We start from the raw sequence: 56,060 nt of genomic DNA, 5'->3' as shown, positions 1-56,060 counted from the left end.
CTTTGGCGGATGAGCCTGCCGCTTACGGCGGGACCAATCGGGGCATGTCGCCCTACAACTTTGTCTCTGCCGGTCTGGGGGCCTGCACGTCGATGACCCTGCGGATGTATGCACGGCGCAAGGGCTGGCCCCTGACGGGGGTCTCAGTCGATGTCACCCATGACAAGGTGCACGCCCAAGATGCTGGCAGTGTGACCAGCAGCGGGGTTGATCGCTTTCATCGGGTGATCCGGCTCGAAGGGCCTCTGTCGCCCGAACAGCGCAGCCGCCTGCTGGAGATCGCGGACCGTTGCCCCGTGCATCGGTCGTTGGAGACAGGTGCCGAAATCGCCACGGAACTGGCATAGACCGCAGACACGAAAAAGCCGGACCCAAGGGCCCGGCTTTTGTCATTGAGCTATGGATGGCGATCAGCCGCGTGCGCGACCAACCAGCTTCCATGCGGCGGGCAGGATCAGCGCGGCCAATGCCAGCTTGACCACATCACCCACGAGGAACGGCGTCAGGCCCCACTCGAGGATCGGCTTGTCCCAGCCGTACAGCATGCCCAGCCAGATCAGGCCGGGGACGTAGATCAGCACGTTGCCCAGCAGCATCGCACCGGCCATTTTCACAGGCGAACGGTCCCAGCCGGCGCGCGCCAGCATGCCCAGCAGAACAACCGCGGCGACGTAGCCCACGAGGTAGCCGCCAGTGCCGCCCATCATGTATTCCAGACCGAATTTCTCGGCGGAGGAGCCGGCAAAGACGTCAAAGCCCAGCGCGCCCACCAGCATATAGCCGAGGATGGTCACCAGACCCAGACGCGCGCCATAGGCGGCGCCCATGCTCAGCACGGCGAATGTGCCCATGGTGATCGGCACCGGCCACATCGGCACTTTGATTTTTGCGGCAACAGCCAGCAATGCGATGCCGAAAACGACCAAAGCGGCCTGTTTCACGCGCAGCGCGGTGCCTTCGGTTGCGCCGAATGCATCGACCAGCACATCACGGTCAAACGTAAGGTTCATGTGATCCCCCTGACTTGGAAAGGTTTACATGCTTTTGCCGTTCATCGCGGCGCAGCGCAACTAAATTACGAAAACATACGCCGGAAAATATGCAAATCAGGAATTAGCACCTGCTAACCCTACAGGCGGGCTTCGAGCCAGACCTGCGCTTGCGTCAGGGCGAAATGCACCTGCGCCGCGTCCTGCGCCTGCATCCGCGAACGCAACAGAAACTGGTAGCCGGACAGATCGGCCTTGCTGGCCGCATCGAACAGCGCCAGAAGCCACCGTTCGTCAAAACTGCGTTCGGGTTCGGCGGGCAGTCGGATCTCGACCGCCTTGCCCAGCGCCGCACCCAGCGTTTCGCGCAAGCCCTGCAACGGGTGCTCTGCCTCGGCGTACATCAGCTCGTAGCGCAGAATGTCGAGCCGTGGATCGGTCTCGCAAAGCTGCGGAAAGGCGGTGCTCCAATGCGGGGCAAGATCGGGCATGGCAGGGCTCCTATTTCCTGAGTTAAAAAATCAGATATAGGCGTACAGATCAAGAACCGATGTCCCCGCCAACAAAAAAGGCCCCGCAACACGCGGGGCCTTTGATGGATTCTTTATCAGAGCTTAGCTGATCTTGTTCAGCAGCTCGCCCACGGTGTCCTTGGCATCGCCATAGTACATACGGGTGTTTTCCTTGAAGAACAGCGGGTTTTCGATGCCCGAATAGCCGGTGCCCTGCCCGCGCTTGGACACGAACACCTGCTTGGCTTTCCAGACTTCCAGAACCGGCATCCCTGCGATGGGCGAGTTCGGATCGTCCTGCGCCGCCGGGTTCACGATGTCGTTGGAGCCGATCACGATGACCACATCCGTTTCGGGGAAGTCTTCGTTGATCTCGTCCATCTCCAGCACGATGTCATAAGGCACCTTGGCCTCGGCCAGCAGCACGTTCATGTGGCCGGGCAGACGGCCCGCGACCGGGTGGATCGCGAAACGGACGTTCTTGCCCTTGGCGCGCAGCTTGCGCGTCAGTTCGGCCACGTTCTGCTGTGCCTGCGCCACGGCCATGCCGTAGCCCGGCACGATCACGATGCTGTCGGCCTCTTCCAGCGCGGTGGCCACGCCATCGGCGTCGATCGCGATCTGCTCGCCCTCGACTTCCATCTGCGGGCCAGCTGCGCCGCCAAAGCCGCCGAGGATCACCGACACGAAGGAGCGGTTCATCGCCTTACACATGATGTAGGACAGGATCGCACCCGACGAGCCCACCAGCGCACCGACCACGATCAGCAGGTCGTTGCCCAAGGAGAAACCGATGGCCGCCGCCGCCCAGCCGGAGTAGCTGTTCAGCATCGACACCACGACCGGCATATCGGCGCCGCCGATGCCCATGATCAGGTGATAGCCGATGAAGAACGCCAGCAGCGACATCACCAGAAGCGTCCAGCCACCGCCGGTGTTCATGTAGATGATCAGCAAGATCAGCGAGAGGATCGCCGCGCCCGCGTTCAGCATGTGACCGCCCGGCAGCTTGGTCGCCTTGGACGTCAGCTTGCCCGCCAGTTTGCCGTAGGCCACGACAGATCCGGTGAAGGTGATCGCACCGATGAAGACGCCAAGGAAGACCTCGACCTTCAGGATGCCGATCTCGACCGGGGTCTTCTGCGCCACTTTCAGGGCAAAGCCTTTGAGCTCTGCCACGCCAGCGGCATCAAGCCCCTGCACCGCGTTCATCACCAGTTCGGCGTTGTAGCCCACAAAGACAGCCGCAAGGCCCACCAATGCGTGCATGCCCGCCACCAGTTCCGGCATCTGGGTCATCTCGACCTTGGACGCCAGCATGTAGCCGATGACACCGCCGCCCGCGATCAGGATGATCGACAGGATCCACAGGCCAGAGCCCGGACCGATCAGCGTTGCAAAGACCGCCAGCGCCATGCCGACGATGCCATACCAAACGGCGCGTTTCGCGCTCTCCTGTCCCGACAGACCGCCGAGAGAGAGGATGAACAGCACGGCCGCGACCACATAGGCCGCCGTGGTAAATCCGTATTCCATTATTTATGTCCCCCCTCTTACGATTTCTGGAACATGGCGAGCATGCGCCGTGTCACCATGAAACCGCCGAAGATGTTGATACCGGCGAAAAAGACCGAGATGCCCGCCAGCAGGACCACAAGGAACCCGCCAGAGCCGATCTGCATCAGCGCGCCAAGAATGATGATCGACGAGATCGCGTTGGTCACGGCCATCAGCGGCGTGTGCAGCGAATGCGACACATTCCAGATCACCTGGAAGCCGATGAACACGGACAGCACGAAGACGATGAAATGCTGCATGAAGGACGCAGGCGCAATCAGGCCAACGCCAAGGATCAGCGCAGCGCCCACCGCCAGCAGAGTCACCTGCTGTTTGGTCTGTGCCTTGAAGGCGGCGACTTCATTCGCGCGCTTCTCTTCGGGCGTCAGTTCCTTGGGCTTTTCTTTCTTCTGCGCAGCGATCGCGGCCACTTTGGGCGGCGGCGGCGGGAAGGTGATTTCGCCCTGATGCGTCACGGTGGCGCCACGGATGACGTCGTCTTCCATGTTGTGCACGATCTGACCGTCCTTTTCGGGGGTCAGGTCGGCCATCATGTGACGGATGTTCGTCGCATAAAGCGTCGAGGCCTGCGTCGCCATGCGCGAGGGGAAGTCGGTGTAGCCGATGATGGTCACGCCATTGTCGGTGACGACCTTCTCGTCCTTGACGGTGCCTTCGGCGTTGCCGCCCTTTTCCGCCGCAAGGTCAACAATGACCGAGCCCGGCTTCATCGAGGCGATCATATCCGCCAGCCACAGCTTGGGCGCTTCGCGGTTGGGGATCAGCGCGGTGGTGATGACCATGTCGATCTCGGGCGCGAGCTCGCGGAATTTCTTGAGCTGTGCTTCGCGGAACTCCGGGCTGGACACAGAGGCATAGCCACCGGTGGCCGCGCCGTCCTGCTGTTCCTCTTCGAAATCGAGGTAGACGAACTCCGCCCCCATGGATTCGACCTGCTCTGCCACTTCGGGGCGCACGTCAAAGGCATAGGTAATCGCACCGAGGCTGGTGGAGGTGCCGATGGCAGCCAGACCGGCCACGCCTGCACCGATGACCAGAACCTTGGCCGGAGGCACTTTGCCCGCAGCGGTGATCTGACCGGTGAAGAAACGGCCAAAGTTGTTCGACGCCTCGATCACACCACGGTAGCCCGCGATGTTGGCCATCGACGACAGCGCGTCCATCTTTTGCGCGCGGCTGATGCGCGGCACCATTTCCATCGCGATGACGTTGGCGCCCTTGGCCTTGGCCTTTTCCAGACCTTCCTCGTTGCCACCGGGATTGAAGAACGTGATTAGCGTCTTGTCCGCGGTCAGGTGGTCCAGTTCGCCCATCGTGGGGATGCGCACCTTGGCGATGATGTCGGACTGTGCCCACAGCTCATCGGCGGTTGCGACAACTGTGACGCCTGCGGCCTCAAAAGCTGCGTCCGAAAACTCGGCCTTTGCCCCTGCCCCGCTTTGAATGAGGCACTCATATCCCAGCTTCTGTAGCTGGCGCGCCGAGTCCGGTGTCATCGCTACGCGATTCTCCCCGGCCTCGACCTCCATTGGTGTCCCGATTTTCACGTTTTTCTTCTCCCTTACGTTCAGGAATTCCCTCAACAGATGACGGTCTTTCCAACTCGGCGTTATAAAGGTTCAATTAAAGGTCTAAAGCCCTGACCCATACCTTCGTGCAGGTTTTCGACCTCTTCTGGCGATTTCTCACAGCCGAATTGACTGGAGGCAAAGTTATCTTGCGTCTTTATGGCGCCTCTCGGCAATAAAGTTACCAATTGGTTAACGAATGTCCAGCGCCGCAGTGCGGCATGGCGCTGTGACGCTTCGGCACGTTTTGGCGGGTGGATCAGACCCAGCGGCCCGTCTGCGCGCAGTAGCGGGCAAAGGCTGCACCGAACTTGCGGCGCAGGCGCTGTTCTTCGGTCACGATGAACCGCCGTTCGATCACCCAGACAAACACAGGGATCAGCGGCAGCGCCAGAACCGCATCCCAATACAGGATCAGCCCCGTAAGGATCATCGCATCGCCAAGGTAGATCGGATTGCGCGTGCGCTTGAAGATCCCCGAGGTGACCAGACGCTCGGCCTGCCGATGGGGAATGACCGTTGTCCGGTGGCGGCGCATCTCCGTAACGGCCAGCGCCATCAGGCACAGCCCCCCGCCCACAAGCAAGCCACCCAGCAGATCGGCCCAGACCGGACCAAAGCCACCCACCGGGTAGTGGCGCGCTTGCCAGAACGCCAACAGCAGACATCCCAACAGCCAGACCGGCGGTATATCGATCCATTTCCTCATGACGCTCCCCCCCGTTCGCCAGCACAGCGCAACTGTGTCACATGACCAAAGGGAAATGCCAAGCCGCCAAGCCTTGCCACCCGACATTTCAACGATACTCTACCGCGTATCAGGGAGGGAATTTCATGCTGAACGGGAAACACGCCATCGTCACGGGCGGCGGCAGCGGCATCGGTCTGGCCATTGCCCGCGCTTTGGCCGCGCAAGGCGCACAGGTCACCGTCACCGGACGGCGGCGCGATACGCTAGAGGCGGCAGCGACAGACCAGATCCACGCCTTGCAAATGGATGTGAAGGACGAGGCCGCCGTAATCGATGGCATCGCCCGCGCGGTGGAGGCGCGCGGCCCGATCCAGATCTGCGTGCCCAATGCCGGCATCGCCGAGGGGCGCAGCCTGCTGAAAACCGATATGGATTTCTGGCGCAACATGATGGCCACCAATGTGGACGGGGCCTTTGTCACCATTCGTGAAAGCATGAAGTCCATGCACACCACCGATTGGGGGCGCGTGATTGCCGTGTCTTCGATTGCGGGGCTGCGCGGGCTGAAAGGCGCGCCGACCTACAGCGCTTCCAAACATGCGCTGATCGGGCTGATCCGTGCGCTTGCAGCGGATTACGCAGGCAAACCCTATACGTTCAACGCGCTCTGCCCGGCTTATGTGGACACCGACATCGTGTCACAGAATGTCACCTCGATCATGAAGCGCACCGGCATGGACGCAGAGGCCGCGCGCAACCTGATGGTGGGGGTGAACCCGCATGGGCGGCTTGTCACCTCCGAAGAAGTGGCCGAGGCCGCGCTGTTCTTGTGCGGCGAGAATTCCGGTAGCATGAACGGTCAAGCCATTCAGATTTCCGGCGGAGAGATGTAATGCCCTATCAATGCTACCGGCCCGACCCGCCCACATCGGGTGCCGCGCCCCGTTAAGATTTCCGTCCCTGCACAGGGGCGGCCCCGCCCTTGTGCTCAGGACCACCAAATGACCGATTTCACCCAGACCCGCCAACAGTTCATCCTGCCCGAAGGGGTGTGCTATCTTGATGGCAACTCGCTCGGGCCATTGCCCAAGGCCACCTCTGCCCGCGTGGCGCAAACCGTCAGTGATGAATGGGGCGCGCATCTGATCACCGCATGGAACTCCTGCGACTGGATGGCAAAGCCGCGTGCCTTGGGCGACCGGATCGGGCGGCTGATCGGGGCGGAGCCCGGACATACGGTCATCGGCGACACGCTGTCGATCAAGGTGTTTCAGGCGCTCGCCGCCGCGCTAAAGCTCAACCCCGACCGCCGCGTGATCCTGTCGGACACCGGCAACTTCCCCTCTGACCTGTATATAGCAGAGGGGCTGCTGAAACTGCTGCCCGTGGGCTATGAGCTGCGCACCGTCGCCCCCGAGGACGTCGCCGCCCATATCACCGAAGACGTGGCCGTCACCCTGCTGACAGAGGTCGATTACCGCACAGGGCGACGTCATGACATGGCCGCGCTGACCAAGCGTGCCCATGACTGTGGCGCGCTGACGGTCTGGGATCTGGCACATTCTGCGGGGGCCTTTGCCGTCGATCTGGCGGGATGCTCTGCCGATTTCGCGGTGGGCTGCACTTATAAATACCTCAATGCCGGACCGGGGGCGCCCGCCTTTATCTACGTCTCGCCACGCCATGCAGAGCGCGCCGAACCCGCGCTTGCCGGCTGGCTGGGTCACAAGATGCCCTTCGCGTTCGATATCGATTACAAGGCCGGTGACGGCATCGACCGGATGCGTGTCGGCACGCCGCCGGTGATCCAGATGGCCGCGTTGGAGGCCGCGCTCGACATTTGGGACACCGTGGACATGCAGGCCCTGCGCACCCGTGCATTGGAACTGGGGGACCGCTTCATTGCCCGCGTCGAAGCGGCGACCGATCTGGTGCTGGTGACCCCGCGCGACCCGAGCCAACGCGGCAGTCAGGTGTCTTTTGCCCATCCCGAAGGCTACGCCATCATGCAGGCGCTGATTGCGCGCGGTGTGATCGGCGATTTCCGCGCGCCCGACATTCTGCGCTTTGGCATCACACCGCTGTATCTGGACGAGACCGACATCGACCACGCCGCCGATCAGTTGATCGACATCGTCGCCACCGATGCATGGGACCGCGAAGAGTTCAAACAGCGCAAGGCGGTAACCTGAGCCTGTGCCCCGCCGGACACAGCGTCGCGCGCGCCCGCTTCGGCTTGACCTCGTCGCGATAGATTGCATCATCCCCTGCAACGCGGCGCACCTTTGCGCGCGCCGCACCCCCACGCCAAGGGAGAGCCTGCCCAAATGGGCCGCCCCCACCAGCCAAGGAGACCCAGATGGCCTTCACCCTGACAGTCAACGGCACCCCCCACGAGGTGGATCTGCCCGAAGACGTGCCCCTTTTGTGGGTCCTGCGCGATCAGTTGAACATGACCGGCACGAAATACGGCTGCGGGGTTGCGTCCTGCGGCACCTGCACCGTTCATATCGATGGCGAGGCCGTGCGCGCCTGTCAGGTGCCGCTGGCCGATGTCTGGGGCGAGGTGACCACCATCGAAGGGCTGGGCCAGCCCGACGCCTTGCACAAACTGCAACAGGCGTGGATCGACCATCAGGTGCCGCAATGTGGCTACTGCCAGTCAGGCCAGATCATGCAGGCTGCCGCTTTGCTGTCCGAACAGCCCAACCCCAGCGATGACGACATCGACGCAGCCATGTCCGGCAACATCTGCCGCTGCGGCACATACGACCGCATCCGCGCGGCGATCAAATCCGTGGCGGAGGGCGCATAACATGGCCAGCATTGGAAAAATCGCCCGCCGTACGTTCTTGTTCGGGGCCGCCGCCATCGTGGGCGGGGCCGCGTTTGGCGCATGGTATGTGGCCAAACCCGCGCCCAACCCGCTGAAACCCGCAGACGGGGAAACCGCGCTCAATGCCTTTGTGGTGATCGACGCAGAGGGCATCACGCTGGTCAGCCCACGCGCCGAGATGGGTCAGGGCACCGAAACAACATGGGCCGCGCTGATTGCCGAGGAACTGGATGTCACCCTGGATCAGGTGCGCATCATCCACGGCCCGCCTGCCAAGGCCTATTACAACCACGCCATGATGGGCGAGGCTGTCGCGGGCTATGACGCCTCGTCCTTCCAACGCTCCATGGGCGAGCTGATGGGACATGTGGGCAAGGTCATGTCACTGCAGGTCACGGGCGGGTCGACCGCCATGAAAGACGGCTATGAGCGGATGCGCGTTGTGGGCGCTGCCACACGCGAGGTTCTCGTGGCCGCTGCCGCAGAACGTCTGGGCGTCTCGGCCAGCGAACTGGTCACCGACAAGGGCACGGTGATCGCACCGGATGGCACCACGATCCCCTACACAGAATTGGCCGAAGCCGCCGCAGAGATCGAGCCCCCGCGCATCGAACTGCGCCAGCCCGAAGAATGGAAGATCCTGCGCAGCAGCTACCCGCGCGGCGACATTCCTGCCAAGACCACAGGCACCGCTGAATTCGCCATCGACACCCGCCTGCCCGGCCAGCGCTTTGCCGCGCTGCGCCTTGCGCCGAACCGCGCGGGCGTCAAAGAGTTTGACGGGTTCGAGGTCAGCCGCATGCCCGGCGTCGAAAAGGTCGTCGATCTGGGCGATGGCATCGCTGTGATTGCCAACAACACCTGGGTCGCGCAGAACGCGGTGAACCAGATCCCCGTCACATGGCAGGACAAGGCCCCCTATCTGGCCGACGACGCCGCCATCACTCAGGCGCTGGAGGCCGGTTTCGCGCTGGAGCCGAACGTGACCGGACGTGACGACGGCGATGTGGAAAATCTGCCTTCGGATGCCACCACGATCGAGGCCGAATACCGCGTGCCCTTCCTGTCTCATGCCACGATGGAGCCGCAGTCCGCCAACGCATGGTTCGACGGCGGCAAGCTCCGCGTCTGGACCGGATCGCAAATGCCGACCTTTGCGCTGGCGGTGGCCGCAGATGAGGCCGGACTGTCCGAAGACGATGTGGAATTCAACGTCACCTATCTGGGCGGCGGTTTCGGGCGACGGGGCGAGGTGGATTTTGTCCGCTATGCCACGCGCATCGCCAAGGAGCTGCCCGGCACGCCGGTCCTGCTGACCTATTCACGCGAAGAGGACATGACACATGACTTCTACCGCCCCGCCGCCATCGCGCGGCTGTCCGGCGCGGTCAAGGATGGCGCGGCGGTGATGCTGGACGGGCGCGTGTCTTCGGCACCGGTGATCGAACCGGCGCTGACCCGTGCGGCGGGCTTTGCCCCCGGCGGCCCCGACATGACCCTGACCGAAGGTCTCGGCAACCAGCCCTATGCCATCCCCAACTATCGCGCGCGCGGCTATGCCGTGCCCGACATGCCGCCGGTGGGCTTCTGGCGGTCGGTGGGCAATTCGCTCAACGGGTTTTTCATGGAAAGCTTCGTGGACGAGCTGGCCCATGCCGCCGGTGCCGACCCCTTGCAGTTCCGCATGGACATGACGCGGGACGAATTCCTGCCTGCGTGGGAATGCCTGAACGCGGTCAAGGAGATGTCCGGCTGGACTGGCACCACCCCGGACGGCGTCGGGCGCGGTGTGGCCATGTGCTACAGCTTCGGCTCGCCCGTGGCGATGGTGATAGAGGTCCGCGACGAGGACGGGCTGGTGCGTCTGAGCAATGCCTGGATTGCCGCTGACCCCGGTGTGGCGCTCAACCCTGATAACATCCGCGCCCAGCTGACGGGGGCGATGGTCTACGGGCTGTCGGCGGCCATGGGCGAAGAGATCACCTTTGACGGTGGGGCGGTGCAGCAGGTGAACTTCCCCGATTACGAGCCGCTGCGCATGAACCAGATGCCACAGGTCGAGGTACGTGTCTTGGAGGTGCAGGAACACCTTGGCGGTGTGGGAGAGATCGGCACACCACCCGCAGCCCCTGCGCTCGCCAATGCCCTGTTCGACCTGCGCGGCGAACGCTACCGCAGCCTGCCTCTGAACAAGGCGGTCGACTTCGTCATCTAAACCACAAGCGGTCTATCTAAATTGGGCACCCGCCATGATTGATTTCATGGCGGGTGCTTTGTATTTTGGGCGGAAACATGGCAGCACAGTGCCGCATGCCCATAAGGCCCAAAGGCGAAAATCGGCCCGCAGCCCCTATTTGCAAGGCTATCGGCATCTGGCAGGCGCCGCCATAATTGCGCGGTCAAGCATCCCTTTAAGCTTAACACTTCGCTAAAGCGCCCAATTCCCACCAAACCAAAGCCCCCGATGCCCCCTAGCTTTGACCGATACGGCCAGAACGGCCGGTCATGGACACTTGTCAGGGCGGCTCAGTATGGCCACGTATCTTGTAGATTTTTACAACACCAACCCAAGCGGGTTGATCCCCACCGGCACAGGCACCACCTTTGTCTGGACAGGACCGTCGGACTACGATTCTACCGGCACGATTGTCGATAACGAGACCGGCATTCAGGGCTACACGCTGGATGACGATAGCGCCGGTGGTGAAACCGCGACGGGGACGTTCACCACACCGTCGGGCACCTCGACAAACGTCAACACCGACGCCGAAGCGGTCTGGACGGTCACCGACAGCGTCACAGGACAAAGCTTCCAAGTCGCTCAGCTTCAGATCGAGGGCGGTGGGGCCAGCGGGCTCTACACCCTGTCGGAACAGCCGCTGGTGGCAGGCCGGACCTATACCGTCCAACAATATGACAGCAATCCCGACGCCGCCGCCGGGGATATTGCCTTTTCGTTTCGGGATTATTCCAACGGCGTGATCGAAGGCACAAGTGGCGACGACTTGATCGACGCCTCGTTCACCGACATCCACGGCGAAAGCGTCGATGACACCATCGGCACGGTTGATGACGTGATCGAGGCTGGTGATGGCAATGACACGGTCGCCGCCGGCAATGGCGATGACACCGTCGACGGCGGGAATGGCAATGATCTGATCTATGGGGATTACGGCCCCTATGAGCCTGCGGGCACCTCTGCCGATCTGAACTGGACGGGGTTTGGCCCGACCGGCACCGCCATTGCCGACGGGGCCGTTCAGGACACCGGCGACATCGATGTCACGCTCGGTTTCGAGAGTCTGGGCAACAACACCCCGACCTTCGAGGTCGACGATTCCCTGCAGCAGTACAGCGCCCCCGGCGAGACCTTTGACAACACATCGTCACTGTTCCTGTTTGGCCAAGGCGACGGGCTGACATCGCGCACAACGATGGATTTCGCGGCCTCTGCCGGGTCCAGCGTCGAGGACGAGGTGCAAAACGTCACCTTCCGCATTAATGACATCGACTGGGGCGCGAACAACCACACCGACGAAGTCACGGTGAACGCCTATGATGCGGACGGCAATCCTGTTCCGGTGACCATCACGCTGGGCGGTGCGGGGGATACGGTCAACGGCAACACGGTCGTTGCCAATGAGCTGTCCGAGAGCACCAATGACGCGGGCGGGTCGGTTCTGTATGAAATCGCGGGGCCCGTCGCCTCGATCGAGATCATCTACGGCAACCTTCAGGGCAACACCCAAGGTATCTGGGTCTCGGACGTGCAGTTCGAGGCGATCCCCATCGCCACGGGCAATGACGTTCTGTCGGGTGGTGCGGGCAACGACACCCTGTTTGGCGAGGCCGGCGACGACACGCTTGACGGTGGCACCGGGGCGGACAGTCTGTCGGGCGATGCGGGCAACGATTCCCTGTTGGGTGGGGATGGCGCGGACACGCTGGACGGCGGCACCGGCAATGACACACTGTCGGGCGATGCGGGCAATGACCTGCTGACCGGCGGTGCGGGCGCGAACGAGCTGTTCGGCGGCAGCGGCAGCGATACCTTTGTCGGTGGCGAGGGCGCGGATACTTTCACCGGCGGCGAAGGGATGGACTACATCACCTACGCCGACAGCGCATCGGGTGTGACGGTCGATCTGTCGACCAACACGTTTTCTGGTGGTGACGCGGCGGGCGATAGCAGTGGCGGTGGCATTGACGGGCTGATCGGGTCGGATTTCGCCGACAACCTGACCGGCTATGACGGGATGACCACCGACGCCGAAGGTGTGAATTCCAACTATATCGACGGCGGGCTGGGCAACGACACCATCGCCGGTCTGAGCGGAGATGACACGCTGATCGGCGGGTCGGGCAACGACCAGATCGACGGCGGCGATGGCAACGACAGCCTTAATGGTGGTGCCGGTCGCGATACGCTGCTGGGCGGTGCAGGCGATGACACGATCAACGCAGGCGGCGGCTCTGACAGCATCGTAGCAGGGACCGGCAACGACAGCATCCTTGCCGGAAATGGTTGGGACCGCGTATTCGCAGGCGACGGCAACGACACCGTCATCGGTGGCAACGGCAACGATTATGTCGAAGGCGGCGCAGGCGACGACTCCCTGCGCGGTGACAGCGGCAACGACACCCTGCTGGGCGGTGACGGCGCGGATACGCTGGATGGCGGTAACGCCAATGATGAACTCTCCGGCGGGCTTGGTGCCGACAGCATCCTTGGCGGGGCGGGCAACGACCTGATCTTTGCCGCACAGGGCGACACGATCAATGCGGGCGATGGCGATGACACCATCACCCTGACCGATCTGGGCGAGGCGGGCTCTGACGGTATTTTCATCGAAGGGTCGACCACCGCGCAGACCGGCGGCGATACGCTGGATCTCAACGGGTTGGGGGATCGCACGACGCTGCGGTTCAACACGACGCCCGAGGGCGAGATGACCGGCACGATTCGCATGCTGGACGGTACGCTGGTCAGCTTTAGCAATATCGATGCGGTGATCTGTTTCACTCCCGGCACGCGCATTCTGACTCCAACGGGCTATCGCGTGATTGACGAGCTGGCCGCCGGTGATCTGGTGATGACCCGCGACAGTGGCGCGCAACCGCTGCGCTGGAAAGGTGCGAGCCGTCGGTTGGCACGGGGCAAATCCGCGCCGATCCACATTGCACCGCATACGCTGCCTACGGACCCCGATCTGGCCGATCCGCGCCCGCTTGTGGTCTCTCCCCAGCACCGTATTCTGATCGAAGGCTATGACGCCGAACTGATGTATGGCGCGCCAGAGGTCTTTGCCGCCGCCACGCATCTACAAGGCGCCGAAGGTGTGACCCAGATTGAAGGCCGCGAGGTCACCTACATCCATCTCGCCTTTGACCGCCACCATGTGATCACCGCCGAGGGCGTGGACACCGAAAGCTTCTTTGTCGGGCCGCAGGCGCTCGCCGCGCTGGACACAGTGCAACGTGCCGCCCTGTTCGAGGCGCTGCCGATGCTGCGTCTGGATCCGGCGCTGTTCGGGTCAACCGCACGCCCCTGCCTCAAACGGCACGAGGCGCAGATGCTGCTGCATCAGCGCAAACTGGCCGCCCGCAAGGCGGCCTGACCCTGCGGGCGAGGTGGCTATTCCTTGACCACCTCGTTTTTCACCTGCCCCCAGACCAGCAGCGTAAAGACGGCGGTGCCACCGGCCACATTGCCCGCAAGAACCGGCAGAAAGAACCGCATAATCGCGTCGGCAATGGTGATTTCGCCGTGCCAGACCAGCAGGCTTGCCTCGACCGAACCGGCAATCACATGGGCAAATCCCGCCGCCGCCATCAGCCAAGTCAGCGCGAGGATCACCCAGAACGCGCTGTTTTGTGCTGCGGGAATGATCCAGACAACGGACGCAATAATGATCCCTGCGGGAATGGCGCGGTAGAAGTTCACCACTGCAGAGCCTTCGGTGGCGTGACGCGCCACAGCCATCAGCGTTTCTGTCATTTCGCCGGGGATGATATGTGGCAGGTACAAAAAGCCACTTGCGATGATTGTGCCCGCCACATTGGCCAGCAGAACAATGGTCCAGAGTCGCAGCATTTTCAGAAAACACGTCAACGACTGATCCGCGACCACAGGCAGTACCGTGGTGATGGTGTTTTCGGTAAACAGCTGCATCCGGCCAAAGATCACAACCATAAAGCCCAGCGAATAGCCCAGCGCCTCGACCAGAATGGTCCATTCGGCCTCTGGCAAGTGTGCCTTCAGCACCGCTTGGGCGATGACCGACAGGCTGATCAATACGCCCGCCGCCAACCCCGACCAGATCAGCGACACATTGGGACGCGCCAGTTCCTCGCGCCCGTCGCGGCGGATGACTTCGTAGATCAGGCGCGCGGACAGGCGCGACGCCTTGGTCACAGAGGTTTCTTCCTTTGGCTCCCGGACAGCATCGCTTTCCTGAGGGTCAAAGTTGTCTTCGGGGGCCTGTCGCGGGCGCGGCTGATTTTCCATAAGGCCTGAACCAAATCAGACGGCAAATGGTTCCCTTGGGTCAGGCGCTATGGCGTATGCATTGCCGAACTGACGCGGCTCTCACGCGCTGGCGCGGAAATGCCCTGCGGTTTTGGTCTTGGACCACTCGGCCACCGCCGCGCCAAAGGCGGTGAACAGCGGGCGCGACACAGGATCGTTGGCCGCATCCCATTCCGGGTGCCATTGCACCGCCATGGTAAAGCCCGCAGCCCCCTCGACATAGATCGCCTCTGGCGTGCCATCGGGCGCGTGGCCTTCGATCACGATGCGCTGACCGGGGCGTTTCACCCCCTGCCCGTGCAAAGTGTTGGTCATCACCTCTGTCGCGCCGAACAGACGATGGAAGCGCCCACCCTCTGTCAGCGTGACCGCATGGCGCAGCGCGAATTTCTCTTCGATGGTGCCGTCAGGGGGCATGCGGTGGTTCATCCGACCGGGCAGATCGCGGATTTCAGGGTAAAGACTGCCGCCCATGGCGACATTCACCTCTTGGAAACCACGACAGATGCCCAGAAACGGCTGCCCCCGTTCGACACAGGCGCGCACCAGCGGCAGGGTAATCGCATCGCGGGCACGGTCCATATCGCCATGCGCGTCGGTGTAATCCTCGCCATATTCTTCGGGGTGGATGTTGGGGCGTCCCCCCGTCAGCAGGAAACCGTCGCAGGTCTCCAGCAGCTCCTCGACGGTGACAAGGCGCGGGTCGGCGGGGATGAGCAGCGGCAGACATTTGGACACGCTGGCAATCGCCTCCGAGTTCATGATCCCACCGGCATGGGCCGGGTATTGATCATTCAACAGATGCGTATTTCCGATGATGCCGACAATGGGCCGCGTCATGAATGCTCTCCTTGGTTGGCCCCTACATATTGCATTCGCAGCGCGAGCAAAAGATTAAGACCGCAGATCACCTCTGCACCAGCGCGCAGCCCCCTGCGCGAATACACAGAAATCTGCAGTGGCAAACACATTTGATGCATAATTCAGTGCCGGTTGACCGGTCAAACCCATTGGACGCTGTGGACCAGTCTGGAGTATCCTGACGACCACTCAGACAGGTGTAACACCGTGAACGACCCCCTTTTGCCGCCCAGCGAAACCCGCGTGGATCTTGAGACGTGGGAGCGCGCGGACACCTATCGCTGGTTTCGCCGCTACAGCCGCCCGCATTACGCCATAACCACCCGTGTCGACGTCTCGCACCTGATGCGCAGGCGCCGCGCTGATGGGGTATCCCCCTATATCGGCTGCCTTTATGCCATCGGCACCGGCATCAATGCCGTGCCCGCCATGAAGCTGCGGTTTCGCGCCAATGGCGACGTGATCCGCCACCATGCGATTGGCCTGTCCTTTACCGTACCGCGCGATACGGGTGGGTTTGCTTTCAGCTTTCAGCCGGTGGCCAAGTCGTTTGACGCCTTTCGACACGCCACCGAGGCGACTATTGCCACTGTGCGCGCAGCCACGGACATTCGCGAGCATGCGGAAACGACGGATGCGGTGGCCTATCTGTCCTGCCTGCCGTGGCTGGATTTCACCGGGCTGGATCACGCGGTGCCGCACGCTGACGAATGCATCCCCCGCATCTCCTGGGGCAAGATTGTCGAGACAGCCTACGGCCATGACATGGCGCTGAACATCCAGGTACACCACGCCCTGACCGACGGCGAGGATCTGGGCCAGCTTGTGGCCGAGATCCAAAGGACGTTGAACCGGATCTAGGGGTCAGGCGCTTTGCGCGGCGGGTTCGTCAATCTGCTGGCGATGCCAAAGGGTCGCATAGCGTCCGCCACGGGCCAGCAGATCGTCATGCGTGCCCTCCTCGACCACTTGGCCGTCTTCAAGGACCACGATACGGTCGGCATCAGCCACGGTGGACAGCCGGTGCGCGATGGTCAGCACGGTGCGCCCCTCGCCCGCCCGCTTCAACGCCGTCTGGATCGAGCTTTCCGTTTCCGTATCAAGCGCCGAGGTCGCCTCGTCCAGCAAGAGGATCGGCGGATCCTTCAGCAGGGTACGGGCAATCCCGACCCGCTGTTTCTCGCCACCTGACAGCTTCAGCCCGCGTTCCCCGACCTGCGTGTCGTATCCTTCGGGCAGCGACTGGATGAACCCGTCAATCTGCGCGGCTTGGGCAGCGGCGAGGATTTCAGCTTCGGTCGCATTTTCGCGACCGTAGGCGATGTTGTAGCGGATCGTATCGTTGAACAGCACGGTGTCCTGCGGCACAACACCAATGGCCTTGTGCAGACTGTCCTGCGTGACATCGCGAATGTCCTGACCGTCGATCTTCAGCGCGCCGCCGTTGACGTCGTAAAAGCGGAACAACAATCGCCCGATGGTCGATTTCCCCGACCCTGACGGCCCGACCAAAGCCACGCTTTCGCCTGCGTTCACGGTGATATTCACCCCTTTCAGGATCGGGCGCGCGGGGTCATAGCCAAAGGCCACTTGCTGCAGCTCAACCGTACCGCCCTGTACGGCCAAATCCGGCGCGCCCGGTTTGTCAGACACATCTGCGGGCTGTTCAAGAAGGTCGAACATCTCGCCCATATCCACCAGAGCCTGCCGTATTTCGCGGTACACCGTCCCGAGAAAGTTCAACGGTGCAGTGATCTGGATCATGTAGGCGTTGACCATGACAAAATCGCCCACGGAAAGCGTACCGTTCTGTACGCCTGCAGCCGCCATGACCATCACGGTGACCAACCCGCCGGTGATCACCAAGGACTGGCCAAAGTTCAAAAACGCAAGCGAGGTCGCCGTCTTGATCGCAGCCGCCTGATACCCCTCCATCGCGCGATCATAGCGCGCTGCTTCGCGCGCCTCGGCGCCGAAATATTTGACGGTCTCATAGTTCAGCAGGGAATCGATCGCTTTCTGATTGGCGTCGGTGTCCTGTGCGTTCATCTCGCGCCGCAATTTGACCCGCCATTCCGTGACCTTCAGCGTAAAGCCCACGTAGAATGCCACCACCAATGCCACGACCAACAGGTAGGACAGCCCCAACATCCACGCAAGCGCGATTCCCACCAGAACCAGCTCCAGCATCAGCGGACCGATGGAAAACAGCAAGAACCGCAGCAGGAATTCGACGCCCTTCACACCGCGCTCGATGATCCGGCTCAGACCGCCGGTCTTACGCGTGATGTGATAGCGCATCGACAGCCGGTGGATGTGTTCAAAGGTCTCAAGCGCCAATGCTCGAAGCGCGCGCTGCCCGACCTTGGCAAAGATCGCGTCCCGCAACTGTTGGAAACCCACGGTCATGATCCGGCTGATGCCATAGGCCAGCGTTAGACCAATCGCACCGATGGCCAGTGTCGGCACCTCGCCCCCCAGACTGTCCACCGCCTGCTTGTACAAAATTGGGGTAAAGGCCGCGATCACCTTGGCCGCAATCAGCAGGGTCAGGGCAATCACGACACGGCGACGCACCCAGGCATGCTTTGGCCCCTCGGGCCACAAATAGGGGGCAATCCGTTTGATGGTTCGCAGGCCAGAGGCCCGTTCCGCACGTGCAATTTCTTCGGTCGAGGTCTCGGGGGGCATCCGGGCTCCTGGCTGGCGAACATCGAACACATGTCCGCGTGGCTGGCTGCCGCCTTTGGCAACACGTCGTATAAATTCGGGCAGTTCCTGCACCGTTCAACCGGTATCTAGGGCAAGATCGGGGTGCAAACCACCCCACCGCATCACGGATCGGGCAGCCCGTCCGGCAGATCGAAAATCTGGCCGGGATAGATCAGGTCAGGATCGCGGATTCGTTCACGGTTGGCATCGAAAATCTTCACGTATTCAATACCGTTGCCGTAACGATCCTCGGAAATCGCCCACAGCGAATGCCCCGGTTGCACTGTGATCTCTGTCACCGGGCCACCGTTGGCGGAAAGTTCCTCTAACAGAGCGGGATCTTCACGCAGGAAGGGGCTTTCGACGCGGGCGATCACGGTGCCCTCGGCATCCACCTGATCCACCCGCAAGGTGTAGGTGCCCGTATCCACGTCTGGCAGCGCCACATCCCATGCACCATCCCCCGCAATTGGCGAGGTCACAAGCGCCTCATTGTTCAGGTAGACCCGAACAAAGGCCTCGTCCTGTCCGCGCCCTGCAAGGATCACATCCCCGTCACTGTCGTAACTGATGCTGTCGAGCGCGACACCGCTGGGCGAAAGCGGCGCCTTATCAAGCGCTTCGACACCTTCAGGACCCGCGACCAAGATACGCGGCGCGGCTGGCTGATTGGCCGTCTCGGTGGTTGGCAAAGCAGTGTCGGCGTCCGGTTCTGCCGGGGCTGCCAAGGCCTGCACGACATCCGGCGCCGCGCTTGTCCCGACCGTCTCAGACGGGGCGTTTTGGGTTGCCGGGGCATCCGGCGTCTCCATTCCGTCGCCCACTTGTGGCTTGGGCACCGGGGCGGCGGAGTCCTCTTGGGCGGGAACCGAAACCGCGGAGGCAGAAGTGCGCGCAACGCTGCTGTCCGCCTGCAAATTCGGCACTTGATCGTCCGGGGAGGCCTGTGGAACATTTGGCGTGTCAGGGGACACGCTCGCCAGATCGACACTCCCCCCATCCGAGGCGGGAATGATCAGCTCTGTCTGCGACAAACGGGGAACGCCGTCCTGCCCTGTGGCGCGCGCGCGCACCAGCTGCATCGGCGCGGCCTCAGGCAGATCGATCAAAGTGGCGTAGCTGCCGTCCCCTTCGGTTTCGACCTCGGCCACGGGTGCGCCGTTGAACAGCACCTCGACCAGATCACCCGGCGCACTGGTTCCGGTTACCATCACACTACTGCCGGGCATCAAACGCATTGCCAAAACCGGCGCATCCGGCACGATTTCGGGCTGAACTGCGACACTGTCAGAACCGGTGGTGTCTTCCGAAGGCGCTGACGGCACAGTATCGGGCACAACCGCGACGCTTGCCGCTTCCTGCGGCTCGTCTGCGGGCCATGTCAGCACGCCCGTGGCAATGGCCACGCCAACCGCGCCTGCAACGGCCACCCCGCCGATTGCGCTATTCATCAAAGCTTTGCTCATTTCCGTCCTTTATCGGGCAGTCGTTTGGACAGGTTGCGGCAGGCCCCCCAGCCTGCGTCATCGCAACGGTTGAGCGAGCTTATCCCACAGGCGTATAAGCGTCAAAAGAAAGCAGAAATTGCAACAGAAAGTGCCCTCATGTCCGTCAAATCCATCTGTGTCTACTGCGGATCGCACAGCGGAGACCGCCAGGAGTTCGCCGAAGAAGCCACCGCCTTGGGCACAGCCATCGCCCACAAGGGATGGCGATTGGTTTATGGTGCCGGGGATGTGGGCCTGATGGGCACGGTTGCGCGCGCGTCACAGGCAGCAGGCGGGGACACGTTTGGCGTGATCCCGACGCATCTTATGCAAATGGAGGTCGGAAAAACGGATCTCACACGCTTTATTGTGACCGAAACCATGCACGAACGGAAAAAGGTCATGTTAATGAACGCGGACGCCGTGGTGGTGATGCCCGGCGGACCCGGCAGTCTTGACGAGTTTTTCGAAGTGCTGACATGGCGCCAGCTTGGACTGCATGACAAGCCGATCATCCTGCTGGATGTCGCGGGCTATTGGGGACCGTTAAAAGGGCTGCTGTCCCATGTCGTGGACCACGGGTTTGCCGACGCCAGCCTGCTGGATTTCGTTCACAGCGGGGCATCCGCAACAGAGGCTATGGCGCATTTACGGCGCGCCCTGTCCTGAACGACCGCCTGCCCTGAATACAGCCCCAGCGCGCTCCAGATCAGGGCAAAGGCCACGAGCTGTGCAGGCTCCAAAGCCTCTCGGAAAATCACCACAGCGCAGAAAAACTGCAGCGTTGGATTGAGGTACTGGATCAAACCAACGCTGGTTAGGCTGATGCGCTGTGCCGCCGCCGTGAACAGCATGAGCGGCAGCGCAGTCAAGGCCCCGGATAAGGCCAGTAGCCCGGAAGTGCCCCAATCCGTGCCGAACACGCCCTGCCCCGTGCTGTGCGTATAGATCAACCAAGCTCCGGCCACCGGCGCAAGCACAACCACCTCAGCAGTGACAGACACGATCGGGCCGATCGCCAGCCGCTTTTTCACCAATCCGTAAACACCAAACGTGCCTGCCAGTGCCAAGGATATCCACGGCACCACCCCGAGCCGCACAGCCATTTGCGCGACCGCAACGCCTGCCAATGCCACCGCCGCCCATTGCCAGAAGCTCAGCCGTTCCTTCAACACCACTGTCCCAAGCAGCACCGCCACCAGCGGGAACATGTAGTAGCCAAGCGAGCTTTGCGTCACGATGCCGGCCTGCACCGAGAAAATGAACAAGAACCAGTTGGTCGAAATCATAACCGCCGCAATCGTGACCACGATGAACGATCGCCCGTCCCCCAGTGCCGCGCGCAGCCGCCCCAAACGGCGCTGCAGGCCCAGAACAGCCGCAAACACCAGAAGCGACCAGATCGTGCGATGGGCCAGCAGCTCGAACGGGGGCACATCCGACAGCAATTTATAATACATCGGGGACAGACCCCAAATCGTGCAGGCGCCGATCATCGCCAGAACACCTTGGGTCGTCGAGCTCATGTTGCGGGCCTTCTCATGCGGGTCGCGTGACGCTAGGCACTTGCCCACTGGCGCGCAATGCAACCATGGGATTTTGCAAATGCAGCGCATGAAAAAAGGGGCGCAGCCGATGCCGCGCCCCCTCGGGATCAGTCCACAATCGGTGGGGATTACAGGCGCGACGCCACGTTTTCCCAGTTCACCAGATTGTCGAGGAAGTTTTTCAGGTAGGCCGGACGCTTGTTGCGGAAATCGATGTAGTAGGAGTGCTCCCACACATCGCAGCCCAGCAGAGCGGTCTGGCCGAAGCACAGCGGGTTCACGCCGTTTTCGGTTTTGGTGACTTTCAGGCCGCCGTCGGTGTCCTTGACCAGCCACGCCCAGCCAGAGCCGAACTGACCCGCGCCTGCAGCGGCGAAGTCGTCCTTGAATTTTTCGACGGTGCCGAAGGATTCCTTGATCGCCGCTTCCAGCTCGGTCGGCATGGTCTTGCCGTCGGGGCCCATCATTTCCCAGAACTGGGTGTGGTTCCAGTGCTGCGACGCGTTGTTGAAGATACCCGACTGTGCGACAGCGTTCGCATCATAGGTGCCTTTGATGATCTCTTCGACCGACTTGCCAGCCCATTCGGTGCCTTCGATCAGCTTGTTGCCGTTGTCGACATAGGCCTTGTGGTGGATATCGTGGTGATATTCCATCGTCTCCTGGCTCATGCCGGAAGATGCCAGCGCGTCGTGCGCGTAAGGAAGATCGGGAAGTTCGAATGCCATTGGGCCATCCTCTCCTGTTTGTGAAATCTCACCACCTTACCTGTTCCGCCAGCGGCCTAAGGTCAAGCCACCTCGGAAGATATTCCGCGGCAAAGCGTGCTGATCCTACATCCCCAGACGGCCAAGCGTGCATTCCCCACTGCGGGTGAGCGTCGTATCAAAGCCGCGCGGCTGTGCCACAACGGAAAAGACCCCGTTGCTTTTGACGTAGGTTCCCCGAAATCGCAGCGTGACGGGGCTGACGCGCAGGCGGGTCTCCACCTCCCAGGTAAAGGTGATGCGGCGGGCGTTTTCCGTATCGATCTGCGCCACAGCAGGCTGGCCGTCATTCATGGCAAGGATCATGGCGTCGGACACGACGATCAGATCGTCAGTGCGGTTATGGGCGACGAAGATGACAGGCTGAATCCAGTCGTAGGTCCCTGCCCCGCGCATAACGCATTGGTAGCCCACCACATCTTTGTCATCCGCATGCGCCAAGCTCACCGTCAGGACCACGCCTGCGGCCATGGCCAAAAGGCGCCGTATCGGTTTCATTCGCATTCCTTCCCGCGCTTGGCCGAGCGTCCAGTGTCGGCCAAGCGGGGCGCAAAGACAAGGCGGGCTACTTCTGGAAGTAGCTCACTTCACTGTGTTCGTCCGCCGCGGCCATCAGCAGGTTTGCCATGTAGTCGCGCACCGACCGGAAACAGAAAATACGCGCGCGGCGCGCATCCGGCATCCAGAACCCCGCCGCCACCTGCCCGAAGCGCGTCCGGCGCAGCGTGTCAGTGGCAAAGCTGTCGGCATGCATATCGACCGGCGCGAGCTTGGCAATGGTTTCGCGCACAACGCGGCCTTCGATCTCGAAATGCGCCCGTGCATCCGACACATCCACAACCATCGCATGCAATCCTGCGGTGGCGTCCGCCAGCTTGGCGACCATATCAGGGGCCTGAGCCTTGGGCAGCAGCAGCGCCAATTCGTCCGGCGACATCCACAACAGGCTGCGATCACCAGAGGTTACAACGCCCCTGAGCGGGGGCAGTGCCAAGCCGCAAACCTGTGTCACAGCCTCGGTAAATTGCGGATCGTTCAGGTCACCGCGCAGGGTCAGCATGCCCTGTGCGCCCACGTCGCGGATGGATACCAGACCCGAGAAACCGGCCAGATCAGACATTCTGCTTTTCTCCTTCGGGGTCATAGAAGACGGGGCTGACAATTTTTGCCGCCACTTCCGTTTCGCCGTCGTCCTTGGTGAACGTGATCACTTCGCCCATACGGTCGGGGCCGTGCAGCACCAAACCCATGGCGATGCCGCGATCCAACGTCGGGGAATAATAGGTCGAGGTCACGCGACCTTGGGTGTTGCGCTGCCCGTTGGCATTTTTGCCTTTGGCCGCCGCATATGCGCCGTCCGGCAACACGGAGCCATCCAACGTCTCCAGCCCGACAAGCTGCCACCGTTCAGGATCGGTCATATGGCTGCGGGCCTGTGCCCGTTTGCCGATATAGTCGTCCTTCTTCTTCGAGATGGCCCAATGCAGCCCGAGGTCCTGCGGAATAACCGTACCGTCGGTTTCGTCCCCGATCATGATAAAGCCCTTTTCCGCGCGCATCACGTGCAGCGCCTCTGTGCCATATGGCGTAATGCCGTGTACGGCACCGGCCTCAAGCAAGGCATCCCACAGGGCCCGCCCCTGCGAGGCAGGCACGGCGATCTCATAGCTCAACTCGCCAGAGAAAGAGATGCGATAGGCCCGGACCGGGAAACCGCCAAGCTGGCCGTCCTTCCATTCCATAAAGGCCAGCCCCTCTTTCGAGACATCCATCCCGCCCAGCGTTTCCAGAACCTCACGGGCTTTGGGGCCGACGACCGCGATCTGCGCATATTGCTCTGTCACATTGGCGGTGTAGACCTTCCAGTCCCACCATTCCGTCTGCAGCCATTCCTCCATATGGGCATGGATGCGGTCGGCGCCTCCGGTGGTGGTGTGACACAGAAAGGTGTGTTCATCGATGCGGGCGACCACACCGTCGTCTGACAAGAATCCGTTTTCCGAACACATCAGGCCATAGCGGCATTTGCCGACCTTCAGCGTGCTCATCATGTTGGTGTACAGCATGTCGAGGAAACGGCCCGCATCCGGCCCTTTGACGATGATCTTGCCAAGCGTGGATGCATCAAGGATTCCAACGCCTTGCCGAGTGGCATTGATCTCGCGGATGACAGCGGTTTCGCGTGTCTCGCCGGGCTGTAGGAAGGTGTAGGGCCTGCGCCAATCGCCGACGGGTTCAAAGTCCGCACCGTTGGCTTCGTGCCAATCCTGTATCGGCGTGCGCCGTACCGGATGGAACAACTCGCCACGCGCGTCGCCCGTGATCGCACCCATCGAGATCGTTGAATACGGGGGGCGGAACGTGGTCGTGCCGACCTGCGGGATCTCTGCCCCAAGCGCGCCCGACAGGATCGCCAGACCGTTGATATTGCTCAGCTTCCCCTGATCCGTTGCCATCCCGAGCGTGGTGTAGCGCTTGGTGTGTTCCACGCTCTCGTAGCCCTCATGGGCGGCAAGCTGCACGTCCGAGACCTTGACGTCGTTTTGGTAGTCCAGCCAAGCTTTCTGACGCAGACCATAATGCGCCCCCGCAGGCATCAGCCACACCGGTTCAATCGGGGCCTCGTCGCTGTCGCTTGCAGTCGGCGCAGCCGTTTTCACCCCATCTGGATACAGGGTTTTCACTGCGCGATCAGCATTTTGCAGGGCATCGTTCAGGCGCAGGCAGCCCGATGCCGCGCCTGCCGTGGTGACAAACGGTTGACCGTTATGATTGGTCGGCGCGCGCTCTGGATCAGGACGGAAGAAAGCCTGCGCGTCGTCCCAGACCAGCTTGCCGCCGTTGTGGGACCACAGGTGCACCACCGGCGACCAGCCGCCGGACATGGCAACCGCGTCGCAGTCGATCTCCTCCAGCACGGCGCCCTCGCCGTTTTGCGGACAGATCGCAACGCCGGTGACCCGTTTGCCGCCAAAGACCTTGGCGATGCCGCGCCCAGTTTCCACCCGGATCCCAAGCGCTTGTGCCTGTTTCATCAAGGGGCCACCACCGTCCTTGCGCGCGTCGATAATCGCGGGAACCACAAGCCCCGCCTCCTTCAGCGCGATGGCCGTGCGGTAAGCGTCATCATTGTTGGTGACCACCACGGTCCGGTCGCCGGGGCTGACCCCGTAGTTCACCAGATAATCCCGGACAGCGGATGCCAGCATGACACCCGGCACATCGTTGCCGCCAAAGCTTAGCGGACGCTCCAAGGCGCCGGTTGCCGTAATCACCTGTTCGGCACGTATGCGCCACAAACGGTGGCGCGGCCCCGGCAACATCGGCGCGTGGTCGCGCAACCGCTCATACCCCAGAACATATCCGTGGTCATAGACGCCCGCGCCGGTCATCCGTGTACGGATGCGCACATTATCCATGGCTTCAAGGGCTTGGAGAGTGTCTTTGACCCAAACATCCGGAGACTGGCCATCGATCTGCCCACCATCAACGACAGCACGCCCCCCGAAATCAGCATTCTGTTCGATCAACAGAACGCGTTTGCCCGCTTCGCCCGCAAGACGCGCCGCATGCAAGCCTGCCACACCGCCGCCGACGACCAGCACGTCCACAAAAGCGTAGAAGTGTTCGTAATGGTCGGGGTCGCGGGTTTCCGGATCCGGCGCTTTGCCAAGCCCCGCAGACTGGCGAATGAAGGGTTCATAGATATGCTTCCAGAACGGACGCGGGTGAATGAAAGTCTTGTAGTAGAAACCCGCGGTCAGGAACCGCCCGAACAGCCCGTTTACCGCCCCGATGTCATAGTCCAGCGACGGCCAGTGGTTCTGAGAGGTGGCGGTCAGACCGTGGAACAGTTCGGTTGTGGTGGCACGCTGGTTGGGTTCATGCCGGTGACCTTCGCCGAGGTTCACCAGTGCATTGGGCTCCTCAACGCCGGAGGCCACAACCCCGCGAGGGCGATGGTATTTGAACGACCGCCCCATCAAAATCTGGTCCTGCGCCAGCAAGGCCGAGGCCAGAGTATCCCCCGGATGGCCTTTGAACCGCTTGCCGTTGAAGGTGAAATCGATCTGCTTGGTCCGGTCGATCAGGCGACCGCCCTTGGCAAGACGGGTGCTCATGACTGGCCTCCCGGAATGGTGGATAGGATTGCGCTGTAGGTATTTTGACCAAGAAAAAGCATCACGAGGCTGCTCCGAACTCACGCCATTGCCAGCCGGGACGTTTTTCGCTGATTTTGTCCTGAAGGTCGGCGGGCGGCTGTGTTGTCTGCGCCGGATAGGTGCCGAAGACTTCTAGCGTGACGGTGCAACGCGCCGCGTGAAACCACTTGCCGCAGCCGTTTGCATGCCGCCAGCGTTCGAAATGGACGCCCTTGGGGTTTTCGCGGGTGAAGAGGTAGCTTTCGAAGTCGTCGTCCGATGAGCCGGGGCCGAAGCGTGTCAGATGCGCCTCGCCCCCTGCGGTGAGCTCGGTTTCTTCGGCGGCGACGCCGCAATAGGGACAGGTGAAGATCAGCATTGGGGCCTCTCCGCTGTGGGGCAATCTGCGCAGGCAAACGGGCCGGAATGCGCCTGCATCCCGGCCCGCATGGGTCCGTGGTCTGTGGTATCGGAAACTGTGTTATTCGTCGGCAGCGGGCGCGTCTGCGACCGGCGCGTTTTGCGCATCGTCTGCCGGCGCTGTGTCGCCGCCGTCGTCCTGAATGGTGACGTTGATGTCGCTGTCACTGCCTGCGGCCCCTGTGTCCACGGTGCCGCCGAACATGAAGAATGCCAAGACGGCGACAACGACGACAAGGACGCCGACGATGAATGCCAATCCGGAATTACCGCGTGTTTCGCGGTGGGTGGTTGTGGTGTGATGTGTGGGTTCGGCCATCTGATCTCTCCTCCGAACGCGATGTGCGTTGGTGTGAGAACGTCAGATCGCGCCTGTCGGTTCCCGCCCATCAATGCGCCACCCCGGCGGCGACGGATTCGTCGATGAAGCGGCCTTCGGCGAAACGGTTCAGGCCGAATTCTTCGCACAGTGGCGATTTGCCCGTGGCCATCAATTCGGCAAAGCCCCAGCCCGAGCCGGGGATCGCCTTGAAGCCGCCTGTGCCCCAGCCTGCGTTGATAAAGATTCCGTCCACCGGCGTTTTGGACAGGATCGGCGAGCGGTCGCCCGTCATGTCGACGATGCCGCCCCATTGGCGCAGCATCTTCAGCCGCGACACCATTGGGAAGGTCTCTACCAGCGCGGCAACCGTGTGTTCGATATGGTGGAAGGAGCCGCGCTGCGTGAAGGCGTTGTAGCTGTCCGTGCCGCCGCCGATGACCATTTCGCCCTTGTCAGATTGGGACATGTAGCCGTGCACGGTGTTCGCCATGACGACGCAGTCCATGACCGGTTTGATCGGCTCGGACACCAGCGCCTGCAGCGGGGCGCTTTCCACCGGCAGACGGAAGCCCGCCATGCGCGCCAGCTCGCCGGAATGGCCTGCCACGACGATGCCCAGCTTGTTACAGCCGATGTGGCCTTTGGTGGTGTCGACGCCTGTCACTTGGCCGTTTTCGCGGGTCACGCCGGTGACTTCGCATTGCTGGATGATGTCCATCCCCATGGCCGAGCACGCCCGCGCATAGCCCCATGCGACCGCGTCATGGCGGGCCGAGCCTGCACGTTCTTGCCACAGCGCCCCCAACACCGGGTAGCGCGGCCCGTCGAGGTTGATGATCGGGACGATCTCCTTGACCTCTTTGGGGGTGATAAAGCGGGTCTCGACCCCTTGCAGCGCATTGGCATGTGCCGTGCGCTGGTAGCCGCGCACCTCATGTTCGGTCTGCGCCAGCATCATCACGCCGCGCGGGCTGAACATCACGTTATAGTTGAGGTCTTGGCTCATCGTTTCATACAGCGAACGGGCCTTTTCGTAGATCGCCGCCGATGCATCCTGCAGGTAATTGGAGCGGATGATCGTGGTGTTGCGCCCGGTGTTGCCGCCGCCCAGCCAGCCCTTTTCGATCACCGCCACATTGGTGATGCCGAAGTTCTTGCCCAGATAATAGGCGGTGGCGAGGCCATGCCCCCCCGCGCCGACGATCACAACGTCATAGCGTGATTTCGGCTGGGCCTTGCGCCAGGCGCGTTCCCACCCCTTGTGGTCGCTGAACAAAGCTTCGCGGACGATGGCAAAGGCCGAATATCTTTTCATGTCTCGATTCCCGCAAACGTTTCGCCGTTTTTCGCACCCAAACCGGCAACGGGGCGACATGCAACCGTCATAATGCCGCGCAGTTGCGACATGGGGTGGCAGAGGGGGCATTTGCTCTTTCATGCGGCGGAGGGAATAACTAGATCGACACGGACGAATGAAATGGGGGCGTTATGCTGTTCTGGATCCTGACAGGGGCTGTGGCCGTGGTTGTTGCAGCGGGCATGGGCTATGCCGTGGTGGCCGGACAGCGCGAAACCGGCCCGGCAGAGGCCTTTGATCTGCAGGTCTACCGCGACCAATTGTCCGAAGTGGATGCGGATGCGGCGCGCGGAAAGATCGATCCCGAAGAGGCAGAGCGCCTGCGGGTCGAGATTTCGCGCCGCTTGCTGGCCGCCGATGCAAAGGTGCGCGCGCAGGATGGGGGCGGTGCGCAGCCCCGCATCGCGAGCTATGCGATGGCGGGGGCGATTGCCGCCGTGGTTCTGGGCGGCGGGTTCTGGTTGTACTTGGGTCTGGGCGCGCCGGGCTATCGCGATATGCCCTTGCAGGACCGGCTGGCGACCGCGCAGCGCGTGTTGCAGGATCGCGGATCGCAGGCGGAGGCAGAGGCAAACCTGCCCGCCGCGCCGAAGGTGACTGCGGATGAGGAATACCTCGCCCTTGTGGACCGGCTGCGCAGCGCAACACAGGACCGCCCCGACGATCTACAGGGGCAGGTTCTGCTGGCACGGTCCGAGGCCGCATTAGGCAATTACAAGGCGGCCTATACCGCATTGGACAATGTGGTCCGCCTCAAGGGCGACAATGCCACCGCCAAGGATTACGCCGATCTCGCCGATATGATGGTTCTTGCCGCCGGTGGCTATGTCTCGCCCGAGGCGCAGGCGGCCCTTGAACAGGCGCTGCGACTTGATGCGACCAATGGGGTGGCGCGATTCTACGGCGGGCTGATGATGGCACAGACCGGACGGCCCGACATCGGCTTTCGCATGTGGGATACGCTGCTGGCGGACAGCAGCCCTGACGACCCATGGGTCGCGCCGCTGCGCGCCCAGATCGAGGAGATGGCCATGAGGGCGGGCCAGCACCGCTACAGCCTGCCACCTCTGGACGCCGCGCCGCGCGGCCCCACCGCCGAGGATATCGAAGCGGCCTCTGACTTGTCCGAGGAAGACCGCGAGGAGATGATCCGCGGGATGGTGTCGCAACTGTCGAACCGGCTGGCCACCACCGGCGGCAGCCCGCAGGATTGGGCGCGGCTGATTTCTTCGCTTGCGGTTCTGGGCGATACCGACCAAGCCGGTGCCATCTGGACAGAGGCGCAGCAGGTCTTTGCCACAAACGAAGACGCATTGGACACGCTGCGTGCGGCGGCCCGACAGGCAGGATTGACCGAATGATCTACGACACCATCGAAGAGTTTGCCGCAGCCCTGCCGCCGAGTGGCGCGCTGATGGGGCTGGATCTGGGCACAAAAACCATCGGGGTTGCGGTCTCGGACGGGTTGCGCGGGGTTGCCACGCCGCTGGAGACCGTGAAACGCAAGAAATTCAGCCTCGACGCGGATCGGCTGGCCGCCATCATTGCCGACCGGACCGTCACCGGCATTGTTCTGGGGTTGCCACGCAACATGGACGGCACCGAAGGGCCGCGTTGCCAATCGACCCGCGCCTTTGCGCGCAACCTTGCCCCGCGCCACGATCTGCCCATCGGGTTCTGGGACGAACGGCTGTCGACCGTCGCCGCAGAACGTGCCCTGCTTGAGGCGGACACATCACGCGCGCGCCGCGCCGAGGTCATCGATCACGTGGCCGCCTCTTACATTCTGCAAGGCGTGCTGGACCGGCTGCGCTTTCTGCGGGGATAAGCCATGGACGATGTCTGGAAACGTGACGAGATCGAAAGTCCCTGCATCAAGATCTGCGTGATCCATCCGCGCGAACAGATCTGCACCGGCTGTCTGCGCAGCCTGCCCGAGATCACGGAATGGTCGCAGATGGACAGCGCGGCGCGGCGCGCCATTATGGACGCCCTGCCCGACCGCCGTGCCGCCTTGCGCAAACGCCGCGGCGGGCGCGCGGCCCGAACCACCCCACCACAAACGTAAAACGCGCCGCAGACCCTGCGACGCGTTTAGATACCATGACATTGGCACATTAGGCCGAGGCAAAGGTCCCGCTTACCCCTTGCAGCGCCACATCCGCGTCCACGACCAAAGCCGCCGAGGTGATGGTGGCAATCACGGTGTCATCGGCCAAAACCGCCTGCACCACAAAGGTGCCGTCGGGTTGCGCGGTGATCGTGGTCGACGCCGCTGCCAGATCCTCGTCCGGGACCTGAATGACAATCAGATCCTCGCCGCTGACAAAATCGGTGATGCTGCTTTCGGTCGAGCTGTCGGCCACAAAGGTGTCCACACCCTCGCCGCCGGTCATGATGGCACTGCCGCCCAGCAAGTCGTCGCCGGCCCCGCCGTTCAGCTCGCCATCGCCAACCAGCGTGTCGTTGCCCTCGCCACCTTCGACGGTTGCCGCTGCATCAATGCCGCCAAAGATGTCATCGCCCGCGCCAAGATCGATCGCGTAAGACACCGAATCCGGGTCCTCGGCATTGCCGGTGATGGCCACGATGTCGCTGTCCGCGCCTGTAAAGATCTCTCCGTTGCCGTCGGTGATAACGACCAGATCCTCGCCCTCGCCCGTGTCGACGATGTTCGTGCCGCCTGCGACCTCTACGCTGTCCGCACCAGCACCTGCCAGCACGGTATCGTTGCCTTCACCTGTGACAATGGTGTCGTTGCCGTCGCCGCCGTCGATCATATCCGATCCGTCACCGCCCAGCATCACGTCGGCGCCAAGCCCGCCGTCCAGCGTATCATTGCCTTCGTCGGCCTCTAGCGTGTCGTCACCTGCCCCGCCCAGCAGCAGGTCAGAGCCTTCGCCCGCTTTCAGCACATCGTTGCCGTCACCGCCGTCCAGCGTATCCTGACCGGCATCCCCGACCAGTTTGTCGTCATTCGATCCACCGCTCAGCGCATCGTTGCCGTCGCCGCCGACCAGCTTGTCTTCGCCAAGGTTGCCAAACAGCACATCGTTTCCGGCATTGCCTTGCAGCGTATCGTCGCCGCCGTTGCCGTAGAGTTCATCGTTGCCTTCGCCGCCATAGACAAAGTCATCACCGGGCCCGGCCACAACCGTGTCATTGCCGATGTTGCCATCCAGCCTGTCGGCGCCAGAGGCGCCATTGATGATGTCATCGCCTTCAAGACCGTTGTACCGGTCTGAGCCATCGGTCAGCTCGACAAAATCGTCGGCGTCCGTGCCAAAGACCAGTTCGCCCGGAAGCGGCGCGTCCTCTTCTTCCTCAACAGGCAAGTCCGGGATCGGGTTTTCGTCGACGACATCACCATCGTCAACCGTATCCTCGCCGCCATCATCGATAACGTCATCTCCGACGTCGGGCATATCCAGATCAGGACCCTGATCCGGCAGACCGTCATCGTCGTCGTTGTCATCATCGGACCCGTCCCACAGGTCCCCGATGCTAGCCAACAGCATCATTGGCAGCAAAGTCAAAAGTAGCATTAAACAGTCCCCCGAATAGTAACCCACGGCAAAAGTAAGGCAACGTTGTCAAAGTTTTGCCTAAAACTGTACATTCTACCAGTGTTTTCTGTCTGACGTCGGTGCAAGCGCCATTGCGCCGTCAAAAGCGGCGACAATATCAAAGGTTACTCAAGGATTGTTTCGCATGGGTGCGAAAAAACAATCTGCACGTGGATTTGATTCGACTACGCCGCCTCTTGCAGGACCGCTTGCAGCGCGGTCTCAAGCACATCGATCCGCGCATCCGGCCCTTGGGCCTGCGTCGACAAGATCTGGCGCCATTTGCGCGCACCAGGCTGGCCTGCGAACAGGCCCAACATATGCCGCGTGACCTGATGCAGACGTCCGCCCTGCGCAATATGATCCGAGATATAGGGCAGCATGCCAGCCACGATCTCGGCGCGGCTTTGCGCGGGCGCCTCCCCCCACAGGCTGTCCGCCCCTCCCAGCACATCCCATGGCTGGTGATAGGCCGCACGGCCGATCATGACGCCATCCAATCCATCATCCAGAAACGCTTGCGTCTGCGCCAACGTGGTGATCCCGCCGTTGATCGACAAATGCATGGCAGGGAATTCGGCCTTCATGCGCCGCACCAGATCGTAATCGAGCGGTGGAATATCGCGGTTTTCCTTGGGCGACAGTCCCTGTAGCCACGCCTTGCGCGCATGCACCGTCACCCGCTGGCAACCCACTGCCTGCAGGCGGGACAGGAAATCGGGCAAGACATCCTCAGGCGTTTGATCATCCACGCCAATGCGGCATTTGACGGTCACCTCGACATCCACGGCGTCCTGCATCGCGGTGACGCAATCGACCACCGTTTGCGGATGCTGCATCAGGATCGCACCAAAAGTCCCCGACTGCACCCGATCCGACGGACAGCCGCAGTTCAGGTTGATCTCGTCATAACCGGCCTGCGCCCCCAAACGCGCCGCCTGCGCCAGCTCTTGCGGATCAGACCCCCCAAGCTGCAAGGCGATGGGATGCTCCTGCGGGCTGTAGTCCAGCAGGTGCAACGCCCCCCCCCGCACCAATGCAGGCGCGGTCACCATCTCGGTGTACAACAACGTGTTGCGCGACATCAGCCGATGAAAATACCGGCAATGCCGATCGGTCCAATCCATCATGGGTGCGACGGAGAGGCGAGCGGCGCGTTGGATGTTAGCCGACATCGGTTTGGTTTGATCTGCGTGCTTGGTCATCTGACCCGTCATCCTTGAATATGGCGGCGGTATTGCCTCGCATTCAGGGGCAAATGCAACCATTCGCATTCGTGCATCCCGGACAGATGCGCCCAATCATCAAGGGAACCGCGCGGCCCCGCCCTAGGCCCCGCCCTAGTACATAGGAGGCCCCGCCTAACATGTCATGACCGCTTGCGAAAGCGTAGCGCCACTGGCATCCCAAACCGGCGCCGCTGCGGCAAAATCGCTGATCTGTTGTTGACCCACAGGCCGCGCATCTGGCAAAGGTGTCGCATGTCCGGTTTCGGGTTCACCCCCGAAAGCAATAGGGAATGCCGTGCGGCCCGTTGGGCCAATGCGGCAACTGCCCCCGCAACTGTAAGCGGCGAGCACGGCTGACATGCCACTGGGTCACACCCGGGAAGGCCAGCCAAATGCGTCGACCCGCAAGTCAGGAGACCTGCCGGATAGCCCCCTGTGGAAACGGGGGTATCGTTGGCGTCGGGGTGCGCGCCGGATACGACTGCCGTTGCAGGCAGGATGTGTCTGAGGTCCCCTGATGTCGTTCACGCATGCGTGCCGGGGATGGCACGCCGGAACAAGGACTTGGACGTGAAACACTTTGCCTTGGCGGGTCTGCTCGCCGCCGCCCTGCCCGCAACTGCGCAGGCGCATTTCCTGCTGGAATACACGACGGACACCCTGATCGAACGGCCCGGCGACGTGCCGGTCAAACTGGTGTTTTGGCATCCGTTTGAAAACGGCCATGTGATGGAGCTTGCCCTGCCGCAGGCGTTCTACATGATCCACAACGGCGAGAAGACCGATCTTTTGCCGGGGTTGGAGCCGATCACCTTTCAAGGCGCGGACAACGAAGCCTCTGCTTTTCTGGGCCATGTGCCGGTGAAACGGTCCGGCGACTACGTGCTGGTGACAGAGCCGCAGCCCTACTACGAGGCGTCCGAAGACATCTACATCCAGCAGTTCACCAAGGCCTTTTTGAACCGCAACCAACTACCCACCGATTGGGATCAGCCTGTCGGCCTGCCGACAGAGATCCTGCCGTTGAACAAACCCTATAATGTGATCGCGGGCTCCACCTTTACGGGTCAGGTTTTGTCGCAAGGCCAGCCCGTTGCCGGTGCCGAGATCGAGATCGAATACATGGCCGCCGAGCCGGACATGGACAGTTCCGCTGCGTCCCAGCCGACCGTGTCGCCTATGCCCGGCGGATCTGTCGTGGCGATCTCTGATGCGAACGGGTATTTCAGCTTTGGTGTGCCGAAGGCCGGTCACTGGGGCTTTGCCGCGCTGGGATCGGGCCCAGAGACCGAATACGAGGGCAAAGACCTAAGCCAGGATGCGGTCATCTGGATCCGCGCCTGGGACATGGAGTAACGCGGAATGCACATCGTCGACGGAGCCCTGTCCAATCCGGTGGTGATCGCGGGCGCACTTGCCGCCGCAGGTGGCGTGGCCGTGGGGCTGCGCGCCCTAGATCTGGAACGCATTCCCACAGCCGGGGTTCTGTCGGCATCTTTCTTTGTGGCCTCTTTGATCCATGTGCCGATTGGTCCGTCCTCTGTGCATCTTGTGCTGAACGGGCTGGCGGGGCTGCTGCTGGGCTGGGCCGCCTTTCCGGCGTTGTTTGTCGGGCTGTTGCTGCAAACGGTGTTCTTCGGCTTTGGCGGGCTGACGGTTCTGGGGGTGAACGCGGTCAACATTGCCTTGCCTGCCGTTCTGGTCGGGCTGCTGTTTGGCCGTCTGATCGGACGGGGCACAGCAGTGCAGGGCGCGGTCTGGGGCGCGCTTGGCGGGGCATGTGCCATTGCGGTGACCACCGCGATGGTGGCGCTGTCGCTGGCACTGTCGGGGGATGAATTCCTGCCCGCCGCGCGTCTGGTCTTTGTGGCGCATATTCCCGTCATGGTGATCGAGGCGGCGCTGACAGGCTTTGCCGTGCTTCTCAGCCGCAAGGTCAAGCCAGAGCTTTTCGCCCGCGAGGTCAGCGTTTGAAACATATCGCTCTGATTGCCCTGCTGTCTTGCGCGCCCCTGCCCGCCTTGGCCCATAAAGTCATCGCCGGGGTCTTTGCCTCTGGCGACGTGATCGAGGGCGAACTGGGCTTTTCCAACGGGACCATGGCCGCCGACACCCCTGTGGCCGTTACCACCCCTGACGGGCGCGTTCTGGGCGAGACCGTGACCGACGCTGACGGGTTTTTCACCTTCCGGCCCACCGAGGCAACCGCCCACAGGTTCTATGCCGATCTGGGCGCAGGCCATGTGGCAGAGGTGATCATGCCCGCCGAAGAGGTCGCCGCCATTCTGGGGCAGCCGGTCCCGGTCACGCCCGTGCAAACGGCCTCTCCCCTCCAAACCGCCGACGCGGCCCCGCTGACCGAGGCGCAAACCCGCGCCGTGGCCGAGGCCGTGCGCGCGGAAATCCGTCCCCTGCGGCGTGAAATCGCGGCCTATAAGGAGCGCAACGATCTGCAAACCATATTGGGCGGCATCGGCTATATCTTTGGCCTGTTCGGTCTGGGCTTCTACATCGCCGCACGGCGCAAGGTGGACGGCTGATGGCGCATGTTCTGGGCAATGCCGAGGCGACCCTGTCCCATGTGGCCACCCCGCGCCACAGCGGGCTGATTGCACCGCTCGATCCCAGATTGCGCATTGTGCTAGCTTGCGTCTTTGCCGTGGTGGTGGTCGCACTTCACAGCCTTCCCGCGCTGTTGGCGGCCTTTGGCGTGGCACTGGGCCTGCTGGGAGTTTCCCGTATGCCGGTGGGGCGCACGTTGCGGCGCATGGCCATGATGGACGGGTTCATTGTGTTCATGCTGGTGCTGATGCCGTTCTCCATGCCCGGCGATGTGATGTTTACCCTATGGGGGCTGCCCGCGAGCTGGCAGGGCCTTTGGCGGGCGGTGGAAATCGCGCTGACGGCCAATGCGGTGATCCTGTCGCTGATGGTTCTGGTCGGCTCGATGGAGCCGGTCACCCTTGGCCATGCCCTGCACCGGCTGCGCTGCCCAGAGACGCTGGTGTTGTTGCTGATGTTCACCATCCGCTACATCGAAGTGCTGCGCGAGGAATACCTGCGCCTGCGCGCTGCCATGCGCGTGCGCGGGTTTCGCCCCGGCACGAACTGGCACAGCTATCGCAGCTTCGGCTACCTTGTGGGGATGATGATGGTGCGGGCCATCGAACGCTCAGAACGGGTGTTGCAGGCGATGAAATGCCGCGGCTTCTCGGGGCGCATGCTTTTGTTGCAGGACTTTGCGCTGACGCGACGTGACCATCTGTTCGCCGCCGCGATTTGCGTGCTATGCGTGGGTCTTCTGCTACTGGACCATGCATGACGCTGCTTGCCCTCAATGACATTTGCTTTGCCTATGCCGGGCAGGCCCCGGTGCTGGATGGCGCGTCGCTGTCGTTGAACGCGGGGCAGCGCTTGTCGATCACAGGTCCGAATGGCGCGGGCAAATCCACCCTGCTGCGCATCGCGCTGGGGCTGCAACAGCCGCAATCCGGTGAAGTGCGCGCCTTCGGCAGCCCGCGTCGCAAAGAGGCGGATTTCCTCGAGGTGCGCCGCCGCATCGGGCTGGTGTTCCAAGACGCCGACGATCAGCTATTCTGCCCGACGGTGGCAGAGGATGTGGCCTTTGGCCCGCTCAATCTGGGCAAATCCCGCGCCGAGGCGCTGGCCATCGTCGACCGAGTGCTGGCCGATCTGGACCTTGCCCACCTGCGCGACCGCATCACCCACAAATTGTCCGGCGGCGAAAAGCGTCTGGTCACATTGGCAACGGTTCTCGCGATGGAGCCAGAGGCGCTGCTGCTGGACGAGCCGACAAACGCGCTCGACACCCGAAACGAGGCGCGCCTGCTGGAGATCCTGCAATCCCTGCCGCAAGCGATCCTGCTGGTCAGCCATTCCACGGAATTTCGCGCAGCGCTTGCCCCGGAGGCGCTGGAGTTGCGCGATGGCCGCCTGACCCCTGCGTGACACACAGACCGGACCGCGCCATCGCGATCCGGTCCGATCTTTCATTCGGCAGACATGCCCGCATGCGCCTGCGTGTACTGCGCCAGACGTTCGGCCACCGCCTCTGCGGGCAACGAACTGCGCCGCGCGCCCAGATCCACATGCAGCATAAAGCTTTTGACCGTCGCGGCGAGCGTGCCATCTGCGCGCATGATCCGGTGAAGCAACTGCATCTTCTTGCCCTCACCCACCAAAACCTGCGTGGTCACGCGCACCACGTCACCGGCGTGAAGCTCTGAGAGGTAGCGCACGGTGTTTTCCGTCGTGAAATAGCTTTGCCCGCCCGCGATATACTCCGCATCCGCACCGATCAACGCCATGAACCCGTCGGTCGCCTGTGACCCCAGTTCGACGTAATGTGTCTCGTTCATATGGCCGTTGTAGTCGGTCCAGCTTTGCGGAATGGCGCGGTGCACCGTCACCGGCAGATCGGTCGCGTCCGGCAGGGTCAGCTGCGCCTCATGGGCTGTGATCACCGCCCCTGCCCCGCTGCCGGTCTTTTTCAGCGCGCGCATCATGCCGACCAGATTGTCGTCGCGCAGACGTTCCAATTCGCGGATCGACATATGCCCCGACTGCGCGTCCGACTGGCCTGCAATCAGATCAACCAGTTCCGGCGTGTATTCCGGCACATCCATCAGCTTGGTCCACGGCCATTCCAGCGCGGGGCCGAACTGTTCCATGAAATGCTTCATCCCTGCCTCGCCGCCGGCGATGCGGTAGGTCTCGAAGATGCCCATCTGCGCCCAGCGCAGGCCAAAGCCCATGCGGATCGCCTCGTCGATTTCCGAAGTGGTGGCGATGCCATCCTTGACCAGCCACAGACATTCGCGCCAGACGGCCTCCAGCAGACGGTCGGCAATATGGGCGTCGATTTCCTTGCGCACGGTCAGGGGGTACAGGCCAATCTCGTGCAGGGTAGGCTCGGCCAAGGCGCAGTGGTCGGCATCCCCCACCAGCTCGATCAGCGGCAGCAGATAGACGGGGTTAAACGGATGCGCCACGATCACACGCGCGCCCTGCTGCGTCAGCTCCGAGGGTTTGAACCCCGATGTCGAAGAACCGATCACCGCCGTTGCAGGCGCAAGGCGGGTCAGTTCGGCGTGCACGCGGTGTTTCAGGTCCAGCCTCTCGGGCACGCTTTCCTGCACCCAATCGGCGTCTGCGACGGCCTCGGCCATATTCTCGCAAAAAGTCAGGCTCCCCTCTGGCGGCAGCGCACGATCGTAGAGGCCGGGCAAGGCACGGCGGGCGTTGTCCAGAACCTCGCCAATCTTGCGGGAGGCCTCCGGGTCGGGGTCAAACACCGACACGTCCCAACCGTTGAGCATGAACCGCGCGGCCCAGCCGCCCCCGATGACACCACCGCCAATGATCGCGGCCTTTTTCGCCGCACTCATGACACCACCTGCGGGGCGCGTTTGGTCAGGCCCAACTGTTCACGCACCTCGGCGGGGCCGATCACCTTTGCGCCCATGTTTTCCACCACGCTCACCGCGCGTTCCACAAGCTGGGCATTGGTCGCCAGTACACCACGGTCAAGGAACAGGTTGTCCTCCAGCCCGACGCGCACATTGCCCCCCGCCAGCACCGAGGCCGCCGCATAGGGCATCTGATCGCGCCCGAGCGAGAAGGCAGACCATGTCCAGTCCTCAGGGATGGCGTTCACCATCGCCATCAGCGTGTTCAGGTCATTGGGCGCGCCCCACGGCACCCCCATGCACAACTGCACCAGCGCTTGCGGGGCCAGCGTGCCTTCCTTGACCAGCTCTTTGGCGAACCACAGGTGGCCGGTGTCAAAGGCTTCGATCTCCGGCTTGACGCCCAGATCGGTCATCATCTTGCCCATGGCCCGCAGCATGCCGGGCGTGTTGGTCATGACGTAGTCTGCCTCGGCAAAGTTCATGGTGCCGCAATCCAGCGTGCAGATCTCTGGCAGGCATTCTGCGATATGGGCCATACGCTCCGACGCGCCGATCATATCGGTGCCCTCGGGGCTGAGCGGCAGCGGCGCCTCGGTGGGGCCAAAGACCATGTCACCGCCCATGCCTGCGGTCAGGTTCAGCACCACGTCCACGTCTGCGGCGCGAATGCGGTCTGTGACCTCGCGGTACAGATCCAACCGCCGTGACGGCGCGCCGGTGTCGGGGTCGCGCACATGGCAATGGACCACCGCAGCACCGGCCTTTGCCGCGTCGATGGCGCTGTTTGCGATCTGCTCGGGCGAGCGCGGCACATGCGGGCTGCGGTCCTGCGTGCTGCCCGATCCGGTCACGGCACAGGTGATAAAGACATTGCGGTTCATCGTCAGGGGCATGGTTATTTTCCTTTCCAGACCGGATCGCGACCTTCGGCAAAGGCGCGCGCGCCTTCTAGCTGGTCCTCGGATCGGTAAAGCGTCTCGACTGTGGCAAACTGGCTGCGGGTGATGCGGTTCATGGCGTCTTGGAATTTCATATCTTCGGCTTCGCGCACAATTTCCTTGAGCGCGGCGTAGACCAGCGGCGGACCGGAGGCGAGCATTTGCGCCAACTTATGCGCCTCCTCCATCAATGTGCCTGCGGGATGGATGTGGTTGATCAGGCCCCAGCGCGCGGCCTCTTCCGCGTCGATCCAGCGGCCGGTGAGCAGCATTTCCATCGCGATGTGATAGGGAATGCGCTTGGGCAGTTTCACCGATGCCGCATCCGCCACGGTGCCCGACCGGATTTCCGGCAGGGCAAAGGTCGCATGGTCGGCGGCCAGCAGGATATCGGCGGACAGGGCAAGCTCCAGCCCGCCGCCACAGCAGATCCCGTTTATCGCGGCAATCACCGGCTTGTTCAGGCCGCGCAGCTCCTGCAGGCCGCCAAAGCCGCCTTTGCCATAATCGCCATCCACCGCATCGCCACCGGCGGCAGCCTTCAGATCCCAACCGGGGCAAAAGAACTTCTCGCCCGCCCCGGTGATGATCGCCACGCGCAATTCCGGGTCATCGCGAAAATCGGTAAAGACCTCGCCCATGATACGGCTGGTGGCCAGATCGATGGCGTTGGCCTTGGGCCGGTCCAATGTCACTTCCAGAACCGCGCCGTGGCGTTCGGTCCTGATGGGGGTGTCCGTCATGTCAGTCTCCGATCCGGATCAACGCATCCGCCGCGATGGCCCCGTTCGGGCCACACATCAACGGATTGATTTCGATTTCGAGCGGCCGCGCAAGGGCCACGTAGGCCTGCACCGCCATGATAGCATCCACGACAGCCGCCATGTCCGCGCCCGCCTGCCCGCGAAAGCCGCGCAGGACCGGTGCGATACGCAGGCCGTCCAACGCCGTCTCGACCGCGGCGCGTGAGGCTGGCACCAGCAGGCAGGCGCTGTCTTGCAGCAGTTCGGTCTGCACCCCGCCCGCAGCCAGCGTCAGCACGTAGCCATGGGCAGGGTCTGCCACCACACCCACCAGAAGTTCAGCGACCGTGCCGGTCACCATCTGTTCGACCAGAAACCGCCCGCACAGCATGGCGCGGGCCGCCGCCGACACCAGTTCCGGCGAGGTCAGGTTCACCACCACCGCGCCTGCCTCTGATTTATGGGCCAGCCCTTCGCCCTTGAGCACCACGGGACAGCCCAGATCACGGGCCGCGTGTTCTGCCGCTTGCGGGTCTGCCGCATCGCGTGATTGCGGCACCTGCACGCCGTGGGCGGCGAGTTGCGCCTTGGCCTGTGCCTCGGTCATGGTGCGCACAGAGCTAGGGGCCACGGCGGGCGGCAGAAGGTCCTCCGCCACGGGGGCATGCGTGCCCAGCCACGCAGCGATCTCGATCGCCTCGACCGCCGCACCCATCCCGGCCAAAGGCGTGATCCCCATATCGATCAGCCGCGCCGCCACGTCTTCTGGCAGACACTCCGGCAAGCTGGACAGGATCGCCATGGGGCGTCCGCTACGATCCTGCGCACGGGCCACGGCGGTGATGACAGGTTCCCAGCCCTGCGCATCACAGCGATCCCCGCGCGGGAAATCTAGCACGACGCAGCCCAATGCCAGATCGCCCCCCATCATAGCGGTGAACGTGTCGGTCATCGCAGGCAGATCACCCCAGATATAGGTGTGATAATCCAGCGGATTGGCCAAGGCCACGCGCGGGCCAAGAGCCGCGCGCAGCCCGTCATATTGCGTCACAGACAATGCGGGAAAACACAGATCCCGCCCATGCGCACTGTCGGCAAACAGGCTCGCCTCGCCCCCCGAACAGGACATCGACGCGATCCGGTTCGACTGCAACGGCCCCGTGACGTGCAACAGCTTCAGCGTCTCCAGCAAAGCCGACAGGCTGCTGGCGCGTCCGATGCCCAGCCGCTCCAGAAGTGCGGCCGCCCCCGCATCGCTCCCCGCCAGCGATGCGGTGTGGGACACGGTCGCCGCCTGCGCCTGCACCGAGCGCCCGATTTTCACCGCCACCACCGGTTTGCCCATGCGGTGCGCCTCTCGCGCCATGGCCTCGAACGCGGGGAGATCATCGATCCCCTCGATATGGAGCCCCAGCGCGGTCACCCTGTCGTCATACAACACCGCCCGAGCGATCTCGGACAGGCCGGTCTGCGCCTGATTTCCGGCGGTGACGACATAGGCCAACGGCAGGCCACGCGTCTGCATCGTCAGGTTGATGGCGATGTTGGACGACTGCGTGACAATGGCCACCCCGCGCGAACAAGGCAGGCCGCCATGCTGGTCCGGCCACAGCGCCGCACCATCGAGATAGTTGATAAAGCCGTAGCAATTGGGCCCGAGGATCGGCATATCGCCTGCCGCCCTTAGCAAGGCCGCCTGCTTGTCCGCTCCGTCGCCGGTTTCGGCCTGCGCCTCCAGAAAGCCGGAGGCAAAGCAAACCGCCCCCCCTGCCCCCATCTCCGCTAAGGCCGCGACCACATCGATGGTCAGGTCGCGATTAACCCCGACAAACACCGCATCCGGCGGGCCGGGCAGATCGCGCACATCTGCAACTGTCGGCAGACCGGCCAGTTCGGCGCGCTTGGGGTGCACCGGCCAGACCGCGCCGTCAAAACCGATCTTGCGGCATTGCTCGACCACACTGGCGCACCACGCACCGCCCCCCACCACCGCGATGCTGCGCGGCCGCAGCAGGCGTTCCAGACGGGTCATCATGCCCCCAAAGGCCGCAACAGATCGCGGCTGATGATGTGGCGCTGGATCTCTGATGTGCCGTCCCAGATGCGTTCCACACGAGCGTCCCGCCAGAACCGTTCAATTGGAAAGTCGTCCATCAACCCCATGCCGCCGAAAATCTGCAAGGTGGTGTCGGTCACCCGCGCCAGCATCTCTGAAGCATAGACCTTGGCCGAGGCGATCTCTCGGTTGGCGGGCAGCCCTTGATCCAGCCGCCAGGCCGAGGCCAGCGTCAGCCAGTCCGCCGCATCGATTTCAGTGATCATATCGGCGATCTGAAAGCCCACGCCCTGAAACTTGCCGATGGGCTGGCCGAACTGCTTGCGCTCTGCCGCGTAGTTCAGCGCATAGTCGAAACACCGCCGCGCGCGCCCGACGCAAAAGGCCGCAACCGTGATGCGCGTCGCGTAGAGCCATTCGTTCATCACGGCAAAACCGCCGTCGACCTCGCCCAGCACCTGCGCATCCGGCAGGCGGCAATCGTCAAAATACAAAACGCAGTTTTTGTAGCCCTTGTGACTGACCGAGTTATAGCCTTCGAGCACCTCGAAACCGGGGGTGCCGCGATCCACCAGAAAGGTGGTGATGCGCTTTTTGGGGCCTTTGGGGGTGTCATCCTCGCCCGTGGCGATGAAGACGATAAAGAAATCCGCATGTTCCGCACCGGAGATAAAGTGCTTTGAGCCGTTGATGACCCAATCGCCCCCGTCGCGCACAGCGGAACATTTCATGCCCCGCACGTCCGATCCTGCATCCGGTTCGGTCATCGCCAGCGCGTCCATACGCTCGCCGCGCACGGCGGGCAGCAGGTATTTCTCGCGCTGCTCGGCGTTGCAGGCCATCAGGATATTCTGCGGCCGGCCAAAGAAATGCGTCAGCGCCATGGACCCGCGCCCCAGTTCGCGCTCGACCAGAGTGAAATCAAGATGGCTGAGCCCCGCGCCGCCGACCTCTTCGGGGAAGTTGCAGGCGTAGAACCCCAGATCGAGACATTTCTGTTTGATCTCCTGGCCCAGTTCGGCGGGCACATGGCCGGTGCGCTCGACCTCTGCCTCATGGGGGTAGATCTCGTTCTCGACAAAGCTGCGCACGGTGGAGACGATCATCTCCTGTTCGTCGGTCAGACCAAACTGCATCGCGGGACTCCTGATTGCGTTGGGCACAGGCTATCGCGCTTGACCCGCCATATGATGCGAATTTAGACAAATACCATGCAGCAATGGACAACACCGCCAAGCGATGCGCAGGACGTGGCCGTTCTGCTGTTTCCGCAATTCTCGAACCATTGTCTGGCCAACGCGATCGAGCCGCTGCGCGCGGTCAACACTCTGCTGATGCGCGAGGCCTATCGCTGGCGGTTTGTCACGCTGGACGGGGGGGAGGTCACATCGTCAAGCGGCTTGCCCGTCATGCCGCATGGGCGGCTGCGCGATCACACGGGCGGCGATCTGCTCTGTGTGGTCTCGAGCTACGGCATGCGCGATCTGACGGACGGCGATTGCGCGCGGGCGTTGCGCGCCGCGTCGGGGCGGTTCGCGCGCGTGGCGGGCATGGACACCGGCGCATGGCTGATGGCCCACGCAGGGCTACTGGACGACCGACGGGCCACGATCCACTGGGATGAGCTGACCGCCTTTGCCGAGGCCTTTCCGGCCGTTGATGCGGTCGCAGAGCGCGTTGTGAAGGACGGCAATCGCCTGACCTGCGGCGGGGCGATGACCGCCTTTGATCTGGTGCTGGGCCTGATCAAATCCGCCCATGGCGCAGCGCTTGCCATGGAGGTATCAGCCTATTTTCTGCACCAGTCCACCACCGCGCCGCAGGCAAGGGTGTTCCGCCAGAACACCTCCCATCTGGTGGAACGCAGCATCGCCGCCATGTCGGCCCAGCTTGAGACCCCATTGACCATTGCCGAGATCGCGGCGCGCATGGGCGTCACCCAGCGCAGCCTGTCCCGCGCCTTTCACAGTGATCTGGGGGCTGCGCCAAAGACCGTCTACAAGCGGCTCAGGCTGGCGGCCGCACGGCGGATGGCGCAGCAATCAAGCTACCCCATCGCCGAAATCGCCCTGCGCTGCGGCTATGGCAATGCTGCCGCAATGACACGGGCTTTTGTCGCGGAATACGGGCTGCCACCAAGCCGGTTTCGCAGCCCAGAATCGCCCCGTTAACGGGCGAGCCAACCGCCATCGACGTTCAGAACCGCGCCGGTGATGTATTTCGCAGCCGGTGTACACAGAAAGGTCACAGCCCCGGCGATATCCTCGGGCGCACCCCAACGGCCAGCGGGGATGCGGTCCAGAATGGCCTGATTGCGGTCGGGATCGTTGCGCAGCGCTTCTGTGTTGTTGGTCGCGATATAGCCGGGCGCCACGGCGTTCACCATGATCCCCTTGGCCGCCCATTCGTTGGCAAAGATCTTTGTCAGACCTGCCACACCGTGTTTCGACGCGGTGTAGGACGGCACACGAATGCCACCCTGAAACGACAACAGCGAGGCGATATTGACGATGCGGCCGGCGCGGCCCGCCGCTTGGGCATTGCGGGCAAAGCGTTGGCACAGCATGAACACGGCCTTGAGGTTCGTGTCCATCACGTCATCCCAATCGGCTTCGGAAAACTCGACACTGTCGGCGCGGCGGATGATGCCCGCATTGTTGACCAGAATGTCCAGATCCTCGGGCAGCTTTTCTGCCGCTGCCGCCGGGTCCGCCAGATCCAGCACCATCTCTGACGCGCTGCCACCTGCGGACTGGCAGGCGGCGACCGTGTCGGCACAGGACCTGCGACCGGCGCAGATCACATGCGCCCCCGCCTGCGCCAGACCGACCGCGATCGCCTGTCCGATCCCGGTGTTGGCGCCCGTCACCAAAGCCTGCGCACCGTCGATGCGAAAGCTCATCGCAGATCCTCCATCGCGACCATATCCATGTCGGTGAAATCGACGTTGTCCCCCGCCATCGCCCAGCAAAAGGTATAGGCCGCTGTCCCCGCACCGGAATGGATCGACCATGGCGGCGACAGGATCGCCTCTTCATTGGCGATGACCATGTGACGGGTCTCGGACGGCTCGCCCATGAAATGGAAAACGCGCTGATCCGAGGGCAGATCGAAATACAGATAGGCCTCCATCCGGCGGTCATGCACATGGCAGGGCATGGTGTTCCACACCGACCCCGGTTTGAACTGGGTGTAGCCCATCACAAGCTGGCAGCTGTCGACCACATCGGGGTGGATGAACTGGTGGATCGTTCGCTCGTTCGAGGTCTCAGACGCCCCCATATCCACGTGGCGGGCCATCTCGAAGGTTACCAGTTTGGTGGGACAGGCCCGATGTGCCGGTGCCGACAACACGTAATAGCGACCGGGAGCGTGAAAGGTGACAGGCCCAGCGCCCATGCCGATGTACAGGATCTCTCCGCGACCGATGCGGTGCTTTTGGCCGCCTACCTCGACCTCTCCGGCGTCGCCAATGTTCAGAACACCCATCTCGCGCCGTTCAAGGATTGTGGGCGTGCCCGCCTCCGGCACATGGTCCAGTGTCAAAGGCCCCGCCACCGGCACCGCAGATCCAAGGATCAGGCGGTCATAATGTGAATACACCAACGAGATCGCGTCGTCCGCGAACAACCCGCCGATGTGGAAGTGATCCCGCAACCCTTGGGTGTCCAGCCCCTTGGCGGTCGCCGGGTCGATGGCGTAGCGGGTCTGTGCTGAAATGCTCATGATATCCTCCCCCCTGAATGGATTTTACAAAAAGTCGTCGCGGCGCGGCGTGAAACAGTCGATCAGCTCGCCCGGCTCCAGACAGACGCAGCCGTGGCGCGCGCCCGACGGGATGACAAAGCTGTCGCCCGGCGCGACCTCGAATTCCTTGTCATCAATCGTAAAGCGGAAGCGACCGGATTTGACGTAAGTGGACTGGACATGCGGGTGGTCATGCAGTGCGCCGACCGCGCCTTTCTTGTTAAAGCAAAAGGACACAACCATCAGTTTCGGTTCCTCGCTGAGAACCTGACGGGTGATGTCGGTGTCCGCCTGAATGACGGGAAAAGCATTGGGCATTTTGATCCTCATAAAACTGTACCCTGCGCCTCCTCGCGCATGGGGTGTGGGTTCATCACGTGCCAGCCCCGCAAGGGGCGCGGCTCACAAACGGTAGGCGTCCTTGGCCAGCCTGTATGTCAGATCATGCGCGACCTCATGGGCGTCTTCCAGACGCAACCGTCCCGTGGCGACCAGCCCGGCAAGATAGGCGCAATCAGACCGGCGCGACACGTCATGGCGCGCGGGAATGGAACAAAAGGCCCGCGTGTCGTCATTGAAGCCAGCGGTGTTGTAGAACCCGCAGGTCTCTGTCGTGGTCTCGCGGAACCGCTTGATCCCTTCGGGGCTGTCAAAGAACCACCACGGCGGGCCAAGCTTGAGCGCCGGATAGGCCCCCGCCAACGGTGCAAGTTCACGCCCGTAGACCGTTTCATCCAAGGTAAACAGGATGATACACAGATCGCGGTCCATGCCCACGACGTCTAGCATCGGTTTGAGCGCGCCGACCCAATCGGTGCGACCGGGAATGTCGAACCCTTTGTCACGGCCAAAGCCTGCGAACACCTGCGCCGAATGATTACGCCGCGAGCCCGCGTGGATTTGCATGGTCAGCCCATCATCTTGCGACATGCGCGCCATCTCTGTCAGCATCTGGCCGCGGAAGGCATCCGCCTCCTCGGCTGTGCAGTCACCGCTGCGCACCTTTTGATAGAGCGCCGCGGCCTCGGGCTGTGACAGGTTTTCCGTGCGCGCCGTCGGATGCCCGTGATCAGAGGCGGTCGCACCATGCGCCTTGAAGAACTGCCGCCGCAGCCGGTGGGCGGCCAGATAGCCCTCCCACGTGGTTGTATCCTCGCCCGTCAGCGCGCCGAAAGTTTCGAGGTTTTCGGCAAAGCCTTCGAATTCGGGATCGACAACCGCATCGGGGCGATAGGTGGTGACCACCCGCCCCGACCAGCCGCTGTCCGCGATCTGCTTGTGCCACTTCAGATCGTCAAGCGCCCCTTCGGTGGTGGCCAGCACTTCGAGGTTGAACCGCTCGAACAGGGCGCGCGGCAGGAAACCGGCCTCGCCCAGTTTGGCGTCGATGTGGTCGTAATAGGCGTCGGCGGTGTCCGCCGTCAGCCGCTCTGTCAGGCCAAAGACATGCTCAAAGGAATGATCCAGCCACATGGCCGAAGGCGTGCCGCGAAACAGGTGGTAATGCTCGGCGAAGCGGCGCCAGATCACGCGCGGATCGGCCTCGACCGCGCCGCCATCGGTGCGCGGCACGCCGAGCTCCTCCAGCCGCACGCCCTGCGAGACCAGCATGCGAAAGACATAATGATCCGGCACGACGAACAGCGCCGCCGGATCAGGAAACCGCGTGTTTTCGGCAAACCAGCGCGGATCACAATGGCCGTGCGGGCTGATGATCGGCAGATCTGCAACCCGATCGTACAACTGCCGCGCAATGGCACGCTGGGCGGGCTCGGCGGGCAGCAGGCGGTCGGGATCGGTCAATGTCATGGGGGTATCCGTTTTTCGGGTCGCGCGTTTGAATTAATCTGCTAATATGCCAGTTAACAAAACCTGTCAATGCAGCGGCCTTATGATGACCTCGACACCTCTGCCCCGTCTCGGCACCCCCAAATCCGCCACCGACATGGTGTTCGACACGCTGTATCAAGCGGTGATCTCGCTGCAGTTGCCGCCCGGTACGCGTGTCTCCGAGGCAGAGGTGGCCCAGCAACTGGATGTGTCCCGCCAGCCGGTGCGCGATGCGTTCTTTCGCCTGTCGAACCTCGGGTTTCTGGCGATCCGCCCACAACGCGCCACGCTGATCACGCCGATCTCGCCCACTGCGATCCGCAACGCGCTGTTTGTACGTGTGGCGATTGAATGCGAATGCCTGCAGGCGGCGGCGCAGCGGATGGACCCGTCAGGGGCAGACCGGCTGCGCGCTCTGTTGTCCGCGCAGCAAGAGGCGGCAGACCCGACCGCCTTCTACCAGCTTGACGAGGCGTTCCACCGCGAAATTGCAGAGATTGCAGGCCACGGCCACGCATGGGATCTGATCACCGAACAAAAGGCCCATATGGACCGCGTGCGCCTGCTGACTCTGTCCTCTGCCCGCCAGCATCAGGCGCAGGCAGAACATGTCGCGCTGGCCGAGGCCCTGATTGCGGGCGATCTGACCACGGCACAATCGCGGTTGCGCGCGCACCTCAACGACATCCTGAATGCGCTGGACAAGGCGCGCGCCGATCACCCCGAGTATTTCGACCCTGCGTGATCCGTCAGACCGCAACGGAGGCAGGCTCGGGCCGCAGACGCGCAGCGCCCACAGCCGCCAGCAGAACCATGATCGCGGCCACCGCCAGACAGGCGGGCAAGCCGCCCAACTGATAGCTGAGCCCCGACAGCAGCGTGCCCAACAGACGGCCCGCCGCATTGGCCATGTAGTAGAACCCCACATCCATCGTGACCCGCTCGCCCTTGGAAAAGGCAAGGATGAGATAGCTGTGCAGGGATGAGTTGACCGCAAAGAGCGCGCCAAAGACCAAAAGCCCCGCGATCACCGTGGCGGTCAGCCATGGGGCGGGCGCCCCGGCGATTGCCACCAGCAGCGACAGGATGATCGGGACAGGCACCAGCGCCAGCGCCCAGTGGCGCGCGCTTGCAACGATCTCGGCCTCGGGACGGGTGGCGGCGCGCAAGGCTTTGGGCGCGTAGGCCTGCACCGCACCGTAAAGGATCGTCCAGACCGCCATGAAGCTGCCGATGGTGAAAAAGGCCACGCGATTGCCCGCCTCCGACCCGTCCGACAGCACGGCGTAGAAGTAGACCGGAATGCCCACCACAAACCACACGTCGCGCGCGCCGAACAAGAACACACGCGCCGCCGAGAGCCAGTTCACATTGCTGTCTGTCGAAAAGACCGAAGCGAATTTCACGCCCTTTTTGCCCGTGGGCAGCCCCGAGGGCATGCGCAACGCCACAGCGACAAGGATCGCGGTCAGGATCGCAGCCATGCCCCAGATCGACGCCTGAAACCCGGCCAACGCCAGCAGCGCAGCACCCAGCAAAAAGCCCAATCCCTTGACCGCGTTCTTTGACCCTGTCAGCACAGCCACCCATTTGAACAATCCGCCCTGCGCAGAGGGGGCGAGCAGTTTGACCGCAGATTTGGCCGACATCTTCGACAGATCCTTGGCCACGCCGGACAGCCCCTGCACCAGCATCACAAAGACCACCGAGGCCCCCAAACCCCAGGACGGGTCAAGCTGGGCCAAGGCGATCAGCGCCACGACCTGCAGACCCAAACCGGCATACAGCGTTGACGTCAGACCAAAGCGCGCGGCAATCCAGCCCGCCGACAGGTTGGTGATCACGCCCGCGATTTCATACAGGATAAACAGATAGGCCAGTTGGACCGGGCTGAACCCCAGCGTGTGGAAATGCAGCAGCACCAGCATGCGCAGCGCCCCGTCGGTCAACATAAATGCCCAGTATGCGGCGGTCACCGCCATATAGGCCGCCAAGGGGCGTGCGTCGGCTTCTGTCGTCATCGTGAATAAATCCCGTTATCGGAAATCAGGCGCCACCCCTGCGGCCCCTGTTGGGTTAGGGCGCCGCGCCGGGCACCCCGTTGGTCGAACCTATGCGGCCACGCTTACAGGCGCGCGCCCACCATCTGCGCCACATCCGCCAGACGCATCGCATAGCCCCATTCGTTGTCGTACCACGCGTAGATCTTTACCTGCGTGCCATTCACAACCATGGTCGAGGGCGCATCCACAATGCTGGAGCGGTTGTCGTTAACGTAATCACACGACACCAGCGGCCGCGTCTCATAGCCCAGAATGCCCTGCAGCGGCCCTTCGGCGGCCGCCTTGAACAGCGCGTTGACCTCTTCAACGGTGGTCTCGCGGGCGACCTCGAACACGCAGTCCGTCAGAGAGGCATTCAACAAGGGCACCCGCACCGCATGGCCGTTCAGCCGCCCCTTGAGCTCGGGGTAGATCAGCGTGATGGCCGTGGCAGAACCGGTCGACGTCGGGATCAGCGAATTCAGGGCAGACCGCGCGCGGCGCAGATCCTTGGCCGGGCGGTCCACGATGGTCTGCGTGTTGGTCACATCGTGGATCGTGGTCATGGAGCCGTGCTTGATCCCCAGCCCCTCGTGGATGACCTTGACCACCGGCGCAAGACAGTTCGTCGTGCAAGAGGCCGCCGTCACAATGTCATGCTGTTCGGGGTCATAGGTGTCATGGTTCACACCCATGACGATATTCGCCGTGCGTCCATCCTTGACCGGAGCAGAGACCACCACCTTTTTCACGCCCGCGTCGAAATAGGGCTGGATGCGCTCGGCGGTTTTGAAATAGCCGGTGCAGTCGATCACCACATCCACACCGTCGAGCGGCAGCTTGTCCAGCGTACGTTCGCCATAGACCGGCAGGCGCGTGCCGTTGATCGTCAGGCTGCCCTCATCGTGGTCAAAAGCCGCGTCCCACCGCCCGTGCACCGTGTCGAATTCCAGCAGATGCGCGTGCATGGCCGGATCGCCGACCGCGTCGTTGATCCAAGCGACGTCGACACCGGCCTCCAACAAGGGCCGCAGGGCAAGTTTTCCCATCCGGCCAAGGCCGTTGAGTGCGTAGGTTGTCATGTGGTCTCTTTCTCGGCTGTCAGTGCAATGTCATCCACGCGGGCCTGCAAAGACGTGCGGTCCAGCGTGTCGAACGGGAGGGCGGCAAAAGCCTTGATGCGGTTTTTCAACCCGCCATAGGCCTGCTGGAAGGCCAGACGCTTTTGAGCATCGGTGCCTTCTGCCTTGACCGGATCGGGTTGCCCCCAATGGCCGGTGATCGGCTGGCCGGGCCAGGGTGGGCATTCCTCGTTGGCGGCGGCGTCGCATACGGTAAAGACAAAATCCATCTGCGGCGCATCTTCGGTCTGAAACTCGGACACATGTTTGGCCCGCAGACCAGAGGTGTCATGGCCTTTCGCCTCCAGCAGTTCCACCGCAAATGGGTTCAGCGCAGAGCTGGGCCGCGTGCCCGCCGAATAGACGGCAAACCGGTCCTGCGCCCAGTCGCGTAAAATACATTCGGAAAAGATCGACCGCGCCGAGTTTCCCGAGCAGATAAAGAGAACGTTGAATTTCCGCGTGTCAGACATGGCAGTTGTCCTTTCGTCAGACATGGCCGTGGGATCGCGCCGCCCGCGCAGGCAATCCGCAACAAGATAGTCGGTCAAACGCCCTGCCCCGCCCAGATCCGCCGCATAGCGCAGCGACGTGCCCTGTCGCGTCTGCGCCACCAGCCCTGCGTGACGCAATTGCGACAGCGCCGCCGACAACGAGGACGCCGGCAGGCCAAGCGCCTGTGCCAGATCACCGGCGGGGACCTGTTCGGGATAGCGCCGCATCAACAGCCGGAACACCGACAGACGCCGGGGGTGGGCCAATGCGTTTAGTTGCTCAAGCTCTTTTTCCATATTTCCGGAATATTGGAATTACATGATTCTGGAAAGAGCTTATTTCCGCAATTCCCGAAACAGCATTTGACAGAGCCACGTAACAGCGCAGTGACGCCCGCGAGACCTGCCGAAGAAAATCCCGCCGCTGAGGGGGCAGCGGCGGGTCAACTTCTTGCTAATCCAAAGTGTCTAGGCCAGTGACGGCAGCCACAAGACAATGGACGGAAAGGCCACCAGCAAGGCAATGGTCACCGCGTCCGCGATAAAGAACGGCGTCACGCCGCGGAACACATCCTGCACCGACAGCTCAGGGCGGACACCGGCGACCACAAAGCAGTTCAACCCGATGGGCGGTGTGATCAGACAGAATTCGGCCATCTTGACCACAAGAATGCCGAACCAGATCGCACACATCGTGCCATTCATGCCAAAGGCGCTTTCGGCGGCAGTGACAGTCTCCCCCCCGTTCAGCGCCATGACCGCAGGGTAGACCACAGGCAAGGTCAGCAGCAGCATCCCGATGGCATCCATGAACATGCCCAGCACCGCATAGGCCAGCAGAATGCACACAAGGATCAACATCGGCGGGAAGTCGAGCGAGGTGATCCAGTCAGAGAACGCGCCCGGCAGATCCGCAAAGCCCAGAAAGCGCACGTAGATCAACACCCCCCAGATGATGGTAAAGATCATGATCGACAGTTTGGCGGTTTCCACCAGCGCGGCCATCAGCTCGCGGCCGCGCATGCCTTGGTACAGCGCCATCAGGAACACGATAAAGGCACCGATGGCCCCGCCCTCGGTCGGGGTGCCCCAAGCGTCGCCGCCAAAGGGGTTATAGACAAAGCAGATGATGATCACGACCACCGCCACAATGGGCAGCGCCGGCGGCAGGCTGACAAAGCGTTCTTTCCACGTAAAGCCGCGCACCGGCGGGCCGAAGTTCGGGATCATCAGTGCCATGCCGATGATCAATGCGCCGTAGACAAAAGCCGAAAAGACCCCCGGCAGGAAGCCCGCCAACAACAGCTTGCCCACGTCCTGCTCGACGATGATCGCATAGATCACAAGGATCGCAGAGGGCGGGATCAGCGAGGCCAGCGTTCCGCCCGCCGCCACAACACCTGCGGCAAACCGTTTGTCATAACCGATCTTCAGCATCTCCGGGATGGCAATACGGGCAAAGACCGCCGCCGTCGCGACACTGGCGCCAGACACCGCCGCAAACCCCGCCGTGGCAAAGACTGTGGACACGGCCAAGCCGCCGGGCACCCACGCGATCCAACGTTTCGCCGCCTCGAACAGTGCCTTGGTCAGACCCGCGTAATAGGCCAGATAGCCGATCAGGATGAAGGTCGGGATCAGACTTAGCGACTGGCTTGCCACTTTGCCGTGCGGCACCTGACCGGCGGTTTTCACCGCGACGGTCAGCGCCCACATGAACTGGTCCGGGGCCATGCCCTTTTTCGCCCAGAAGATCCAAATCAAGCCAACCAGACCCGCCGTAGCCGCCGCAAAGGCCACGCGCATGCCCAGCACGACCATCACCAGCATGCCGCCCGTGACCCACAGTCCAATATCGATAGAGCTCATGCGTCATGTCCTTGCATCTGGTCTGCTTCAGCAGCGGCTTGCTCTGCCGCCGATTGCACAAGCGGCACCGCCACGGGGCGTTCCGCGCCGGCCACAAAGGCCCGGCCAAAGCCCCACAGCTGCAGCACCAACCGCAGCGACACCACCGAAAAAGCCACCGGCACCACCAGCTTGGCGGGCCAGATCGGCAAACCGATATCGATCGAGCTGTCGCGGCTCCAGTTCGGCTTTGCGAAATCGAAGGAGCGATCAAAGTGCGCCCATGTGCCCCAAACCAGCAGGATCAGGATCACCAGCACGACCAGCGTGGTCAGAAACTCCACCAGCCACAGCACGCGGCCGCCCAAGGCCCCGACCACAATATCCATACGGATGTGGCCGCCCTGTCGCTGCACGTAGGAGATGCCGAAGATGGCGATCACCGGCATCAGTGCCTCGATCCAGTCGACGTAGCCGCGCAAAGGTTCGTTAAACAGGTTGCGCCCGCCCACGGACCAGACCGCCAGCACCATCAGGCCAAAGGCGCCCAATCCGGACACAAACGCCATGGTCCACTCGACTTTGAGAAGCCCACGGTCGAGGCGCGACAGCAGGCTGTCGTCCTCCAGAACAGATGCCGTTCCGGCCATACTCCCCCCTTCCCGAGGTCAATTTCAGACAAAAAGGCCCGGCACATCCATGCCGGGCCCGGGGCGCGTGCCTTAGTTGGACGCGCGCGTCTCTTCGAGGGTCGAGAACACCAGATCATACAGCTCTTGGCCCGGCAGACCTTGGGCGGTCATTTCCTCAATCCACGCCTGATGGATCGGCTCAGCCGCGACTTCCTTGAACTTGGCCAGCTCCTCGTCCGAGATCATGACTTTCTCAACACCCTTTTCTTCGAGAACGCTGTCCCACTGCTCCAGCAGCTCGCCATAGTTGGCGAGGTAATGGTCAATCGCCTCATCAACAGAGCTGTCCAGCGCTTCGCGTTCCTCATCAGACAGCGACTCGTAGGCGTCGATGTTCACCACGATGGGGCAGTTGACGGTGCCGGGGTTGAGGTTCGCGGTCCACCAATCGGCCTGATTGATCGTGCCAAAGGACAGATGCGCGTGCTGGGCAAAGGCCACCGTGTCCACAACGCCGGATTCCATCGCCTGAAACGCCTCCGACGACGTCACAGAGGTGGGAACCGCACCCACGGCCTCGAACGCGCGGCCCAGACCGCCGGTGGCGCGCACGCGCATGGCGTCAAATTCTGCCAGCTCGTCCCGCACCTCTCCGGTGCCAACAAGATTGTACTGCGGCATGGGCGAGGTCATCAGCATCTTGGCGTTCCACTGCGCCATCTCCTCGGCCACGGCGGGGTGGTCATAGATGGCATGGCTGACAGCCACTTCCTCGTCGAGGTTGGAGACACCGATAAACGGCAGTTCCAGCACGGTGATCGCACGGTTTTTATCTGCGTGATAGCCTGCGCAGAATTGCGCCATCTCGAAGGCACCAATTGAAATCCCGTCGAGGTTTTCACGGTTCTTCGACAGGCCGCCGTAGCTGATGTTCATAGTGAACGCGCCGTCGGTCTTTTCCTCGACAAGTTCGGCCAGTTTGTGCACATGCTCGGTGAAGGCGCGGCGTTTGCCCCAGACCGACACGTTCCATTCGGTGGCGGCGGCTTCGGATGCAATGCTCAGTGCAAGCGCCGAGACACAGAGTTTCGTCATCAGGTTCATGTCATTCCTCCCTAATTAGGTCGATGCGCCATCGCAACGGCGCCCGGCTCCCTAAGGGAAGCCTAGTCAAACCTTTCCAAGGCGCAACCCATTTGCCGTGACACGGCACAACTTTGGCAGAGGGTGCAGCGCAGCCAAACGGGAGACGGGCGCCGGTGCGACGTTTTGTCATTCATATACAGAGGACGTTGCGTCACGCACCGTCGAACACAGACTTGCCGCAATGGATGTCGCGCCCGAGGGCAAAGGGTTGGCTTATAAGGCAATCTTGGTTGGTTCGTAAAAAACTTTACGAATTATCCCTGTCATATGAAAACATTTTACAGAAAAACCCTTATTTAAAATAGAGTTATGGATTTGTTTTCGATTCTGATTATGGTGCCCTCATCGCTGCCCTGTGAGGAGGAACAGGCAGGGCAGCGCAACCGGAGGGGGAAATTCCATGAAAGACCAACCCACACCCGATGTGGCCACCACCCACGCACCATCAAGCACGCTGGTGTCCGGGGCGCATGTTGATGCGGCGCGGTATGATGAGATGTATGCGGCCTCGGTCGCGGACCCGGTTCGGTTCTGGGGCGATCAGGCGGGGCGGCTGGACTGGATCAAGGCGCCCACCGAAATCAAGAACACCGATTTCACCCTTGGTCAGGTGAGCATCGAATGGTTTCGCGACGGCACGCTGAACGTGGCCGCCAATTGTATCGACCGCCATCTGGCCACCCGTGGCGAGCAGACCGCCATCCTCTGGGAGCCCGATGATCCGCAGGAGCCCGCGCTCGCGATCAGCTACAACGATCTGCACCGCAGCGTCTGCCGCATGGCCAATGTGCTGACCGATCTGGGCGTCGGCAAAGGCGACCGCGTCATCATCTACCTGCCCATGATCCCCGAGGCCGCCTATGCCATGCTGGCCTGTGCGCGGATCGGGGCGATCCATTCCATCGTTTTCGCGGGCTT

53 protein-coding genes and 1 riboswitch (1 of these 54 running past the window's edge) are annotated in these 56,060 nt (G+C 62.5%); of the genes, 19 read left to right on the top strand and 34 right to left on the bottom strand.

Annotated features, from left to right (window positions below):
- Nucleotides 1-347: the end of an alpha/beta fold hydrolase gene (locus tag ACN5AZ_RS00265; RefSeq protein ID WP_419426840.1), read on the top strand. 865 nt of this gene lie to the left of the window's left edge; only the last 347 of its 1,212 coding nucleotides appear in the window; its start codon lies beyond the left edge, outside the window; it ends in the stop codon at nucleotides 345-347.
- A 63-nt stretch (nucleotides 348-410) separates the two neighbouring features.
- On the opposite strand, the gene ACN5AZ_RS00260 is transcribed toward ACN5AZ_RS00265, so the two are convergent.
- The 5 genes from ACN5AZ_RS00260 to ACN5AZ_RS00240 form a co-directional block, all read right to left on the bottom strand.
- Entirely contained in the window at nucleotides 411-1,010 is a 600-nt protein-coding gene (locus ACN5AZ_RS00260) for a biotin transporter BioY (RefSeq protein WP_419426839.1), read from the bottom strand.
- A 119-nt stretch (nucleotides 1,011-1,129) separates the two neighbouring features.
- Nucleotides 1,130-1,480: a hypothetical protein gene (locus tag ACN5AZ_RS00255; protein ID WP_419426838.1), complete on the bottom strand. Its 351-nt coding sequence runs from the start codon at nucleotides 1,478-1,480 to the stop codon at nucleotides 1,130-1,132.
- 123 nt (nucleotides 1,481-1,603) lie between these two features.
- Nucleotides 1,604-3,037 (bottom strand): NAD(P)(+) transhydrogenase (Re/Si-specific) subunit beta, encoded by a 1,434-nt coding sequence (locus ACN5AZ_RS00250; protein ID WP_419426837.1) that lies wholly within the window; start codon nucleotides 3,035-3,037, stop codon nucleotides 1,604-1,606.
- A gap of 17 nt (nucleotides 3,038-3,054) precedes the next feature.
- Entirely contained in the window at nucleotides 3,055-4,626 is a 1,572-nt protein-coding gene (locus tag ACN5AZ_RS00245; protein WP_419426836.1) for a Re/Si-specific NAD(P)(+) transhydrogenase subunit alpha, read from the bottom strand.
- A gap of 280 nt (nucleotides 4,627-4,906) precedes the next feature.
- Nucleotides 4,907-5,356: a methyltransferase family protein gene (locus tag ACN5AZ_RS00240; protein WP_419426835.1), complete on the bottom strand. Its 450-nt coding sequence runs from the start codon at nucleotides 5,354-5,356 to the stop codon at nucleotides 4,907-4,909.
- 125 nt (nucleotides 5,357-5,481) lie between these two features.
- Here ACN5AZ_RS00240 and ACN5AZ_RS00235 point away from each other — a divergent pair, with 125 nt between their 5' ends.
- From ACN5AZ_RS00235 to ACN5AZ_RS00215, 5 genes are all read left to right on the top strand, one after another.
- The gene (locus ACN5AZ_RS00235) at nucleotides 5,482-6,231 is read left to right on the top strand and encodes an SDR family NAD(P)-dependent oxidoreductase (protein ID WP_419426834.1); all 750 of its coding nucleotides are present in this window, start codon (nucleotides 5,482-5,484) and stop codon (nucleotides 6,229-6,231) included.
- Nucleotides 6,232-6,339: 108 nt separating this feature from the next.
- Nucleotides 6,340-7,530, top strand: a complete 1,191-nt coding sequence (gene kynU, locus ACN5AZ_RS00230; protein WP_419426833.1) for a kynureninase — start codon at nucleotides 6,340-6,342, stop codon at nucleotides 7,528-7,530.
- 167 nt (nucleotides 7,531-7,697) lie between these two features.
- Nucleotides 7,698-8,153 carry a (2Fe-2S)-binding protein gene (locus ACN5AZ_RS00225; RefSeq protein WP_419426832.1) on the top strand — a complete coding sequence of 152 codons (456 nt, stop codon included), beginning with the start codon at nucleotides 7,698-7,700 and terminating at the stop codon, nucleotides 8,151-8,153.
- A 1-nt stretch (nucleotide 8,154) separates the two neighbouring features.
- Nucleotides 8,155-10,389, top strand: coding sequence for a molybdopterin cofactor-binding domain-containing protein (locus ACN5AZ_RS00220; protein WP_419426831.1), 2,235 nt, complete (start codon nucleotides 8,155-8,157; stop codon nucleotides 10,387-10,389).
- A gap of 316 nt (nucleotides 10,390-10,705) precedes the next feature.
- A complete protein-coding gene (locus ACN5AZ_RS00215) occupies nucleotides 10,706-13,792 on the top strand; it encodes a Hint domain-containing protein (RefSeq protein ID WP_419426830.1) in 3,087 nt (1,028 codons plus the stop codon).
- A gap of 17 nt (nucleotides 13,793-13,809) precedes the next feature.
- Here the strand turns inward: ACN5AZ_RS00215 and ACN5AZ_RS00210 are convergent, their stop codons facing one another.
- Complete coding sequence (locus ACN5AZ_RS00210) at nucleotides 13,810-14,682, bottom strand: formate/nitrite transporter family protein (RefSeq protein WP_419426829.1); 873 nt, start codon at nucleotides 14,680-14,682, stop codon at nucleotides 13,810-13,812.
- An 81-nt stretch (nucleotides 14,683-14,763) separates the two neighbouring features.
- Complete coding sequence (locus ACN5AZ_RS00205; RefSeq protein WP_419426828.1) at nucleotides 14,764-15,543, bottom strand: gamma-glutamyl-gamma-aminobutyrate hydrolase family protein; 780 nt, start codon at nucleotides 15,541-15,543, stop codon at nucleotides 14,764-14,766.
- A 228-nt stretch (nucleotides 15,544-15,771) separates the two neighbouring features.
- On the opposite strand from ACN5AZ_RS00205, the gene ACN5AZ_RS00200 reads away from it, so the two are divergent.
- Nucleotides 15,772-16,425 carry a CatA-like O-acetyltransferase gene (locus tag ACN5AZ_RS00200; protein WP_419426827.1) on the top strand — a complete coding sequence of 218 codons (654 nt, stop codon included), beginning with the start codon at nucleotides 15,772-15,774 and terminating at the stop codon, nucleotides 16,423-16,425.
- A 3-nt stretch (nucleotides 16,426-16,428) separates the two neighbouring features.
- Here ACN5AZ_RS00200 and ACN5AZ_RS00195 read toward each other — a convergent pair whose 3' ends face one another.
- On the bottom strand, nucleotides 16,429-18,255 hold the full coding sequence (locus tag ACN5AZ_RS00195) for an ABCB family ABC transporter ATP-binding protein/permease (RefSeq protein WP_419426826.1): 1,827 nt from the start codon (nucleotides 18,253-18,255) through the stop codon (nucleotides 16,429-16,431).
- Between the two features lie 143 nt (nucleotides 18,256-18,398).
- Nucleotides 18,399-19,727 (bottom strand): LysM peptidoglycan-binding domain-containing protein, encoded by a 1,329-nt coding sequence (locus ACN5AZ_RS00190; protein WP_419426825.1) that lies wholly within the window; start codon nucleotides 19,725-19,727, stop codon nucleotides 18,399-18,401.
- A 153-nt stretch (nucleotides 19,728-19,880) separates the two neighbouring features.
- On the opposite strand from ACN5AZ_RS00190, the gene ACN5AZ_RS00185 reads away from it, so the two are divergent.
- The gene (locus ACN5AZ_RS00185; protein ID WP_419426824.1) at nucleotides 19,881-20,432 is read left to right on the top strand and encodes a TIGR00730 family Rossman fold protein; all 552 of its coding nucleotides are present in this window, start codon (nucleotides 19,881-19,883) and stop codon (nucleotides 20,430-20,432) included.
- Here the strand turns inward: ACN5AZ_RS00185 and rarD are convergent.
- From rarD to ACN5AZ_RS00145, 8 genes are all read right to left on the bottom strand, one after another.
- Nucleotides 20,375-21,289, bottom strand: a complete 915-nt coding sequence (gene rarD / locus ACN5AZ_RS00180; protein ID WP_419426823.1) for an EamA family transporter RarD — start codon at nucleotides 21,287-21,289, stop codon at nucleotides 20,375-20,377. The two genes, ACN5AZ_RS00185 and rarD, sit on opposite strands and share 58 nt — an antisense overlap.
- 149 nt (nucleotides 21,290-21,438) lie before the next feature.
- Nucleotides 21,439-22,038 (bottom strand): superoxide dismutase, encoded by a 600-nt coding sequence (locus ACN5AZ_RS00175; protein WP_419426822.1) that lies wholly within the window; start codon nucleotides 22,036-22,038, stop codon nucleotides 21,439-21,441.
- 105 nt (nucleotides 22,039-22,143) lie between these two features.
- Nucleotides 22,144-22,575 carry a hypothetical protein gene (locus ACN5AZ_RS00170; protein WP_419426821.1) on the bottom strand — a complete coding sequence of 144 codons (432 nt, stop codon included), beginning with the start codon at nucleotides 22,573-22,575 and terminating at the stop codon, nucleotides 22,144-22,146.
- A 67-nt stretch (nucleotides 22,576-22,642) separates the two neighbouring features.
- Complete coding sequence (locus ACN5AZ_RS00165; RefSeq protein ID WP_419426820.1) at nucleotides 22,643-23,197, bottom strand: sarcosine oxidase subunit gamma; 555 nt, start codon at nucleotides 23,195-23,197, stop codon at nucleotides 22,643-22,645.
- Nucleotides 23,190-26,198, bottom strand: a complete 3,009-nt coding sequence (locus tag ACN5AZ_RS00160) for a sarcosine oxidase subunit alpha family protein (protein ID WP_419426819.1) — start codon at nucleotides 26,196-26,198, stop codon at nucleotides 23,190-23,192. The genes ACN5AZ_RS00165 and ACN5AZ_RS00160 overlap by 8 nt, the downstream gene beginning before the upstream one ends.
- 61 nt (nucleotides 26,199-26,259) lie before the next feature.
- Entirely contained in the window at nucleotides 26,260-26,598 is a 339-nt protein-coding gene (locus ACN5AZ_RS00155) for a sarcosine oxidase subunit delta (RefSeq protein ID WP_419426818.1), read from the bottom strand.
- Nucleotides 26,599-26,700: 102 nt separating this feature from the next.
- Nucleotides 26,701-26,958, bottom strand: a complete 258-nt coding sequence (locus tag ACN5AZ_RS00150) for a hypothetical protein (RefSeq protein WP_419426817.1) — start codon at nucleotides 26,956-26,958, stop codon at nucleotides 26,701-26,703.
- A 70-nt stretch (nucleotides 26,959-27,028) separates the two neighbouring features.
- The gene (locus tag ACN5AZ_RS00145) at nucleotides 27,029-28,276 is read right to left on the bottom strand and encodes a sarcosine oxidase subunit beta family protein (protein ID WP_419426816.1); all 1,248 of its coding nucleotides are present in this window, start codon (nucleotides 28,274-28,276) and stop codon (nucleotides 27,029-27,031) included.
- Nucleotides 28,277-28,449: 173 nt separating this feature from the next.
- On the opposite strand from ACN5AZ_RS00145, the gene ccmI reads away from it, so the two are divergent.
- From ccmI to ACN5AZ_RS00130, 3 genes are read left to right on the top strand one after another with little or no spacing between them, the layout of a single operon-like run.
- A complete protein-coding gene (gene ccmI / locus ACN5AZ_RS00140; RefSeq protein WP_419426815.1) occupies nucleotides 28,450-29,679 on the top strand; it encodes a c-type cytochrome biogenesis protein CcmI in 1,230 nt (409 codons plus the stop codon).
- On the top strand, nucleotides 29,676-30,146 hold the full coding sequence (gene ruvX / locus ACN5AZ_RS00135) for a Holliday junction resolvase RuvX (RefSeq protein WP_419426814.1): 471 nt from the start codon (nucleotides 29,676-29,678) through the stop codon (nucleotides 30,144-30,146). Before ccmI ends, ruvX begins: the two co-directional genes overlap by 4 nt.
- 3 nt (nucleotides 30,147-30,149) lie before the next feature.
- Nucleotides 30,150-30,386, top strand: coding sequence for a DUF1289 domain-containing protein (locus ACN5AZ_RS00130; protein ID WP_419426813.1), 237 nt, complete (start codon nucleotides 30,150-30,152; stop codon nucleotides 30,384-30,386).
- Nucleotides 30,387-30,435: 49 nt separating this feature from the next.
- On the opposite strand, the gene ACN5AZ_RS00125 is transcribed toward ACN5AZ_RS00130, so the two are convergent.
- A complete protein-coding gene (locus tag ACN5AZ_RS00125; protein WP_419426812.1) occupies nucleotides 30,436-31,839 on the bottom strand; it encodes a calcium-binding protein in 1,404 nt (467 codons plus the stop codon).
- 230 nt (nucleotides 31,840-32,069) lie between these two features.
- Entirely contained in the window at nucleotides 32,070-33,089 is a 1,020-nt protein-coding gene (dusA, locus tag ACN5AZ_RS00120; RefSeq protein WP_419426811.1) for a tRNA dihydrouridine(20/20a) synthase DusA, read from the bottom strand.
- A 264-nt stretch (nucleotides 33,090-33,353) separates the two neighbouring features.
- Nucleotides 33,354-33,554, top strand: a riboswitch (cobalamin riboswitch).
- A gap of 129 nt (nucleotides 33,555-33,683) precedes the next feature.
- Between dusA and ACN5AZ_RS00115 the strand changes: the two genes are divergently transcribed.
- From ACN5AZ_RS00115 to ACN5AZ_RS00095, 5 genes are read left to right on the top strand one after another with little or no spacing between them, the layout of a single operon-like run.
- Nucleotides 33,684-34,469 carry a DUF4198 domain-containing protein gene (locus ACN5AZ_RS00115; protein ID WP_419426810.1) on the top strand — a complete coding sequence of 262 codons (786 nt, stop codon included), beginning with the start codon at nucleotides 33,684-33,686 and terminating at the stop codon, nucleotides 34,467-34,469.
- A 6-nt stretch (nucleotides 34,470-34,475) separates the two neighbouring features.
- Nucleotides 34,476-35,087: a cobalt transporter CbiM gene (gene cbiM, locus ACN5AZ_RS00110; RefSeq protein ID WP_419426809.1), complete on the top strand. Its 612-nt coding sequence runs from the start codon at nucleotides 34,476-34,478 to the stop codon at nucleotides 35,085-35,087.
- Entirely contained in the window at nucleotides 35,084-35,653 is a 570-nt protein-coding gene (locus tag ACN5AZ_RS00105; protein ID WP_419426808.1) for a cobalt ABC transporter permease, read from the top strand. Before cbiM ends, ACN5AZ_RS00105 begins: the two co-directional genes overlap by 4 nt.
- Nucleotides 35,653-36,435: a cobalt ECF transporter T component CbiQ gene (cbiQ, locus tag ACN5AZ_RS00100; protein WP_419426807.1), complete on the top strand. Its 783-nt coding sequence runs from the start codon at nucleotides 35,653-35,655 to the stop codon at nucleotides 36,433-36,435. The genes ACN5AZ_RS00105 and cbiQ overlap by 1 nt, the downstream gene beginning before the upstream one ends.
- Nucleotides 36,432-37,082: an energy-coupling factor ABC transporter ATP-binding protein gene (locus ACN5AZ_RS00095; RefSeq protein ID WP_419426806.1), complete on the top strand. Its 651-nt coding sequence runs from the start codon at nucleotides 36,432-36,434 to the stop codon at nucleotides 37,080-37,082. Before cbiQ ends, ACN5AZ_RS00095 begins: the two co-directional genes overlap by 4 nt.
- 41 nt (nucleotides 37,083-37,123) lie before the next feature.
- Here ACN5AZ_RS00095 and ACN5AZ_RS00090 read toward each other — a convergent pair whose 3' ends face one another.
- Genes ACN5AZ_RS00090 through ACN5AZ_RS00070 form a run of 5 tightly spaced genes read right to left on the bottom strand, consistent with a single transcriptional unit; the run spans nucleotide 37,124 to nucleotide 43,418 of the window.
- Complete coding sequence (locus ACN5AZ_RS00090) at nucleotides 37,124-38,521, bottom strand: carnitine 3-dehydrogenase (RefSeq protein WP_419426805.1); 1,398 nt, start codon at nucleotides 38,519-38,521, stop codon at nucleotides 37,124-37,126.
- Complete coding sequence (locus ACN5AZ_RS00085; protein WP_419426804.1) at nucleotides 38,518-39,438, bottom strand: 3-keto-5-aminohexanoate cleavage protein; 921 nt, start codon at nucleotides 39,436-39,438, stop codon at nucleotides 38,518-38,520. The genes ACN5AZ_RS00090 and ACN5AZ_RS00085 overlap by 4 nt, the downstream gene beginning before the upstream one ends.
- A gap of 2 nt (nucleotides 39,439-39,440) precedes the next feature.
- Nucleotides 39,441-40,226 (bottom strand): carnitinyl-CoA dehydratase, encoded by a 786-nt coding sequence (locus tag ACN5AZ_RS00080; protein WP_419426803.1) that lies wholly within the window; start codon nucleotides 40,224-40,226, stop codon nucleotides 39,441-39,443.
- Between the two features lies 1 nt (nucleotide 40,227).
- Entirely contained in the window at nucleotides 40,228-42,258 is a 2,031-nt protein-coding gene (locus ACN5AZ_RS00075; RefSeq protein ID WP_419427447.1) for an acetate--CoA ligase family protein, read from the bottom strand.
- On the bottom strand, nucleotides 42,258-43,418 hold the full coding sequence (locus tag ACN5AZ_RS00070) for an acyl-CoA dehydrogenase family protein (protein WP_419426802.1): 1,161 nt from the start codon (nucleotides 43,416-43,418) through the stop codon (nucleotides 42,258-42,260). Before ACN5AZ_RS00070 ends, ACN5AZ_RS00075 begins: the two co-directional genes overlap by 1 nt.
- A 75-nt stretch (nucleotides 43,419-43,493) precedes the next feature.
- Here ACN5AZ_RS00070 and ACN5AZ_RS00065 point away from each other — a divergent pair, with 75 nt between their 5' ends.
- Entirely contained in the window at nucleotides 43,494-44,453 is a 960-nt protein-coding gene (locus ACN5AZ_RS00065) for a GlxA family transcriptional regulator (protein ID WP_419426801.1), read from the top strand.
- Here the strand turns inward: ACN5AZ_RS00065 and kduD are convergent.
- The 4 genes from kduD to uxaC form a co-directional block, all read right to left on the bottom strand.
- Nucleotides 44,450-45,184, bottom strand: a complete 735-nt coding sequence (kduD, locus tag ACN5AZ_RS00060; RefSeq protein ID WP_419426800.1) for a 2-dehydro-3-deoxy-D-gluconate 5-dehydrogenase KduD — start codon at nucleotides 45,182-45,184, stop codon at nucleotides 44,450-44,452. The two genes, ACN5AZ_RS00065 and kduD, sit on opposite strands and share 4 nt — an antisense overlap.
- A complete protein-coding gene (gene kduI / locus ACN5AZ_RS00055; RefSeq protein WP_419426799.1) occupies nucleotides 45,181-46,008 on the bottom strand; it encodes a 5-dehydro-4-deoxy-D-glucuronate isomerase in 828 nt (275 codons plus the stop codon). The genes kduD and kduI overlap by 4 nt, the downstream gene beginning before the upstream one ends.
- Nucleotides 46,009-46,032: 24 nt before the next feature.
- On the bottom strand, nucleotides 46,033-46,359 hold the full coding sequence (locus tag ACN5AZ_RS00050; RefSeq protein WP_419426798.1) for a cupin domain-containing protein: 327 nt from the start codon (nucleotides 46,357-46,359) through the stop codon (nucleotides 46,033-46,035).
- 72 nt (nucleotides 46,360-46,431) lie between these two features.
- Nucleotides 46,432-47,838, bottom strand: coding sequence for a glucuronate isomerase (gene uxaC / locus ACN5AZ_RS00045; protein WP_419426797.1), 1,407 nt, complete (start codon nucleotides 47,836-47,838; stop codon nucleotides 46,432-46,434).
- An 82-nt stretch (nucleotides 47,839-47,920) separates the two neighbouring features.
- Here uxaC and ACN5AZ_RS00040 point away from each other — a divergent pair, with 82 nt between their 5' ends.
- On the top strand, nucleotides 47,921-48,604 hold the full coding sequence (locus ACN5AZ_RS00040) for a GntR family transcriptional regulator (protein ID WP_419426796.1): 684 nt from the start codon (nucleotides 47,921-47,923) through the stop codon (nucleotides 48,602-48,604).
- 4 nt (nucleotides 48,605-48,608) lie between these two features.
- Here the strand turns inward: ACN5AZ_RS00040 and arsJ are convergent, their stop codons facing one another.
- The 6 genes from arsJ to ACN5AZ_RS00010 all read right to left on the bottom strand — a co-directional run bounded on the left by arsJ (nucleotide 48,609) and on the right by ACN5AZ_RS00010 (nucleotide 55,100).
- Nucleotides 48,609-49,880, bottom strand: coding sequence for an organoarsenical effux MFS transporter ArsJ (gene arsJ, locus ACN5AZ_RS00035; RefSeq protein ID WP_419426795.1), 1,272 nt, complete (start codon nucleotides 49,878-49,880; stop codon nucleotides 48,609-48,611).
- 104 nt (nucleotides 49,881-49,984) lie between these two features.
- Nucleotides 49,985-50,983, bottom strand: a complete 999-nt coding sequence (locus ACN5AZ_RS00030) for an ArsJ-associated glyceraldehyde-3-phosphate dehydrogenase (RefSeq protein ID WP_419426794.1) — start codon at nucleotides 50,981-50,983, stop codon at nucleotides 49,985-49,987.
- Nucleotides 50,980-51,813, bottom strand: a complete 834-nt coding sequence (locus ACN5AZ_RS00025; protein WP_419426793.1) for a helix-turn-helix domain-containing protein — start codon at nucleotides 51,811-51,813, stop codon at nucleotides 50,980-50,982. The genes ACN5AZ_RS00030 and ACN5AZ_RS00025 overlap by 4 nt, the downstream gene beginning before the upstream one ends.
- A gap of 171 nt (nucleotides 51,814-51,984) precedes the next feature.
- Nucleotides 51,985-53,385 (bottom strand): TRAP transporter large permease, encoded by a 1,401-nt coding sequence (locus tag ACN5AZ_RS00020; RefSeq protein WP_419426792.1) that lies wholly within the window; start codon nucleotides 53,383-53,385, stop codon nucleotides 51,985-51,987.
- On the bottom strand, nucleotides 53,382-54,014 hold the full coding sequence (locus ACN5AZ_RS00015; RefSeq protein ID WP_419426791.1) for a TRAP transporter small permease subunit: 633 nt from the start codon (nucleotides 54,012-54,014) through the stop codon (nucleotides 53,382-53,384). The genes ACN5AZ_RS00020 and ACN5AZ_RS00015 overlap by 4 nt, the downstream gene beginning before the upstream one ends.
- 72 nt (nucleotides 54,015-54,086) lie before the next feature.
- The gene (locus tag ACN5AZ_RS00010; RefSeq protein WP_419426790.1) at nucleotides 54,087-55,100 is read right to left on the bottom strand and encodes a C4-dicarboxylate TRAP transporter substrate-binding protein; all 1,014 of its coding nucleotides are present in this window, start codon (nucleotides 55,098-55,100) and stop codon (nucleotides 54,087-54,089) included.
- A gap of 442 nt (nucleotides 55,101-55,542) precedes the next feature.
- Here ACN5AZ_RS00010 and ACN5AZ_RS00005 point away from each other — a divergent pair.
- On the top strand, nucleotides 55,543-56,060 hold a 518-nt coding region (locus tag ACN5AZ_RS00005), incomplete at its 3' end, for an acetyl-coenzyme A synthetase N-terminal domain-containing protein (protein ID WP_419426789.1).

It is taken from the genome of Sagittula sp. SSi028, from assembly GCF_048553715.1.
Taxonomy (GTDB): Bacteria; Pseudomonadota; Alphaproteobacteria; order Rhodobacterales; family Rhodobacteraceae; genus Sagittula.
Note: the sequence above shows the minus strand (reverse complement) of the source record. Positions and strands in the feature narration are given on the sequence as shown.

Excerpts from the sequence above, each read along its gene's own strand:
- ACN5AZ_RS00260 (WP_419426839.1), bottom strand. The coding sequence starts at position 1,010 with ATGAACCTTACGTTTGACCGTGATGTGCTGGTCGATGCATTCGGCGCA.
- ACN5AZ_RS00255 (WP_419426838.1), bottom strand. The coding sequence starts at position 1,480 with ATGCCCGATCTTGCCCCGCATTGGAGCACCGCCTTTCCGCAGCTTTGC.
- ACN5AZ_RS00250 (WP_419426837.1), bottom strand. The coding sequence starts at position 3,037 with ATGGAATACGGATTTACCACGGCGGCCTATGTGGTCGCGGCCGTGCTG.
- ACN5AZ_RS00240 (WP_419426835.1), bottom strand. The coding sequence starts at position 5,356 with ATGAGGAAATGGATCGATATACCGCCGGTCTGGCTGTTGGGATGTCTG.
- ACN5AZ_RS00235 (WP_419426834.1), top strand. The coding sequence starts at position 5,482 with ATGCTGAACGGGAAACACGCCATCGTCACGGGCGGCGGCAGCGGCATC.
- kynU (WP_419426833.1), top strand. The coding sequence starts at position 6,340 with ATGACCGATTTCACCCAGACCCGCCAACAGTTCATCCTGCCCGAAGGG.
- ACN5AZ_RS00225 (WP_419426832.1), top strand. The coding sequence starts at position 7,698 with ATGGCCTTCACCCTGACAGTCAACGGCACCCCCCACGAGGTGGATCTG.
- ACN5AZ_RS00220 (WP_419426831.1), top strand. The coding sequence starts at position 8,155 with ATGGCCAGCATTGGAAAAATCGCCCGCCGTACGTTCTTGTTCGGGGCC.
- ACN5AZ_RS00215 (WP_419426830.1), top strand. The coding sequence starts at position 10,706 with ATGGCCACGTATCTTGTAGATTTTTACAACACCAACCCAAGCGGGTTG.
- ACN5AZ_RS00210 (WP_419426829.1), bottom strand. The coding sequence starts at position 14,682 with ATGGAAAATCAGCCGCGCCCGCGACAGGCCCCCGAAGACAACTTTGAC.
- ACN5AZ_RS00205 (WP_419426828.1), bottom strand. The coding sequence starts at position 15,543 with ATGACGCGGCCCATTGTCGGCATCATCGGAAATACGCATCTGTTGAAT.
- ACN5AZ_RS00195 (WP_419426826.1), bottom strand. The coding sequence starts at position 18,255 with ATGCCCCCCGAGACCTCGACCGAAGAAATTGCACGTGCGGAACGGGCC.
- ACN5AZ_RS00190 (WP_419426825.1), bottom strand. The coding sequence starts at position 19,727 with ATGAATAGCGCAATCGGCGGGGTGGCCGTTGCAGGCGCGGTTGGCGTG.
- ACN5AZ_RS00185 (WP_419426824.1), top strand. The coding sequence starts at position 19,881 with ATGTCCGTCAAATCCATCTGTGTCTACTGCGGATCGCACAGCGGAGAC.
- rarD (WP_419426823.1), bottom strand. The coding sequence starts at position 21,289 with ATGAGCTCGACGACCCAAGGTGTTCTGGCGATGATCGGCGCCTGCACG.
- ACN5AZ_RS00175 (WP_419426822.1), bottom strand. The coding sequence starts at position 22,038 with ATGGCATTCGAACTTCCCGATCTTCCTTACGCGCACGACGCGCTGGCA.
- ACN5AZ_RS00170 (WP_419426821.1), bottom strand. The coding sequence starts at position 22,575 with ATGAAACCGATACGGCGCCTTTTGGCCATGGCCGCAGGCGTGGTCCTG.
- ACN5AZ_RS00165 (WP_419426820.1), bottom strand. The coding sequence starts at position 23,197 with ATGTCTGATCTGGCCGGTTTCTCGGGTCTGGTATCCATCCGCGACGTG.
- ACN5AZ_RS00160 (WP_419426819.1), bottom strand. The coding sequence starts at position 26,198 with ATGAGCACCCGTCTTGCCAAGGGCGGTCGCCTGATCGACCGGACCAAG.
- ACN5AZ_RS00155 (WP_419426818.1), bottom strand. The coding sequence starts at position 26,598 with ATGCTGATCTTCACCTGTCCCTATTGCGGCGTCGCCGCCGAAGAAACC.
- ACN5AZ_RS00150 (WP_419426817.1), bottom strand. The coding sequence starts at position 26,958 with ATGGCCGAACCCACACATCACACCACAACCACCCACCGCGAAACACGC.
- ACN5AZ_RS00145 (WP_419426816.1), bottom strand. The coding sequence starts at position 28,276 with ATGAAAAGATATTCGGCCTTTGCCATCGTCCGCGAAGCTTTGTTCAGC.
- ccmI (WP_419426815.1), top strand. The coding sequence starts at position 28,450 with ATGCTGTTCTGGATCCTGACAGGGGCTGTGGCCGTGGTTGTTGCAGCG.
- ruvX (WP_419426814.1), top strand. The coding sequence starts at position 29,676 with ATGATCTACGACACCATCGAAGAGTTTGCCGCAGCCCTGCCGCCGAGT.
- ACN5AZ_RS00130 (WP_419426813.1), top strand. The coding sequence starts at position 30,150 with ATGGACGATGTCTGGAAACGTGACGAGATCGAAAGTCCCTGCATCAAG.
- ACN5AZ_RS00125 (WP_419426812.1), bottom strand. The coding sequence starts at position 31,839 with ATGATGCTGTTGGCTAGCATCGGGGACCTGTGGGACGGGTCCGATGAT.
- dusA (WP_419426811.1), bottom strand. The coding sequence starts at position 33,089 with ATGACCAAGCACGCAGATCAAACCAAACCGATGTCGGCTAACATCCAA.
- cbiM (WP_419426809.1), top strand. The coding sequence starts at position 34,476 with ATGCACATCGTCGACGGAGCCCTGTCCAATCCGGTGGTGATCGCGGGC.
- cbiQ (WP_419426807.1), top strand. The coding sequence starts at position 35,653 with ATGGCGCATGTTCTGGGCAATGCCGAGGCGACCCTGTCCCATGTGGCC.
- ACN5AZ_RS00095 (WP_419426806.1), top strand. The coding sequence starts at position 36,432 with ATGACGCTGCTTGCCCTCAATGACATTTGCTTTGCCTATGCCGGGCAG.
- ACN5AZ_RS00090 (WP_419426805.1), bottom strand. The coding sequence starts at position 38,521 with ATGAGTGCGGCGAAAAAGGCCGCGATCATTGGCGGTGGTGTCATCGGG.
- ACN5AZ_RS00085 (WP_419426804.1), bottom strand. The coding sequence starts at position 39,438 with ATGCCCCTGACGATGAACCGCAATGTCTTTATCACCTGTGCCGTGACC.
- ACN5AZ_RS00080 (WP_419426803.1), bottom strand. The coding sequence starts at position 40,226 with ATGACGGACACCCCCATCAGGACCGAACGCCACGGCGCGGTTCTGGAA.
- ACN5AZ_RS00075 (WP_419427447.1), bottom strand. The coding sequence starts at position 42,258 with ATGACCCGTCTGGAACGCCTGCTGCGGCCGCGCAGCATCGCGGTGGTG.
- ACN5AZ_RS00070 (WP_419426802.1), bottom strand. The coding sequence starts at position 43,418 with ATGCAGTTTGGTCTGACCGACGAACAGGAGATGATCGTCTCCACCGTG.
- ACN5AZ_RS00065 (WP_419426801.1), top strand. The coding sequence starts at position 43,494 with ATGCAGCAATGGACAACACCGCCAAGCGATGCGCAGGACGTGGCCGTT.
- kduD (WP_419426800.1), bottom strand. The coding sequence starts at position 45,184 with ATGAGCTTTCGCATCGACGGTGCGCAGGCTTTGGTGACGGGCGCCAAC.
- kduI (WP_419426799.1), bottom strand. The coding sequence starts at position 46,008 with ATGAGCATTTCAGCACAGACCCGCTACGCCATCGACCCGGCGACCGCC.
- ACN5AZ_RS00050 (WP_419426798.1), bottom strand. The coding sequence starts at position 46,359 with ATGAGGATCAAAATGCCCAATGCTTTTCCCGTCATTCAGGCGGACACC.
- uxaC (WP_419426797.1), bottom strand. The coding sequence starts at position 47,838 with ATGACATTGACCGATCCCGACCGCCTGCTGCCCGCCGAGCCCGCCCAG.
- ACN5AZ_RS00040 (WP_419426796.1), top strand. The coding sequence starts at position 47,921 with ATGATGACCTCGACACCTCTGCCCCGTCTCGGCACCCCCAAATCCGCC.
- arsJ (WP_419426795.1), bottom strand. The coding sequence starts at position 49,880 with ATGACGACAGAAGCCGACGCACGCCCCTTGGCGGCCTATATGGCGGTG.
- ACN5AZ_RS00030 (WP_419426794.1), bottom strand. The coding sequence starts at position 50,983 with ATGACAACCTACGCACTCAACGGCCTTGGCCGGATGGGAAAACTTGCC.
- ACN5AZ_RS00025 (WP_419426793.1), bottom strand. The coding sequence starts at position 51,813 with ATGGAAAAAGAGCTTGAGCAACTAAACGCATTGGCCCACCCCCGGCGT.
- ACN5AZ_RS00020 (WP_419426792.1), bottom strand. The coding sequence starts at position 53,385 with ATGAGCTCTATCGATATTGGACTGTGGGTCACGGGCGGCATGCTGGTG.
- ACN5AZ_RS00015 (WP_419426791.1), bottom strand. The coding sequence starts at position 54,014 with ATGGCCGGAACGGCATCTGTTCTGGAGGACGACAGCCTGCTGTCGCGC.
- ACN5AZ_RS00010 (WP_419426790.1), bottom strand. The coding sequence starts at position 55,100 with ATGAACCTGATGACGAAACTCTGTGTCTCGGCGCTTGCACTGAGCATT.